This window comes from Peptostreptococcus russellii, from assembly GCF_900110295.1.
GTDB lineage: Bacteria > Bacillota > Clostridia > Peptostreptococcales > Peptostreptococcaceae > Peptostreptococcus > Peptostreptococcus russellii_A.
This window is the reverse complement of the sequence record NZ_FODF01000004.1, coordinates 115,344-173,014: the sequence shown is the minus strand read 5'-3', so window position 1 is coordinate 173,014 and position 57,671 is coordinate 115,344. Positions and strand designations below refer to the sequence as shown.

General features: G+C 29.2%; 51 protein-coding genes and 1 riboswitch (2 of these 52 cut by a window edge). Of the genes, 42 read left to right on the top strand and 9 right to left on the bottom strand.

The genetic code is table 11. From position 1 onward, the window contains the following. The 20 genes from BMY82_RS04085 to BMY82_RS03990 all read left to right on the top strand — a co-directional run. On the top strand, nt 1–1,306 hold the 3' portion of the coding sequence (locus BMY82_RS04085) for a S41 family peptidase (RefSeq protein WP_242938907.1). Its footprint begins 38 nt before the window's first position; only the last 1,306 of its 1,344 coding nucleotides appear in the window; its start codon lies off the left edge, out of view; the stop codon is at nt 1,304–1,306. A 305-nt stretch (nt 1,307–1,611) separates the two neighbouring features. Further along, nucleotides 1,612–2,685 carry a nicotinate-nucleotide--dimethylbenzimidazole phosphoribosyltransferase gene (cobT, locus tag BMY82_RS04080; protein WP_091974954.1) on the top strand — a complete coding sequence of 358 codons (1,074 nt, stop codon included), beginning with the start codon at nt 1,612–1,614 and terminating at the stop codon, nt 2,683–2,685. A gap of 85 nt (nt 2,686–2,770) precedes the next feature. After that, entirely contained in the window at nt 2,771–3,331 is a 561-nt protein-coding gene (gene cobU / locus BMY82_RS04075) for a bifunctional adenosylcobinamide kinase/adenosylcobinamide-phosphate guanylyltransferase (protein ID WP_091974951.1), read from the top strand. 65 nt (nt 3,332–3,396) lie between these two features. Then, a complete protein-coding gene (gene cobS / locus BMY82_RS04070; RefSeq protein WP_091974940.1) occupies nt 3,397–4,179 on the top strand; it encodes an adenosylcobinamide-GDP ribazoletransferase in 783 nt (260 codons plus the stop codon). A gap of 69 nt (nt 4,180–4,248) precedes the next feature. Next, the gene (locus BMY82_RS04065; protein WP_091974938.1) at nt 4,249–4,905 is read left to right on the top strand and encodes a histidine phosphatase family protein; all 657 of its coding nucleotides are present in this window, start codon (nt 4,249–4,251) and stop codon (nt 4,903–4,905) included. Nucleotide 4,906: 1 nt separating this feature from the next. Next, nucleotides 4,907–6,424, top strand: a complete 1,518-nt coding sequence (locus BMY82_RS04060; RefSeq protein ID WP_242938906.1) for a cobyric acid synthase — start codon at nt 4,907–4,909, stop codon at nt 6,422–6,424. A 240-nt stretch (nt 6,425–6,664) separates the two neighbouring features. Beyond that, nucleotides 6,665–8,044, top strand: a complete 1,380-nt coding sequence (locus BMY82_RS04055) for a cobyrinic acid a,c-diamide synthase CobB (protein ID WP_091974937.1) — start codon at nt 6,665–6,667, stop codon at nt 8,042–8,044. A 12-nt stretch (nt 8,045–8,056) separates the two neighbouring features. Next, nucleotides 8,057–9,007 carry a cobalamin biosynthesis protein gene (locus tag BMY82_RS04050; RefSeq protein ID WP_330386669.1) on the top strand — a complete coding sequence of 317 codons (951 nt, stop codon included), beginning with the start codon at nt 8,057–8,059 and terminating at the stop codon, nt 9,005–9,007. A 333-nt stretch (nt 9,008–9,340) separates the two neighbouring features. Continuing rightward, nucleotides 9,341–10,441 carry a pyridoxal phosphate-dependent aminotransferase gene (locus BMY82_RS04045; protein WP_091974935.1) on the top strand — a complete coding sequence of 367 codons (1,101 nt, stop codon included), beginning with the start codon at nt 9,341–9,343 and terminating at the stop codon, nt 10,439–10,441. A gap of 140 nt (nt 10,442–10,581) precedes the next feature. Then, nucleotides 10,582–11,469: a GHMP family kinase ATP-binding protein gene (locus tag BMY82_RS04040; protein WP_180366726.1), complete on the top strand. Its 888-nt coding sequence runs from the start codon at nt 10,582–10,584 to the stop codon at nt 11,467–11,469. 3 nt (nt 11,470–11,472) lie between these two features. Beyond that, nucleotides 11,473–12,111 carry a cobalt-precorrin-8 methylmutase gene (locus BMY82_RS04035; protein ID WP_091974921.1) on the top strand — a complete coding sequence of 213 codons (639 nt, stop codon included), beginning with the start codon at nt 11,473–11,475 and terminating at the stop codon, nt 12,109–12,111. 135 nt (nt 12,112–12,246) lie between these two features. Next, nucleotides 12,247–12,807 carry a DJ-1 family glyoxalase III gene (locus BMY82_RS04030; RefSeq protein WP_091974919.1) on the top strand — a complete coding sequence of 187 codons (561 nt, stop codon included), beginning with the start codon at nt 12,247–12,249 and terminating at the stop codon, nt 12,805–12,807. Nucleotides 12,808–12,828: 21 nt separating this feature from the next. After that, nucleotides 12,829–13,995, top strand: a complete 1,167-nt coding sequence (gene cbiD, locus BMY82_RS04025; protein ID WP_091974917.1) for a cobalt-precorrin-5B (C(1))-methyltransferase CbiD — start codon at nt 12,829–12,831, stop codon at nt 13,993–13,995. A 40-nt stretch (nt 13,996–14,035) separates the two neighbouring features. Further along, nucleotides 14,036–14,650, top strand: a complete 615-nt coding sequence (gene cbiE / locus BMY82_RS04020; protein ID WP_091974915.1) for a precorrin-6y C5,15-methyltransferase (decarboxylating) subunit CbiE — start codon at nt 14,036–14,038, stop codon at nt 14,648–14,650. Nucleotides 14,651–14,682: 32 nt separating this feature from the next. Further along, on the top strand, nt 14,683–15,240 hold the full coding sequence (locus tag BMY82_RS04015; protein WP_091974913.1) for a decarboxylating cobalt-precorrin-6B (C(15))-methyltransferase: 558 nt from the start codon (nt 14,683–14,685) through the stop codon (nt 15,238–15,240). A 9-nt stretch (nt 15,241–15,249) separates the two neighbouring features. Further along, entirely contained in the window at nt 15,250–16,011 is a 762-nt protein-coding gene (locus tag BMY82_RS04010; protein WP_091974911.1) for a cobalt-precorrin-4 methyltransferase, read from the top strand. 41 nt (nt 16,012–16,052) lie between these two features. Beyond that, the gene (locus tag BMY82_RS04005) at nt 16,053–17,264 is read left to right on the top strand and encodes a cobalt-precorrin 5A hydrolase (RefSeq protein WP_091974909.1); all 1,212 of its coding nucleotides are present in this window, start codon (nt 16,053–16,055) and stop codon (nt 17,262–17,264) included. After that, nucleotides 17,261–17,986 (top strand): precorrin-3B C(17)-methyltransferase, encoded by a 726-nt coding sequence (gene cobJ, locus BMY82_RS04000; protein ID WP_091974907.1) that lies wholly within the window; start codon nt 17,261–17,263, stop codon nt 17,984–17,986. Before BMY82_RS04005 ends, cobJ begins: the two co-directional genes overlap by 4 nt. Continuing rightward, nucleotides 17,983–18,747 carry a precorrin-6A reductase gene (gene cobK / locus BMY82_RS03995; RefSeq protein ID WP_091974906.1) on the top strand — a complete coding sequence of 255 codons (765 nt, stop codon included), beginning with the start codon at nt 17,983–17,985 and terminating at the stop codon, nt 18,745–18,747. The genes cobJ and cobK overlap by 4 nt, the downstream gene beginning before the upstream one ends. 46 nt (nt 18,748–18,793) lie before the next feature. Then, nucleotides 18,794–20,326 (top strand): cobalt-factor II C(20)-methyltransferase, encoded by a 1,533-nt coding sequence (locus BMY82_RS03990; protein WP_091974904.1) that lies wholly within the window; start codon nt 18,794–18,796, stop codon nt 20,324–20,326. A gap of 62 nt (nt 20,327–20,388) precedes the next feature. Here the strand turns inward: BMY82_RS03990 and BMY82_RS03985 are convergent, their stop codons facing one another. Continuing rightward, on the bottom strand, nt 20,389–21,153 hold the full coding sequence (locus BMY82_RS03985; RefSeq protein ID WP_091974902.1) for a formate/nitrite transporter family protein: 765 nt from the start codon (nt 21,151–21,153) through the stop codon (nt 20,389–20,391). A 613-nt stretch (nt 21,154–21,766) separates the two neighbouring features. Here BMY82_RS03985 and hemC point away from each other — a divergent pair. The 12 genes from hemC (at nt 21,767) to BMY82_RS03925 (ending at nt 39,050) form a co-directional block, all read left to right on the top strand. After that, the gene (gene hemC, locus BMY82_RS03980) at nt 21,767–22,780 is read left to right on the top strand and encodes a hydroxymethylbilane synthase (RefSeq protein ID WP_091974900.1); all 1,014 of its coding nucleotides are present in this window, start codon (nt 21,767–21,769) and stop codon (nt 22,778–22,780) included. A gap of 51 nt (nt 22,781–22,831) precedes the next feature. Then, complete coding sequence (gene cobA, locus BMY82_RS03975; protein ID WP_091974898.1) at nt 22,832–24,355, top strand: uroporphyrinogen-III C-methyltransferase; 1,524 nt, start codon at nt 22,832–22,834, stop codon at nt 24,353–24,355. Nucleotides 24,356–24,392: 37 nt separating this feature from the next. Next, complete coding sequence (gene hemB / locus BMY82_RS03970; protein ID WP_091974896.1) at nt 24,393–25,358, top strand: porphobilinogen synthase; 966 nt, start codon at nt 24,393–24,395, stop codon at nt 25,356–25,358. Between the two features lie 219 nt (nt 25,359–25,577). After that, nucleotides 25,578–26,030: a precorrin-2 dehydrogenase/sirohydrochlorin ferrochelatase family protein gene (locus tag BMY82_RS03965; RefSeq protein WP_091974894.1), complete on the top strand. Its 453-nt coding sequence runs from the start codon at nt 25,578–25,580 to the stop codon at nt 26,028–26,030. Nucleotides 26,031–26,093: 63 nt separating this feature from the next. Continuing rightward, a complete protein-coding gene (locus tag BMY82_RS03960; RefSeq protein WP_091974891.1) occupies nt 26,094–28,445 on the top strand; it encodes an ATP-dependent helicase in 2,352 nt (783 codons plus the stop codon). A 244-nt stretch (nt 28,446–28,689) separates the two neighbouring features. Further along, a complete protein-coding gene (locus tag BMY82_RS03955) occupies nt 28,690–30,255 on the top strand; it encodes a M18 family aminopeptidase (protein WP_091974889.1) in 1,566 nt (521 codons plus the stop codon). A 678-nt stretch (nt 30,256–30,933) separates the two neighbouring features. Next, nucleotides 30,934–31,917, top strand: a complete 984-nt coding sequence (locus BMY82_RS03950) for a helix-turn-helix domain-containing protein (protein ID WP_091974886.1) — start codon at nt 30,934–30,936, stop codon at nt 31,915–31,917. A 320-nt stretch (nt 31,918–32,237) separates the two neighbouring features. Next, nucleotides 32,238–33,662, top strand: coding sequence for a SpaH/EbpB family LPXTG-anchored major pilin (locus tag BMY82_RS03945; protein WP_091974884.1), 1,425 nt, complete (start codon nt 32,238–32,240; stop codon nt 33,660–33,662). Nucleotides 33,663–33,712: 50 nt separating this feature from the next. Beyond that, entirely contained in the window at nt 33,713–34,552 is an 840-nt protein-coding gene (locus BMY82_RS03940) for a class C sortase (protein ID WP_091974882.1), read from the top strand. A 36-nt stretch (nt 34,553–34,588) separates the two neighbouring features. Continuing rightward, the gene (locus BMY82_RS09575) at nt 34,589–35,545 is read left to right on the top strand and encodes a Cna B-type domain-containing protein (RefSeq protein WP_091974880.1); all 957 of its coding nucleotides are present in this window, start codon (nt 34,589–34,591) and stop codon (nt 35,543–35,545) included. Beyond that, nucleotides 35,545–38,457: a DUF7604 domain-containing protein gene (locus tag BMY82_RS03930; protein WP_091974968.1), complete on the top strand. Its 2,913-nt coding sequence runs from the start codon at nt 35,545–35,547 to the stop codon at nt 38,455–38,457. Before BMY82_RS09575 ends, BMY82_RS03930 begins: the two co-directional genes overlap by 1 nt. Then, nucleotides 38,451–39,050 (top strand): sortase, encoded by a 600-nt coding sequence (locus tag BMY82_RS03925; protein ID WP_091974878.1) that lies wholly within the window; start codon nt 38,451–38,453, stop codon nt 39,048–39,050. Before BMY82_RS03930 ends, BMY82_RS03925 begins: the two co-directional genes overlap by 7 nt. A gap of 171 nt (nt 39,051–39,221) precedes the next feature. Here the strand turns inward: BMY82_RS03925 and BMY82_RS03920 are convergent, their stop codons facing one another. From BMY82_RS03920 to BMY82_RS03905, 4 genes are all read right to left on the bottom strand, one after another. Next, on the bottom strand, nt 39,222–39,443 hold the full coding sequence (locus BMY82_RS03920) for a helix-turn-helix domain-containing protein (protein ID WP_091974876.1): 222 nt from the start codon (nt 39,441–39,443) through the stop codon (nt 39,222–39,224). A gap of 10 nt (nt 39,444–39,453) precedes the next feature. Beyond that, a complete protein-coding gene (locus BMY82_RS03915) occupies nt 39,454–39,918 on the bottom strand; it encodes a hypothetical protein (protein ID WP_091974874.1) in 465 nt (154 codons plus the stop codon). Between the two features lie 197 nt (nt 39,919–40,115). After that, nucleotides 40,116–40,640 (bottom strand): peptidylprolyl isomerase, encoded by a 525-nt coding sequence (locus BMY82_RS03910; RefSeq protein ID WP_091974872.1) that lies wholly within the window; start codon nt 40,638–40,640, stop codon nt 40,116–40,118. Nucleotides 40,641–40,675: 35 nt separating this feature from the next. Further along, on the bottom strand, nt 40,676–41,584 hold the full coding sequence (locus BMY82_RS03905) for a manganese-dependent inorganic pyrophosphatase (protein ID WP_091974871.1): 909 nt from the start codon (nt 41,582–41,584) through the stop codon (nt 40,676–40,678). A gap of 279 nt (nt 41,585–41,863) precedes the next feature. On the opposite strand from BMY82_RS03905, the gene murJ reads away from it, so the two are divergent. Beyond that, nucleotides 41,864–43,381 carry a murein biosynthesis integral membrane protein MurJ gene (gene murJ / locus BMY82_RS03900; protein WP_091974868.1) on the top strand — a complete coding sequence of 506 codons (1,518 nt, stop codon included), beginning with the start codon at nt 41,864–41,866 and terminating at the stop codon, nt 43,379–43,381. A gap of 69 nt (nt 43,382–43,450) precedes the next feature. Here the strand turns inward: murJ and BMY82_RS03895 are convergent, their stop codons facing one another. After that, entirely contained in the window at nt 43,451–44,491 is a 1,041-nt protein-coding gene (locus BMY82_RS03895) for a cell wall-binding repeat-containing protein (RefSeq protein ID WP_091974866.1), read from the bottom strand. 303 nt (nt 44,492–44,794) lie between these two features. On the opposite strand from BMY82_RS03895, the gene BMY82_RS03890 reads away from it, so the two are divergent. The 3 genes from BMY82_RS03890 to BMY82_RS03880 are packed head-to-tail and all read left to right on the top strand — an operon-like array spanning nt 44,795 to nt 48,520. Further along, on the top strand, nt 44,795–45,979 hold the full coding sequence (locus BMY82_RS03890; protein ID WP_242938905.1) for a 5-formyltetrahydrofolate cyclo-ligase: 1,185 nt from the start codon (nt 44,795–44,797) through the stop codon (nt 45,977–45,979). Next, nucleotides 45,976–46,791, top strand: coding sequence for an ABC transporter ATP-binding protein (locus BMY82_RS03885; protein ID WP_091974864.1), 816 nt, complete (start codon nt 45,976–45,978; stop codon nt 46,789–46,791). The genes BMY82_RS03890 and BMY82_RS03885 overlap by 4 nt, the downstream gene beginning before the upstream one ends. A gap of 4 nt (nt 46,792–46,795) precedes the next feature. Beyond that, the gene (locus BMY82_RS03880) at nt 46,796–48,520 is read left to right on the top strand and encodes a hypothetical protein (RefSeq protein WP_144019716.1); all 1,725 of its coding nucleotides are present in this window, start codon (nt 46,796–46,798) and stop codon (nt 48,518–48,520) included. A gap of 85 nt (nt 48,521–48,605) precedes the next feature. Here the strand turns inward: BMY82_RS03880 and tpx are convergent, their stop codons facing one another. The 3 genes from tpx to BMY82_RS09440 all read right to left on the bottom strand — a co-directional run bounded on the left by tpx (nt 48,606) and on the right by BMY82_RS09440 (nt 50,680). Continuing rightward, on the bottom strand, nt 48,606–49,112 hold the full coding sequence (gene tpx / locus BMY82_RS03875) for a thiol peroxidase (protein ID WP_091974860.1): 507 nt from the start codon (nt 49,110–49,112) through the stop codon (nt 48,606–48,608). A gap of 218 nt (nt 49,113–49,330) precedes the next feature. After that, nucleotides 49,331–49,972, bottom strand: a complete 642-nt coding sequence (locus BMY82_RS03870; RefSeq protein ID WP_091974849.1) for a response regulator — start codon at nt 49,970–49,972, stop codon at nt 49,331–49,333. Nucleotides 49,973–50,008: 36 nt separating this feature from the next. Then, a complete protein-coding gene (locus BMY82_RS09440) occupies nt 50,009–50,680 on the bottom strand; it encodes a sensor histidine kinase (protein WP_180366725.1) in 672 nt (223 codons plus the stop codon). A 786-nt stretch (nt 50,681–51,466) separates the two neighbouring features. Between BMY82_RS09440 and BMY82_RS03860 the strand changes: the two genes are divergently transcribed. The 6 genes from BMY82_RS03860 to BMY82_RS03835 form a co-directional block, all read left to right on the top strand. Next, nucleotides 51,467–52,402, top strand: a complete 936-nt coding sequence (locus tag BMY82_RS03860) for an ABC transporter ATP-binding protein (protein ID WP_091974844.1) — start codon at nt 51,467–51,469, stop codon at nt 52,400–52,402. Nucleotides 52,403–52,412: 10 nt separating this feature from the next. Further along, a complete protein-coding gene (locus tag BMY82_RS03855) occupies nt 52,413–53,786 on the top strand; it encodes an ABC transporter permease (RefSeq protein WP_180366723.1) in 1,374 nt (457 codons plus the stop codon). Further along, nucleotides 53,773–54,885: an ABC transporter permease gene (locus BMY82_RS03850; RefSeq protein ID WP_091974839.1), complete on the top strand. Its 1,113-nt coding sequence runs from the start codon at nt 53,773–53,775 to the stop codon at nt 54,883–54,885. Before BMY82_RS03855 ends, BMY82_RS03850 begins: the two co-directional genes overlap by 14 nt. A gap of 88 nt (nt 54,886–54,973) precedes the next feature. Then, nucleotides 54,974–55,085, top strand: a riboswitch (FMN riboswitch). A 313-nt stretch (nt 55,086–55,398) separates the two neighbouring features. Beyond that, the gene (gene ribD / locus BMY82_RS03845) at nt 55,399–56,574 is read left to right on the top strand and encodes a bifunctional diaminohydroxyphosphoribosylaminopyrimidine deaminase/5-amino-6-(5-phosphoribosylamino)uracil reductase RibD (RefSeq protein ID WP_091974837.1); all 1,176 of its coding nucleotides are present in this window, start codon (nt 55,399–55,401) and stop codon (nt 56,572–56,574) included. Beyond that, nucleotides 56,559–57,218 (top strand): riboflavin synthase, encoded by a 660-nt coding sequence (locus BMY82_RS03840; RefSeq protein ID WP_091974835.1) that lies wholly within the window; start codon nt 56,559–56,561, stop codon nt 57,216–57,218. The genes ribD and BMY82_RS03840 overlap by 16 nt, the downstream gene beginning before the upstream one ends. A 27-nt stretch (nt 57,219–57,245) precedes the next feature. After that, nucleotides 57,246–57,671, top strand: partial view of a bifunctional 3,4-dihydroxy-2-butanone-4-phosphate synthase/GTP cyclohydrolase II gene (locus BMY82_RS03835; protein WP_091974833.1) — the 5' portion only. The gene runs 792 nt beyond the window's last position; the window shows 426 of its 1,218 coding nt (coding positions 1–426); its start codon is at nt 57,246–57,248; its stop codon lies off the right edge, out of view.

The following is a 57,671-nucleotide window of genomic DNA, read 5'->3' as shown; positions in this document are numbered from 1 at the left end:
CTCTATAAATGGAAGTCAAAACAAAGAAAATTCAGTAGAAGAAAATAAAGATGAGAGTCTAGCATCTGAAAATATTGAAAAAGAAGATAGATGGAAATGTGCTGAAAAAAAAATGAAGAAAAAAGAAGATATAGAAAAAGATATTAGAAAAAAAAGTAATTTTAAAAAGTTAATTGCAGCAGCAGTGGCATTAGTTCTTGTAACTATAGTGGCAACTAGCTTCGTACTTACAAAATTTGGATTTGTAGGATTTCTTCCAAGAGATGAATATAAAAAATATCAGAAACTTATGGCATTGAGAGAAGTTGTAGAAGATGATTTTTATAAAAAAACAGACGGTGATAAATTAGAAGAAGGAATGTGTAAGGGGCTCTTCTATGGATTAGATGATGTATATTCATCATATTACAATAAGGAAGAAATGAAGGAGCTTACTGAGACTTCATCAGGAAAGTATGTTGGTGTTGGTCTTGTAGTGACTCCAGATAAAAAGTCAGGAGCTATAAAGGTTGAAAGAGTAGTTTCAAACAGTCCAGCAAAAAAGGCAGGAGTGAAAGCAGGAGACTTAATTGTTAAAGTTGCAGGTAAGTCATACACGTATCAGGAAATGGATTTAGCTGTAAAGAATATGAGAGGAAAAGAAGGGACTTCAGTAGATGTAACTTTCCTTAGAGACGGAGAGATATTAAATAAGAAATTAGAGAGAAGGAAACTAGTTCTTGATTCTATAGAAAGCAAGGTTATAGATAATAATATAGGCTATATAAAAATAATAGGATTTGAAGAAGAAACTGATAAGGATTTTGAAAAAGCCCTTAGCTCACTTGAGAAGAAGAATATCAAGGGCTTGATTATAGATGTCAGAGATAATGGCGGTGGTTACCTTGATGTAGTAGAAAAAATAGCAGACAGACTTTTAGGGGATGCTGTAATAGTATATACTAAGGATAATAAGGGAAATAAAGAGTATCTAAAGAGTACAGCCTCTCAGAAAGTAGATATGCCAATAGCAATACTTACTAATGGGCATTCAGCATCAGCTTCGGAAATACTTACTGGAGCAATAGTAGATAATAAGGCCGGTGTATCAGTAGGTACAACAACATATGGAAAAGGTCTAGTGCAAAGTGTTGTTCAATTAAGAGATGGAACAGGATATAAGCTTACTACAGCACAGTACTTTACTCCAAATGGAAACTATATCAATGAAAAGGGAATAAAGCCTAATATAGAAGTGAAAAATGAGAAAGAACAACTTCCAGAAGCTATAAAGTATATAGAAAGTCAAATAAAGAATAAAAAATAATAGGTTAGAAAATAATATATAGTATAAGAGAAACTCCTAGCAGATAGTGAAATTAAAAATCTGCTTAGGAGTTTTTTTCAATATGTGGTAAAATGAAATAGTATGGTATTGTATATTTAAAATGCCTTTAGCTTTTTAAAATAGCAAGAAAAAATATATAATAAAACTAAATAAAAGAAGCTAAAAATCAAAGAAGAATTTAAAGTAAAACAAAAATAACTAATGAAAGTAGAAAATATTGGGAAAGGAGGAAGTTGCCTCTTTATAATAAAGTATATAGGGTGGCAGCTATATAAAAAAAGAGTATGAATCTTTTAGTAAGTATATCCAGAAATATATATTCGCTTGATAAAAAAAGCATTGATAAGTGTAGAAAGAGGTGGGATAACTTAATTCATCCAAAAGGAACACTTGGTAAACTGGAAGATATAACAGCGATGCTTTCAGGTGTATATGGGAGTCATAAGATAGATGACCGTCCTAAAAAATGTATAATAGCATTTGCAGCTGATCATGGTGTTTATGAAGAAGGAGTATCACCACAGACACAAGATATAACTAGAATGCAATTTGAGAATTTCACAAATGGAAAGTGTGCAGTAGCTACACTTGCAGCTTTTAATAATATAAATATTATACCAGTAGATATAGGAATGATGGGTACAGAAGCAATATATGGAGTACTGGACTACAAAATAAGACAAGGAACTAGTAATATGGCTATTGGCCCTGCAATGACAGCTAATGAAGCAGTTAAAGCAATAGAAATAGGCATAGAAGTTGCCGAAAGATGTATAGTCGATGGATATAAAATAATTGGAGTTGGGGAAATGGGAATATCTAATACTACTCCTGCAACGGCTATTATTTCAGTAATGACAGGGAAAGATCCTAAAGAAGTAACTGATATGGGGGCTGGTCTAAAAGATGAGCTTATAAAGCATAAAGCAGATATAATAAGAAAGTCAATTGAAATAAATAATCCAAATCCTACAGATGGTATAGAGGTGCTTTCAAAAGTTGGAGGTTTTGAAATAGGTGGTATAACAGGTGTAATACTTGGTTGTGCTGCTAATAGAACTCCAGTTGTAATAGATGGTTATATATCATATGCTGCAGCTTTGATTGCATATAGAATAAATCCTAAAAGTATAGATTATGTAATACCATCTCATTTTTCAAAGGAAAAAGGATCTCAGGCAGCATTAGATATGTTGAAATTAGAGCCTATGCTTAACTTGGATATGAGATTAGGTGAAGGAACAGGTGCGGCTCTTATGATGAATATTATAGATTCTGCTATCTATGCCTATAATAATATGGGAAAATTTGAAGAAGAGGAAATAGGAAAATTTATGGGACCTGGTATAGACTCATAATTTAAGTTTTTCATGTAATAATAAATATGAATCACATAAAAATTGTTTATGAAATTTTATTATAAATAAAAATAGGAGTATCAAAATGGGAGAAATTATATTTGTATCAGGTGGTATAAGCTCAGGGAAAAGTGATTTTGCAGAAAGACTATGTAATAATAAAAAAGAAAAAACTCTTTATATAGCTACCTCAGTTCCTTTTGATAGTGAAATGAAAGAGAAAAAAAGAAAACACTTAGAAAAAAGAGCATCAAAAAATTGGGATATCCTAGAAAGATATAAGGATCTCTATAAGGTGGTTAAAGAAATAGATAAAAAGTATGATATTGTTTTATTAGATTGTTTAACTATGATGGTATCAAATCTTATATTTCATGAAGAACATGATTTTGATGCAAAAGACATAAAAGAGTCCAATAAGAAGGCAAAAATGGTAAAAGAAGAGTTTGAAAAGCTTATTGATGAAATAAAAAAAACAAATACAAGTTTTGTTATAGTTACAAATGAAATTGGTCTTGGTGGTATTTCTGAAAACAGATTAACTAGATTTTTTTCTCAGTTGTGTGGTGAAATCAATCAACTGTTTGCAGCAATAAGTAATGAAGCTTATTTAGTGGTTTCGGGAATAGCAATAAAGATAAAGTAGAAATTATCGATTAGTAAATATAAGATAGATGCTGTAAAAGCAGATATAGTAAGGGGTAAGTATCAATGAATAAATTTTTAAATCTGCTGCAGTTTCTAACAAGAATTACAGTAAGTAAAAATTTAAAGTATAATGAGGAAATGGGAAGTTCAATGATGTATTTTCCTATGGTAGGTATGGTTATAGGTTTGATTATAACTATTACAGCCTTTATTTTAAAAATGATAGTAGGATTTGAAAAAATACATCTTTTAATAGCTGGAATTATTGTAATGGAAGAAGTAGTTATCACTGGTGGACTTCATATTGACGGTTTTGGAGATACTTTTGACGGTTTATTTAGCTATAGGTCTAAGGAAAGGGTCTTGGAAATAATGAAAGATCCAACTATGGGTACAAATGGTATTCTTGCAATAGTATTTCTGATAGTATTTAAAGTTATTGCAGTAGATATAGCAATAGAAAAAGATATCTTATGGGCATTATTTTCCATGCCAGCAGTAGCTAGATTTGCTCCTGTAATAATGTCTTATAGAGCTGTTTCTGCTAGAAAAAATGGAATGGGAGAGTTATTTATAGGAAAATGCGATAAAAAAAATCTTTTTGCTGCATTTATATTTTCGCTTTTATCTGTGGCAATTCCATCATTTTTACATTATAGAAACATAGAGATTTCTTTAATTTATTCTTTTTCAATATTATTAATAGCTCTATACTCAAGGTTATTTAGAAAGAGTGTCTATAGGCAAATAGATGGAATAACAGGAGATATACTTGGTTGTTCGACGGAAATGTCTGAACTAATCTTTATTATATATGTTGTAATTATCAGTCAATGGATAGCTTAGATATTAAAAATATATAATTAGAGTATTTTATGTAGATTATAAATAAAAGGAAAGGAAAGTCAGTAGTAGATGAAGAAGTTATATTTAATAAGGCATGCTCATACAAAAGATAATGAATTGAAAAGATATTCAGGTTATAGTGATACAGAGCTCAGTCAAACAGGCAAAGAGCAAGCACATGAGTTAAGTGAATTTTTAAAGAAAAATGTAAATGTAGATAAAATATATGTATCAAAATTAAAACGAACAGAGGATACTATTTATGAATATGCCAAAGAAAAAGAAATAGAAGTTAAAAAAATAGAGGCTTTAAATGAAATGAATTTTGGGGATTTTGATGGTCTTACTTTAGAAGAAATAGAAAATAAATATCCAAAAGACTATGCAGAGTTTATGAGGGGAAAGGCTATGTTTAGGTTCCCAAATGGAGAAAATATAGAAGAATGTTATAATAGAAATATAGATGCTTTTAAAAAAATATTCAGTGAGTCAGGTCAAGATGAAGAAGTTATGATATGTGGTCATATGGGAACGGTAAGAAATATTCTCTCATATCTATTAGTCGATAGCTATGATCTTCATTGGAAAATAAAAATAGAAAATGCAACAATTTCAGTTGTTGAATTTTTGGAAGACTACCCAATAGTTAAAACAATGGGCTATGTACCATATGATTTTAGTCTTTTGAGACCACATACAACTAAGAGGCTTAGGAAGGAAAGATAAAATGTCTAGTGTAATGTTTCAAGGAACGGCTTCTAATGTTGGAAAAAGTATTATAGCAGCAGGGGTATGTAGACTTCTTACTGAAGACGGGTATAATGTAGTTCCCTTTAAACCACAAAACATGTCTCTAAATTCCTTTATAGATGAAGATGGATTAGAAATGGGAAGAGCCCAAGTTTTTCAAGCGGAAGCCTGTGAAAAAAAGCCGCATGCCTATATGAATCCTGTTCTTTTGAAGCCATGTGGTAATCATATATCACAGGTTATTGTAAATGGAAAGTCTATAGGAAATATGAATTCAAAAGAATATCAAAACTATAAAAAAGAACTTTTAGGAGTTTTGGATAAAATTTTTACTGAATTAGAAGCTAAACACGATGCTGTGATAATGGAAGGCGCTGGCAGTCCGGCAGAGATAAATATCAATAGTTTAGATATATCAAATATGAAAATGGCTGAAATTGCAGATGCTCCTGTAATACTTGTTGCAGACATCGATAAAGGTGGAGTTTTTGCTTCAGTAGTAGGCACTTTGGAACTATTAAAAGAAGAAGAGAAAAAGAGAGTAAAAGCTGTAATAATAAATAAATTCCGTGGTAAGAAAGAATATTTTCAAGAGGGGATTAAAATGCTTGAAGATATAATAAAAATACCAGTTATAGGATTAATACCATATTTTAATTTAAAGATTGATGAGGAAGATGGTGTAAGTAACAAGTTTTATAGAAAAGCTTTTAAATACGATGAAGACTTTGTAAACATTGAAATAATAAAATTGCCCCATATGTCAAATTATACAGACTTTGAGGTATTTGAGCATATAGACAAGGTGAATATTAGATATATTGATATAGGAGAAAGAATTGGAAGTTTTGACAAATATGGAAATCACTTTATGCCAGATATGCTTATAATACCAGGTAGTAAACTCACAATAAGTGATATGAAATATATTAGAGAATCAGGTCTTTATGTAGAAATCAAAGAATATGTTTCTGAAGAAAGGCTTTTAATTGGGATTTGTGGAGGATATCAAATTTTGGGAGAAAAAATATTTGATCAATCTGGAAGTGATGGAAGTAAAGGTTTTGAAGAAGGGTTTGGATTTATTAAAATGAACACTGTTTTTTCAGATAAAAAGATTACTGTTCAGGTAAAAGGTGAGTTTAAATCAGAAAAAGGCTACTTTGAAAATTTAGAGGGAAACACTATAAAAGGATATGAACTGCATCTTGGAAGAAGTGAAAACTCTGATATAAATACAGAAAAGGATAGAAAAAAGTTAAAATACGAAATAATAGATGGACATATTTTGGGAACATATTGTCATGGATTTTTTGATAATATACAGTTTACAAGTGGAATTATAAATAATATAAGAAAGAGAAAAAAATTAGAAAAAATTAAAATAGAGGAAAAAAGTTTAGAAGAACTAAAAATGGAAGAATATAATAAATTAGCAAATATTATTAGAGAAAATGTAGATATTAGAAAACTCTATGAAATAATATTTAGTTAAAAAAATATGTGAAAACCATTAATAGTTAGAATAAAACATATTTTTCTTTTAAAGAATAGTGTGTTTTTAAAGAAAATTGATAAAATTCACTAATTATTGCAGTTTTGTTACTTAATTAATAAAAAAATACTGATATAATAGTAAATAATAGTATTTTAAATATTGATTAAATTAATTCGGAAGTAAAGGGTATGGTTATGAAATAGAATACAGAAAATAGATAGAAAAGGAAGATATAATATGAAAAAAATAGTAATTGCAGGTACAGCTAGTGGTGTAGGAAAGACCACGATAAGCCTGGGACTAATGAGAGCACTAAAAAATACTGGTAAAAGCGTACAACCGTTTAAAGTAGGACCTGATTATATAGATCCTATGTACCATAGATATGTTACAGGAGAATACTCTAGAAATTTAGATTCTTATATGTTAGATGACGAGCAAATCAAATATGTTTTTAAAAATTCATCAGACGGCAAGGACATATCAATAATAGAAGGTGTAATGGGCTTGTATGATGGATTAGGCTCAGATATATCTATGCATTCTACAGCGAAGATATCGAAGCTTTTGAAGGCACCAGTAATATTGGTAATAGATGCTAAGGGTATGGGAGCATCTGCTGCGGCATCAGTTCTTGGATATAAACACATTGATAAGGATATAGACATAGTTGGAGTAATTGCAAACAATATAAATAGTGAGAGACACTATAAGATTATAAAAGAGTCTATAGAGAAGTACTGTGGTATAGAGGTACTAGGGCATTTACCTACAGAAGATATTATGAAAATGAGTTCAAGACATCTAGGACTTTTGCCAAGTGATGAAGTTGGAGATTTAGAATATAAAATCGAAAAAATCGCTGGAGAAATGGAAAAATATATAGATATTAATAGAGTTTTTGAACTGGCAGAAAGTGAAAATATTACATCTTCATTTGAATTAAGTATGTTTTCAGAAGACCCAGAAGTTAGGGAACTTGCAAGGGGGAAGATAATTGCAATTGCCTATGATAAGGCTTTTAATTTTTATTACCCAGACAATATAGATTTATTAAGAGAAATAGGAGTTACAATAAAAAGTTTTTCACCGATTTCAGATTCCGAACTACCAGAAGCTGATTTGATATATATCGGTGGAGGTTTCCCAGAAATGTTTGCAAAAGAATTAGAAGCAAATAAAAGTATGAGACAGTCAATTAAAAAAGCATATGAAAATGATGTTCCAATCTATGCTGAATGTGGAGGTCTTATGTATTTAGGAGATAGCTTGGTAGATTTCAATGGCAAAAGATATAGTATGGTGGGAGCAATTTCAGGCTATAGTAAAATGAAAAAGGGATTGAGAAGATTAGGATACTGTGTTGCAACTGCTAAGGAAGATAATTTGATTGCATATAAGGGACAACAGATATGTGGTCATGAATTTCATAGCTCTGAATTCCACTCAGATGTTGAAACTGTATTTACTATGCAGAAAATCGTAGGAGATAAAGTAGTAGACGAGTGGAGTGGTGGATATTATAGCAGAAATACATTTGCAACATATCTTCACATACATTTTTACAATAATTTAAGCATTGTTTGCTATCTTTTAAGTAATGTAAAAAAGAATTAGGTAGATAAAGGTATGATTTTAATAACAATAATATTTCTTGCATATATTATAGATTTAATTGTGGGGGATCCATATGGATTTCCCCACCCAGTAATCTATATGGGAAAGTTAATTTCATTTGAAGAAAAATCAATAAGAAAAAGTAAAATAAATAAAAAAATAGGTGGATTTATAATATGGATACTCACTGTTTTAGTAGTGTTTATTTTATCATCGCTAATAGTTGAATTTGCAAATATAAATAAAGTTTTATATGTTTTAGTATCCTCAACGATAATTTGTACATCTTTTTCAACAAAGTGCCTTGCAAAAGAGGCAGAAAAAATATACTATTCTCTTAAAAAGTCTAGCATAGAGGAATCGAGAAAACAACTTTCTTATATTGTTGGAAGGGATACATCAGAATTAAGTAGAGAAGAAATTATTCGTGCGACAGTTGAAACCGTAGCAGAAAACACAGTAGATGGAACTATTGCACCGATGTTCTATGCCTTTGTTGGTGGTCCTGTGTTGGCGATGATTTATAAGGCAGTGAACACAATGGATTCAATGATTGGATATAAAAATGAAAAGTATAAAGATATAGGTATGTTTGCGGCAAAACTTGACGATGTATTTAATTTTATACCAGCAAGAATTTCTTTAGTTACATTTGGATTGGCTGCAATAGTTACAGGATATGATTATAGGTCATCTTTAAAGATAGGATTAAGAGATAGAAAAAATCATAAGAGTCCTAATTGTGCATATTCAGAAGCTGCAGTAGCTGGTGCTCTAGGTGTTCAGCTAGGAGGAACAAATGTATATTTTGGAGAAGAAGTTTATAAACCTACAATAGGTGATAAAAAAAGATCGTTAGAAGCTGAAGACATAATAAGAGTCAATAGACTGCTTTATGCTTCCACAGCAATCTCTTTAGTATTATTTAGTATAGTATATTATTTTTTGATAAGTATATTATAATTTGACTTAAAAAATATGCTAAAGTAGAAAATTTTAATAAACAAAAACATATAAAAGATTATAGGAATGTTGTATAATAATGGTAGCAATTGAAAGTGAATTTATTAAAAATTTATGTAAATATTGTTTATATAAATTATTTAAAAAGATTAGAATTTCAATAAAAACATTTTGTTTTTTTGAATTAAATGTTATAATGATTTGTATATTGAAAAGATAAATACTTAAAATAAGAGATATCACTAGAGATATACTTGAGAAATTTAAATTATATTTGGAAGTTATTTGATTAAGTATTATAGATAGTTTAATAGTGAATATGAGGTGAGTGGAATGTTTAAGCATGGAGCAGATTTAGAGAAGATAAGAAGAAAGTATCATTTTAAGGGGGAACTGGTTGATTTCAGTTCAAACATAAATCCATTTACTCCGGAAAATACTGTTATAAACATAATAGATGATATAGAAGAGTTGAGAAGATATCCTGATATTGAGTATATTGAATTAAGAAACAGTATTGCAGATCATATTATGGAGGATAATGATAAGTGTGATTTCTTTTTTAATCAAGAAAATATATGTGTAGGGAATGGCGCTACAGAATTAGTTTATTTATTAATGAGAACAATCAAAGGAAAAATAGGAGTTATATGTCCTACTTTTAGTGAATATAGAAGAGCTGCAAGTATTGTAGGAAGAAGACATGTTGAGATACAAATGTTTCAGACTGAAGATGGTTTTGAATATCCAGACTTTACAAAGCCAGAAATGGATATATATAAGGATATAGAAGCCTTATTTATATGTAATCCTAATAATCCAGATGGTAAGTTGAGAAATCTTGATAAAGTTGTTGAATTTTGTCAAAAAAATTGTATAAAGTTGGTAGTAGATGAAACTTTCATAGAGTTCTGTGAAGATTACAAGGACTATACTGCGCTTAATTATTCATATCAGAATATATATGTGTTAAGGGCAATTACAAAATTCTATGGTTTACCAGGAATAAGACTTGGATATTTAGTAACAAAAAATAGTTCATATGTAGATGAATTGTTTAAGTTAAAAGAACCTTGGACTGTAAATTCTATAGCATCGCATTTAGGTGTAGATTTATTAAAGGATAAAAAGTTCAGTGAATATAGCAGAAAGTTTTATAAAGATGAAAGAGAGTTTTTAACAAAATCACTGGAGGAAATACCGAACTTGAAGGTTTTTAAGACGGATTCAGCCTTTATGCTTGTTAAAATAGATGATAGTGTAGGTATGTCAGCTAGAGATTTAAAGAAAAAACTAATATTTGACTATGGTATAGTAATTAGAGATGCTAGTAATTTTCTTGGACTAAATTCTAAATACTTTAGAATAGCAGTAAAGAGACATAGAGATAACTTGTTGTTAATTGAAAGTTTGAGTGAAATATTTGATGTATAGGGGAATATCAGTATTTCGAAAAGAGTTTTAAAGTGAGCAGATAAAAAGAAAATTGAGAGGGGGAGAGGCAATCACCATAAGGTATTGGCAATTGAGCGTAAAAGTTGCAGATGCTGTTTATGGGGTTGCCTCGTTTCTGTATGAAAAGAGGATATGGATCTTGCCCTGCAACATGTGGAGAGTTGGTTCAGGGATGTATAGGAAAAAAAGAATATATCAGCTCGTACTGTGTAGATCTGTATTCGAGCGCAATGATCAGTGAAAAAAAAGAAAGAAAAAGTAGATTTTATAATAGAAAATCGAAGTCCATGCAGGCAGTGGAATATGTATTTGAACATTTTAATATTGATAAAGGAGAGCTTAATAAACTTAATCTAAGTATTAGATCATCTATACCAGTCGGCAAAGGAATGGCAAGCTCAACAGCTGATATAGGTGCAAGTATCATAGCGGCTCTTGATTATTTGGACAAAGATATGTCAGCAGAGGAAATATCTAAACTTGTATCAAGAGTTGAGCCAACCGATTCTATTTTTTTTCCAGAAGTTTGTATTTTTGACCCTATAAATGGAGAAAAAAGAGAGTATTTGGGATATATAGATTACAAAAAAGTTTTGGTTTTAGAGCCAGATGCTAGAATAAATACGGTAAAAATAAGAAAAGAAAAAGAGTATTACAAAATATTGAAAGAGAATAAGTATATAACAGAAAAATCTTTCGAGATGTTATCTGAAGGTGTAAAAAATAAAGATAGAGAGCTAATAAGAAAGGCCAGTGAAAATAGTGCTTTGGCAAATGAAAAGATTAAAGAAACTCCATATCTAAGAGAACTTATTGAAATAGCCAGGAAAAATGATTATGGATTTCTCAATATATCCCATACAGGAACCGTAGTAGGAATAGCTATAGATGAGAAAACAGATCTTGAAAAAATTTTATATGAAATAAAAAAATCCGATATTTCAAATGTTTATAAAAAAAGATATGTGAGAAAAATAATAAAAGGCGGACTTAGAAAGGAGAAATAAAATATGAATTACATTAAAAATCCAGGATCTATAGAAAGTAGAAGTTTTGAAATTATACAAGAAGAAATAGATAGAATAAGACCTGGACATGAGTTTAAAAATGAAATTGATGAAATGATAATAAAAAGAGCGATTCATACGACAGCAGATTTTGAGTATCTTGATATTTTAAAAATATCTGATAAGGCCGTTGAAAACATTGTAGAAGGATTAAATAACAAAGCTTCAATTTATACTGATACAAACATGGCTCTTAGTGGTATAAACAAAAGACTTTTAGATAAGATAGGTTGTAGCTATAGCTGTTTGGTGGCAGATCCCAAAGTAGCAGATTTAGCAAAGGAAAAGGAAATTACAAGATCTATGGCAGCAGTAGAAATAGCTGCAGAAAAAGAAGGGGAAAAAATATTTGTATTTGGAAACGCTCCAACTGCCGTTTATAAGGCTATAGAATTACATAATAAGGGAAAACTTAATGCAAAGGCAATAATAGGTGTACCAGTAGGTTTTGTAGGTGCTGCAGATTCTAAAGAGGAACTTAGAAAGTCTGATATAGAGAATATTGTATCTGTTGGAAGAAAAGGAGGAAGCAATCTTGCAGCAGCGATAATAAATGCAATATTATATTATTATTTTAGATAGAATTTAGAATATAGTGATATATTATAAAGTAAGAATCTATAGTATTAATATTTTTGACAAGTAATGTAAGTTAAAAACATAAAGTTAAAATAGGCTATAAAATATATATTAAAATATAAAGTAGGAGGTTTCAATATGAGAAAGTTAATGATTTTATTGGGAAATGGTTATGAAGAGATTGAGGCACTGACTGTAGTTGATTTTTGTAGAAGAGCAGGAGTAGAAATAGATATGGTATCTATTACTGGGGATATAAATACAATAGGAGATCATAAGATAGTTATAAAAGCGGACAAAAAGTTAGAGGATATTGCACTAACAGACTATATGGGATTAGTAACTCCTGGTGGAATGCCTGGAACAAAGATGTTAAAGGAAAATAGCAAGGTTATAGATATAATAAAAGAGTTTTACAATGATAAGAAACTTATTGCGTCAATTTGTGCAAGTCCAATGGTTTTAGAAGAAGCTAAGATCGCAGAAAAAATAGAGGGTACAATATATCCTGGTTTAGAAAGTGAAATGAATTTTAAGAAGTTTCTTGAGGAGCCTGTGGTGAAGTATGAGAATGTGATTACTTCAAGAGGCCCAGCAACAGCACCTTTATTTGCATATGAAATAATAAAGTATGTTGCAGGAGAAAAGGCAGCTGAAGAAGTAAAGTCAGCAACTTTGGCAGAACTGGTTTTTAAATAGAAAGCAGGTAAAACTATATTTATGGAAGAATATGTATATGTAGATGGGAAAAAGTACAAAAGAGGATATACAACAGGATCATGTGCAGCGGCTGCTACTAAGGCAGCCCTTGCCATGCTCTTATTAAAGAATACTTTGGATACAATAGAGATATCTACTCCAAAGGGAATTGATTTGAAGATGGCTGTAGATAATGTTCAAATAGGAGAAGATTATGCAGTGTGTTCTGTGAAAAAAGATGGTGGTGACGATATAGATGCTACACATGAGATGGATATTTTTTCTAAAGTGGAAATAATCTCAGAGGAGAATATTCCCCAATTTTGTGCTGCAAAGAAACTTGATTATATGGAAGTTACATCAGCTAAGGGTATAGGAAAAGTTACGAAAAAAGGACTTAGTGTTGAAGTAGGAAGACCTGCAATTAACCCTATTCCATTGGATATGATAAGTTATGAGGTTGAAAAAGTAGTAGAAGATGCTGATATAGACATTGAAGAATTTTTAAAAGGTAAAAAATTATTAGTAACGATTTATGCACCTGAAGGAGAAAAAATAGCTAAAAATACCTTTAATTCCAACTTGGGAATAGAAGGTGGAATATCTATTATAGGAAGTAGCGGAATAGTAGAACCAATGAGTGATGAAGGTTGGAAAAAAGCACTTTCAGCTGAGCTATCTATAAAAAGAGAAGAAGGAAAGAAAGAAATAATACTAGTTCCTGGGAATATAGGATATGAAAAAATGGTAAATATATTTCAAACAGACCCTAATAGTATTGTAAAAATGAGTAATTTTATAGGTTATATGCTTATGGAATGCAAGAGAATGAAATTTAAAAAAATTACCATTGCAGGTCATATAGGAAAGCTTATAAAATTATCAGCAGGAATAAGCAACACACATAGCAGGATAGCTGATGCAAGAGTTGAAATTATGATAGCTAATCTTGCATTAATGGGAGCTAGTAAAGAAATGCTTATTAAAATAGAAAGCTGTTTAACAACAGATGCTATGGTTGATATAATTAAAGAGTATAAAATGGAAGCAGTATTCGATATACTAGCTCAAAAGGCTGCAAATAGGGCATGGAAATATTTGAGAGATGGAAAAGAAGATATAGGGATAGAAGTATATATGTTTTCTATGTGTGGAGAACTGTTGGGACAAGGAAGCAAAAATATATAATATAGGTAAACTTTTATAGATTGAGAGTAGGGAAATAAATATGATATATGTACTTGGTATAGGTCCTGGAAGTATAGGACTTAGGACACTGAAAGTTGATGAAATACTAGAAAAAGCAGATATATTAATTGCTGCTAAAAGAAATCTAGAAGATATTGAAAATAATACAGCTAAAAGATTCTATATAGACGCGGATTTAGAAAAAATGAAAAAATATATTTTGGAAAATATAAATAAAGAAATAGCTGTAATTGCCTCAGGAGATCCATCTCTTTATGGAATAGGTAAATATATTTTAAGAGAATTATCCGACTATGCAGAAATAGAGATAATACCTGCTATAAGTTCGGTTCAGTATGCTTTTTCTGCCTTTAAAGTAGATATGAATGATGTATTTATTACAAGTAGTCATGGAAGAGATGCAGATTTTGATTTTATATTTAAACATAATAAGGTTGCTATGTTAACGGATTCAAAAATAGGACCTAGGGAAATTGCACAAAAAATTATAGAAGAAGGAAAAGACTATACTATGTATGTAGGTGAAAACTTGTCTTATGAAAATGAAATACTTACAGTAGCTACTCCTGAGGAAATTCTTAAAAAAGATAAGTATTCAATGTCTGTAGTTATATTAAAGAAAAACAATAAGTAATTAAAAAAATATTTATTGTAAAGAGGAGAAATATGAAAAATAGTGAATTTATAATTGGAAAAGTGCCCATTACAAAAGAAGAAGTAAGGAGTATATCTATAGCAAAACTTGAGTTATCAAGAGCGAAAAAATTTATAGATATAGGTTCTGGAACAGGAAGTATTACAGTGGAAGCGGGTCTTAATTATCCTAATTTGAAAGTAGCTTCGGTAGAGACAAATGAACTCGCATATGAACTTACGAAAAAGAATATATTAAAGTTTGAACTTGAAAATATAACTCAAATAAAGGCAATGGCTCCAATTAATATAGATAGATTTGAAAAAGTAGATGCCATATTTTTGGGTGGAACAAAGGATAATCTGAAAGAAATTTTAGAGTGGTCATATGAAACATTAAGAGAGGGCGGTAAAATAGTATCAAACTTTATTCTAATAGATAATTTTTATAGTTGTAGAGAAATAATGAAAGAAGTAGGATTTAAAAAACTTGAAACTGTTCAACTTTCAGTTTCAAGACTAGAAAAACTTGGTAAAGGAGAATATTTTAAACCGGAAAATCCAATATTTATATTGAGCGGTGAAAAATAATATAATATTATGGAAAAAATTTATTTTGTGGGAGCAGGTCCAGGAGATAAGGAGTTAATTACTTTAAAAGCTTATAAGTTACTATCCAAAGCAGATATTGTAATATATGCTGGCTCTTTGGTCAATCCAGAACTTCTAGAATATTGTAAGGATGATTGTATTATTTACGATAGTGCAAAAATGAATCTTGAAGAAATAATTGAGGTAATGGAGAATGGAGCCAAAAATGATAAATTAGTAGTAAGGTTGCAAACAGGTGATATATCAATTTATGGATCTATAAGAGAGCAAGGCGAGGAGCTAAAAAAATTAGGAATAGAATATGAAAGCATAGCTGGAGTAAGTTCTTTTCTTGGAGCAGCAGCATCTATGGGTATAGAATATACTGTACCAGAAATATCACAGAGTCTTATAATAACAAGGATAGAGGGAAGAACTCCAGTACCAGAAAAAGAAAAACTTGAACTTTTTGCAAGTCATCAAACATCAATGGCAATATTTTTGTCAGTACAAAATATCGATAAGGTCTCCAAAAGATTAATAGAAGGGGGATATAAATCTGAAACTCCAGTGGCTGTAGTATATAAGGCAAGCTGGCCTGATGAAAAGATAGTTCTTGGAAATTTAGATAATATAGCAAAGAAAGTAAAAGAAGAAGGAATAAAAAAGACAGCCTTAATATTAGTAGGCGATTTTTTGGGAGATGAGTATAACTACTCAAAACTTTATGATAAGTTTTTTACTCACGAATATAGAAAAGGAGTGAAGTAGTTTTTATTTTGTTAAGTATTATATTGAGAAAGGAATAAGAAGTGATTATCAGATATATTTATATAACAGAAAATGCAAAGAAGTTAGCTAGCAGACTTTGTTTTGATGAGTTAAAAAATGAAAAAATAAATGGGGAATCTTTGAAAGGTAAGATCATTTCCTATAAAGATTTTAAGAATAAAAGTAAAGATATATTTGATAGCTCAGATTTTCTTGTATTTATAATGGCAAGTGGAATAGTAGTTAGAAGTATAGCAAATTTGTTGGAAAGTAAATTTACAGATCCTGCAGTACTTGTAATAGATGAACTAGGTAAAAATGTAATTAGCTTATTAAGTGGACATATTGGTGGAGCTAATGAAATGACAAATCTAATAGCTGAAAAAATATCTGCTAATCCAGTAATTACAACGGCAACAGATATTAATAATAAGGGCGCTTTCGATATGCTTCTAAAATATACAGATGCTAAAATAGAAAATATAAGGGATGTTTGTATTGATATTAATAGTAGATTGCTAAAAAATGAAAATATATATTTATATATTCAAAGTGAATATATAAATATACTGAAAAATTATATAAAGGGCTTTATTATTATAGATGAGTTTGAGGCTTTTAAGAGAAAATATAAGAAAAATAAATTAGGATATAGTCAAGAAAGATTTATTATAATAACAGATAGACTGGATTATATAGAGTCTATGGAAGATGTTTTAAGTGAAAAAATGCAAAGTGCAGCAGTAAATGATATGCAAGATGAACTTATTTTTAGAACTCAAAATGCAATCGTTTCAGATATGAAAGCTTTGTTTATGCAAAGCGAAGTTGATAGTGTACTTGATAAAAAAATAGAAGATGAACTCATAATTTTAATTCCAAGGAAAAATGTACTTGGTGTAGGATGTAGAAAGCAAACAGATAGTAAATTATTTGAGAGTGTGATCTTATCTTATTTGGAAGACAAGAATGTATCTATTCAATCAATAAAAAAGCTTGCAAGTATAGATATAAAAAAAGATGAAAAATGTATTCTTGATTTTTCAAAAAAATATTGCATTGAAACAGAATTTCTATCAGTGGAAGACATATCAAAGTTTGACATGGAATATGAAAAGTCAGATTTTGTAAAAAATACTGTTGGGGTCTATTCTGTTGCAGAGCCTTCATGTCATATATTGTGTGAAGGGAATATAATTACTAAAAAGTATAAAGCGAATGGGATTACTGTTTCGCTTGGGAGGTCAAAATGATATATGTAATAGGAAGTGGACCTGGGAACAAGGATTTTATGACATTAGAGGCTATAGAAGCCATAAAAAAATGTGATACGATAGTAGGTTATAAAACTTATATTAATTTAATAAAAGATTTAATTGAAGATAAAGAGCTAGTTGAAAATGGAATGAGACAGGAAAAAGAAAGATGTGAGATGGCTTTAAAACTTTCTTCAGAAGGAAAGATAGTTGGTCTTATAAGTGGTGGAGATTCAGGAATATACGGTATGGCAGGACTTGTATATGAATTAAACTCAAAACTAGAAAAAAAAGAGGAAATAAAGATTGTTTGTGGAGTAACATCTAGTATATCAGCGGCATCTGTACTTGGAGCGCCAATTATGCATGATTTTTGTCAGATAAGCCTAAGTGATCTAATGACAGATTGGAAATTAATAGAAAAAAGGATTAGTTTAGCCGCAGAAGCAGATTTTGTAATCGCGATATATAATCCGAGAAGCAAGGGAAGAAGTGAACATTTAAAGAGGGCTTTTGAAATAATGGGAGAGTACAAGTCTCCCAGTACACCAGTTGGTATTGTTAAAAATTCTGGGAGAGATGGACAAGAAATGTATATAATGGAATTTAAAGATATGAATTTCGATATATGCGATATGTCCACAATGGTAATTGTAGGGAATAAAGAGTCTTATATAGATGATGGAAAAATAATTACGCCAAGGGGGTATAATATATGATACTTGTTCTAGGAGGAACATCAGATAGTTTAAAGGTATGTGATAGGCTAACTTCTATGGGGATACAGGAATTTGTTCTTTCAGTTGCAACGGAGTTTGGAAGAGAGTTAGCAGAATCGCATGCAAGTGAAATTATCAATGGAAAAATGGATAAAGATGATATGGTTGAATTTATTAAGGAAAACGAAGTAAGGCAGGTAATAGATGCAACACATCCATATGCTGTTGAAGTATCAAGAAATGCAATAGATGCTTGTGAAGAAACAGATATAAGATATATTAGATTTGAGAGAAAATCTCTTCTTGACGATATAAAATATCAGGGAGAGTTCATAGTAGATACTATTGAGGAAGCTTGTAATATGATAATGAGTCATGAAGAGTGGGAAAATGTATTTATTGCAACAGGTAGCAAAAATTTAGGAACTTTTGTAAAGCTTTTAAAATCTAAATCTATTACAGCAAGAGTTCTTCCGACAAGTGATGTTTTAAGAAACTGTGAGGCAATTGGTCTTAATGCAGACAATATAATAGCCCTAAAAGGTCCGTTTAACAAAGAAATAAATGTGGCACTTCTTAAACATGCGGATATAGATGTTGTTATTACCAAAGAAAGTGGTTTTGCAGGAGGCTTTATTGACAAGGTAGATGCTTGTGCTGAATTGGAAATACCTGTGATAATAATAAGAAGAAAAACAATAGACTATCAAAGAGTAATACACGATATAAATGAAATAGAAACAAGCTTGATATTTGGTTAAAGAAAAATATTAAAGGATTAAGTTAAAAGTTTTAAGAGGAGGATTTATGGATAAAAAGAAAGCACTTGTGGTTATAAGCTTCGGAACTTCTCATATGGATACTAGAAAAAAGACAATAGAATCTTGTGAGAAGCTTCTTAAAAAGGAGTTTCAAGATATGGATTTCTATAGGGCTTGGACTTCAAAGATGATAATAAAAAAGCTTAAAAAAAGGGATAATGAATATATTATGTATCCTGATGAACTTCTCGAAAAACTGTATTTAGAAGGATATAGAGAAGTTTATATACAATCTTTACATATAATATGTGGAGAAGAATACCATAAACTATTGGAAATAGTAGATAACTATAAAGATAAATTTGAAAAAATAATTTTGGGAAGACCTTTATTATCTAGTTTAAAAGATTATGATGATATTGCAGATTTTGTAAAAGAAGTAGTTTTGTCAGACCTAAGTGAAGATAGTAATGACAAATCTGCAACTGTATGGATGGGACATGGAACCGAACATAGTGCACATTCATCATATGCTGGACTAGAGTATAGACTAAAAAGAAGGGAGATTCCTTCCTATATAGCAACTGTAGAGGGGCATCCTTCTATAGATGATTTGTTATTTTTCCTTAAAAAAGATGAAATAAAAAAGATACATCTAAGACCGCTTCTTTTAGTCGCAGGAGATCATGCAAAAAATGATATGGCTGGAGACGAAGAGGATTCATGGAAAAACATATTAGAAAAAGAAGGCTTTGAAGTAGAAGTACATTTGGAAGGATTGGGAGAATTTGAATATATTCAAAGAAAATTTGTTCAAAATCTAAAAGAGGCTATAGATGATAATGATGAAAATACAAATGAGAATTATGAAGAAAAAGCCGGATTTTATGGAATAGGTGTAGGACCTGGAGATAGCGAATATATGACAGTAAAAGCAGTAAGGAGACTTGATAATCTAGATATCTTATATGTTCCACAGGCAAAGGACGGTAAAGATAGCACAGCAAAGAGAATTGCGGCTCCATATATTGGAAAAAATGTAGAGGTAAAGGAAAGACATTTTCCTATGAATTACAATATAGAGGAAAAAGAAAACGCATGGGATACTATATCTAGTGAAATAAGAGAAGATGTCAAAGCCGGAAAAAGAGTAGGTTTTATAACTCTTGGAGATCCAATGGTCTACTCTACATATGTATATCTTTTAGAAAGATTAATTGGGGATATAAGGATAGAAACGATAGCAGGTATAAACTCTTTTATAGGCATTTCTTCATCTAATAATTTTCCTCTAGCAATGGATAAGGAATCTTTGGCCGTAATTTCTGCTACTGATAATTATGAATCCATAGAAAAAGTATTAGATGATTTTGATTCTATAGTGCTAATGAAAGTTTATAAGAACTTTAAAGAAATAATAGAAATAATAGAGAAAAAAAATCTTGCAGAAAAGTTTATAATGGTTTCCAATTCTTCAATGGAAAATGAAAAAATATACAATAATATTGATGAAATAAAAGCTATGGATAAGGTGGCTTATTTTACGACAATACTTATAAATAAGCAGTGGAATAAATAACAGATAAAAACCCCGAAATAAGACTAATTATAATTACAAAGTCTATTCGGGGTTTTTTGAAACTATTTTTTCATTGCAAATACACCTATTCCAAGGAATAGTGCACCACCGATAATATTACCGATAGTTGCCATCAAAAGAGCATAAACAGCCTGTATAACAGTTATAGTGTGTATACTTTTAGCAAATAGAGCAATAGAGAATGCTGTCATATTTGCTATACTATGCTCAAATCCAGAAGCAACAAATGCAAAAAGGCAAATAGCCATAAGCAATATTTTTGCTACATCATCGTCAGTTCTAAAGCAAAGAAGAACTGCTAAGCATACTATAAAGTTACACAAGATTGCTCTTGCTATAAGAGCTAGAGGGGCTATTGTAGCCTTGCTAAGAGCTGCATTAGCAAAGAAATCCATAACGGGACCCTTGTCTATTAAACCTGTTGAAACAAAGATATAAGAAAGGATAATAGCACCTAAAAGGTTACCAACCCAACTTACAAGCCATACAGAAATAAGATCTGAAGTTTTAATCTTCTTATTAAATCTACCAATAGCCATTACAAAATTATTTCCAGTAAAAAGCTCTGTTCCAGTGAAAATAACAGAAATTAAGGCAATGCTGAAGGCAAGACCCATAATAAGTTTTGTAAAAGGGCTATTTCCAGCAGTTAGTAATCCACCAACTGTAGAAGAAATAATAACTCCAAGTCCTATAAATGAGCCAGCAAACATAGAAGATACAAAATAAATCTTCTTGTTATTTTTTAATAGACTTGCTTTGCTAATTGATGCATTTGAAATTTTTTCAATTGTTTCGTTGTACATTATCTGTTCTCCTTTTTATAAATAGAAACAAATAACGAAAAGTCTGCCTAGGCAGTTAAAAAAACAAAAAACAAAATAAAACGAACGATTTATATAAATATTATATCATAGTATTGCATAAAAAGGAGAAAAAATTATTTGTATAATAGATAATAAAATTAAAATATATTATCTTTATAATGATGAATCACTATTTTACTAGGTTTTATAAAACAAAAAAACAGAAAAAACAAGTAAAATAAAATAACTAACTCAAAAAAACAAATACAAAAATACGAATATTTATGAAAAATTAACTAAAAATAATACGAAATAATAAAAATATACATAAATACTAATTATTGAAATGAATCTATTAAATGCCTTATAGGGCTTTATGTTGGAAAAGAAGATTTTGCTAGAATTAATAATTTTATAGTAAGTAAAATTGAATATTTTAAATAAGAGAAGAATCGTCTATGAGCATATATTGCAATATGTCTATGGACTATATAGTTTGACTTTTTTTATTAAAAAATATATACTTTTATTATTGTGTTTTAATAAAATAAGTGTTTTTTAATAAAATTTAAGTTAAATAATGCTTTTTAATATATGAATATAGGAGAAAGATATGAAACTCATTGCTGGAACAAGGGGTAGCAAATTAGCAGTTGCTCAAACAGACCTTATATGCAATATGCTTAAGGAAAAGTTTCCTAATATAGAAATAGAAAAAAAAATAATAAAAACTAAAGGGGATAAAATCTTAAATAAAGCCCTTGATAAAATCGGTGATAAGGGAATATTTGTAAAGGAAATTGAAAATCAGCTAATGGATGGAAAAATAGATTTTGCGGTACATAGTTTAAAAGATATGCCATCTGTAATAGATGAAAATTTAAAACTTACCAAAACACCAAATAGAGCAGATGCAAGGGATGTGCTAGTTATAAATCCCAAACATCAAGTAGAAGATGTAATGGCTTGGTTAAAAAAAGAAAAGAATCTTAAAGTTGGAACTGGAAGCAAAAGAAGGATAGCTCAACTTCTAAAAATAAATAAGAATATAGAAATAATGCCAATAAGAGGTAATATAGATACTAGAATAAAAAAGCTCGTTGATGAAGATATGGATGCAATCGTACTTGCAGCTGCAGGTATGGAACGTCTAGGAATTGTAAATGAAAACGAAGTATATTATTTTGAATATAATGAAATGATACCAGCTTCTGGTCAGGGAGCTTTAGCCATTGAAATAAGGAAAGACAATGAAGAATTAGACAAAATGTTTGATGAAATATCAACGGATAAAACTGAATTTGAGATAATAGCAGAAAGATCCTTTTTAAAAGAGATTAATGGAGGATGCCACATACCTGTGGGTTCTATTTCAGAAATTAAGGATGGAAGATTATATTTAACTGCTATTTATGGTAGTGAAGACTATAAAAAAATAGTAAGTGGTAAAAAAAGTATAGAATTGCTAGATAATCCAAAAAGCGAAGATTTACATAAACTAGAAAAAAATAAAAATGAAAAAATCAATGAAGATTATAAAGAGTATTTAAAAATTAACTTTGAAAATGCTGAAAAAATAGGTGTAGAACTTGCCGAGGAATTAATAGAAAAAATCAATGAAGTATAATCTATATAGACTTGCAATATAAATTGAATTTGAAAGGTGGTTGTGTTCAGTTTGAAAAGGTCAGGAAAGGTATATCTTGTAGGAGCTGGACCTGGAGATAGAGCTTTAGCAACTTTGAAGGCTATAGACTGTATCAAAGAGGCAGACGTAATAGTATATGATAGGCTAGTAAATAAAGATTTGCTAGAATATAGGAAAAGTAGTTGTGAAATGATATATGTAGGTAAAAAGTCTAATAAACATACTTTTACTCAAGATAAAATCAATGAAATAATATCGGATAAAGCGAAAGAAGGACTAATAGTTGTTAGATTAAAAGGTGGAGACCCATATGTATTTGGTAGAGGTGGAGAAGAAGCTGAAATTCTATTTGAAGAAAATATAGATTTTGAGGTGGTTCCAGGTATTAGTTCTTCAATAGGGGGACTTTCATATGCAGGAATACCAGTTACACACAGGGATTTTGCATCTTCATTTCATGTTGTAACAGGTCATGCTAAAAAAGATAGTGATTTGGACATAAACTGGAAGGCTTTATCGGAAGAAAAAGGAACAATTATATTTTTAATGGGAATAGGGAATATTTCTTTTATAAGAAATATGTTAATTGAGAATGGTCGAAAAAGGGATACACCAGTTGCATTTGTTTCTTGGGCAACAAGACACAATCAAAAAACTGTACTATCGACTTTAGAAAATGCAGAAGAAGTAGTTAAAAGTGGAGAAATAGAAGCTCCTGCTATTTTTGTTGTGGGAGAAGTGGTGAAGCTTTCTAATAAATTGAACTTTTTTGAGAGAAAGGCAATGTTTGGAAAGACAGTTATAGTAACAAGAAGCAGAAAGAAAAATAGTGAATTGAAAGAAAAGATTGAAGAACTTGCTGGAAGAACTATAGAATTATCAACTATTGATATAAATAGAAAAGAAGGAATAGAAGAAAAAATATCCAATTTAGATTTTGAAAATTATAACTGCATAGCATTTACAAGCCATAATGCAGTAGAGATATTCTTTGAAGTATTAAAAGAAAGAAAAATAGATATAAGAATTCTTTCTAATATGAAGCTTGCAAGTATAGGAAAAGCTACATCAGATGCCATTGAAAGTTATGGTATATATCCAGATATAGAAGCAGATGATTTTACTGGAGAAGGTCTTGCTAATAAAATAATAGAAAAGTTAGGAAAAGATGGAAATAAAATACTTTTTCCATGTTCTGAAATAGCGGGAAATAGATTTGAAGATTTGTTATCTATATCATCAAACGAGGTTGATAGATTAGAAATATATACTAATAGAGAGAACCTAGCTATTAAAGATGAATTGATAGATATATTAAAAACTGAAAAAATAGATTATATAACATTTACAAGTTCTTCAACCTTTAAAAATTTGAAAAAAATTTTGGGAGACGAAAATATGCACTTACTTGATAAAATTAAGAAGGTTTCTATTGGAGAGATTACAAGTAATACGATAAGAAAATCTGGGTGTAAAGTAGATATTCAGGCAGAAATTCCAGCCATAGAATCTTTGATAGAGGCTATAAAAAATGATATTAATAAGGGTAAGTAAAATTCATATAAGAAGATAGAAAAAGGGAGTGGAAAAAGTGAGAAGAGCAAGAAGATTAAGAGTGAATAAGGTAACAAGAGAATTAGTAAGAGAAACAAGATTGGATATGAAAGAACTGGTTTATCCTATTTTTGTTATTGAAGGAGAAAATATCAAAAGTGAAATTAAGAGTATGCCAGGAGTATATCATTTTTCAATAGATAAGTTAGAAGAAGAAATAAAAGATATAGAAAATCATGGTATACAGAATATAATGATATTTGGTGTAACTGCTCACAAAGATTGGTGTGCAAGTTCTGGTTTTGATGATAATGGAATAGTTCAACAGGCTGTTAGGGAGATAAAGAGAATTTCTCCAGAAATGAATGTTATAACTGATGTTTGTATGTGCGAGTATACTGATCACGGACATTGTGGAATAATCAATGATGAAGGCTATGTTGACAACGACAAGTCATTAGAATTTTTAGCAAAAATAGCATTGAGTCATGCAAAGGCAGGAGCTGATATGGTAGCTCCTTCAGATATGATGGATTTTAGAGTTGCTGCTATTAGAAAAATATTGGATGAAAACGGATTTGTTAATGTAGGTATAATGGCTTATAGTGCGAAATACGCATCTAATTTTTATGGACCATTTAGAGATGCAGCAGATTCTGCACCAGCATTTGGAGATAGAAAAACTTATCAGATGGATCCTTCAAACTTTAATGAAGCAATGTTAGAATGCAAGTACGATATAGAAGAAGGAGCAGATATAATAATGGTAAAACCTGCCTTATCATATTTAGATGTAATAAAGGGAGCGAGTGAAAGATTCGATGTTCCTCTAGCAGCATATAATGTAAGTGGAGAATATACTATGATAAAAAATGCAGTTAATCAAGGACTTTTAAATGAAGAAGCTATATACGAGGCAGTAATGTCTATAAAAAGAGCAGGGGCTAATATTATAATTACATATTTTGCTAAAGATCTTGCAAAGTTTATAGGAAGATACTAATTGAAAAAATATAAAGATAAAAAGAAATAGAAATTTCAAAAATAGAAAAATTAAAGCTCAGTATAGATGGTATAATAGAAAGGGTATTCTATAAATACAGTTTGACTGAGCTTTTTAATTATAAAAATATATTAATGCTTAAATAAATATAAAAATAAGTTATAACTTAAAAACTGTGTTTGCTTTGAAATTAATAAAAATAGATAAGAGGAGGCACATATGTTTTTTCCAATTATGGTAGATGTAGAAAAGTTTAATATATTAGTAGTAGGTGGAGGAAAGATTGCCTATAGAAAGATAAATCAGCTTTTAAAATACCATGCTAAGATTACAGTAATAGCATTAGAAGTATGTCAAGATATTAAAAATATTAAGGAAAATCTGTATATTCGCCAAAAAGAATTTGAAATAGAGGATATAAAGGGTTATAATATTGTTTTTGCAGCCACAGATAATATAGAATTAAATGCAAAAATTTCAAAGTATTGTATCAGCGAAAAAATACTTGTAAATTCCGTTGATAATCACAAAAATTCTTCATTTATAAATATGGGATTTTTTGAAACGGAAATTGAGGATAGTAAAACAATTGTGGCTGTGTCTTCAATGGGAAAAAATCCAAAGAAAACTAAAAAACTAAAAAATATGATGAAGGAATATTTGAATAAATAAAAAATTGAGTACTAAAAAATAGTTAAAGTGGCTATATTAATATGAAAGTTATGGAGGAATAAGATGAACATAGATGATTTAAATCCTGCCCAACGACAGGCAGTTGAAAAAACAGAAGGACCTGTACTGATACTTGCAGGTGCAGGATCTGGAAAAACAAAGGTTTTAACTACGAGAATTTCCTATCTTGTGGAAGATAAAAATGTAAATCCAGGAAATATTCTAGCTATTACATTTACCAATAAAGCTGCAAACGAGATGAGAGAAAGAGTTGAAGGTATAATAGGTGAAAATTCAAGAGATATGTGGATATCTACCTTCCATTCTTGTTGTGTAAGAATTTTGAGAAAAGATATAAACAAAATAGGATATAACAGAAGTTTTGTAATTTACGATTCTACTGACCAGTTGACTCTAATAAAAGAGTGTATGAAAGAGCTTGATTTAAGTGATAAGAAGTTTGAACCAAAGTCTATAATAGCACAAATATCTTCTGCTAAAGATAAATTAAAGACGCCAAAAGAATTTGCTAGAGAGGCTGCAGGTGATTTGTGGCTTCAATCAATAGCAGATGTATATGCAATATATCAAGATAGACTAAAGAGAAATAGTGCACTTGACTTTGATGATTTGATAGTTAAAACTGTTGAATTATTGAAATCGAACGAAGATGTATTGAATTTTTATAGGGCTAAATTTAAATATATAATGGTAGATGAGTATCAGGATACATCAAGAGCCCAGTATCAGCTTATCAAACTTTTGGCGATGGGTCACCCAAATATATGTGTCGTAGGAGATGATGACCAGAGTATTTATGGCTGGAGAGGTGCAGACATCAGAAATATATTGGAGTTTGAAAAAGATTACAAGGATGTATTTGTAGTAAAACTTGAACAAAATTACAGATCTACTCAGGTTATCTTGGATACTGCAAACTATTTAATAGCTAACAATACAGAAAGAAAGAAAAAAAGGCTTTGGAGCGATAGGAAAGAAGGAAATCTTGTAAAAGTAAAGATTTTATCAAGTGAAGTTGAGGAAGCAAATTATGTTGTAAACGAAATATATGAAAATGCAATGAAGTCAGGAAGACCATATAGTGATTATGCTGTTTTGTATAGAGCAAATGCACAGGCAAGAGCAGTAGAAGATGCATTAAATAGATTTCAGATACCTTATAATATATATGGTGGGACAAAATTCTATGAAAGAAAAGAAATAAAAGATCTTTTAGGATATATTAGGGTAATAGTTAATCCACAAGATGATATATCAATCAAGAGGGTTATCAATGTTCCAAGAAGAGGTATAGGATTAAGAACAATAGAAAAATTAGAAGATAGAGCCAATATAATGAAAGAAAGTTTATATTCAGTTCTTTTAGATATAGATAATAATTCAGAAATATCAACAAAAGCCAAAAAGGGAATAAATGAGTTTGTAGATCTAATAGGATTGTTTAGAAGTATATCAGAATCATATTCTCCCAAAGAAATGGTTGAAAAAATACTCGATTTAACAGGGTATGTAGCAGACCTAGAAGAAGTAATTGCAAAAAATGAAAAGTTACAAAACGGGAAGGCAGATGAAGCTCAAGATAGAATAGACAATCTTCAAGAATTTATATCTATTGCAATGGAGTATGAAAAGTCTGATATATTTGACGGAGAAGAAAAGAATTTGACTAACTTCCTTGCCAACATATCTCTAGCAAGTGATGTAGATGGTGAAGATGAGGAAGGTATAGAAAAAGTTTCATTGATGACAATGCATTCTTCTAAGGGTCTTGAGTTTCCAGTAGTGTTTATAATAGGAATGGAAGAAAAAATATTCCCTATTGCAAGGGCAATATCTAGTCTTAATGAAATGGATATAGAAGAGGAAAGAAGGCTTTGTTATGTTGGAATTACAAGAGCAATGAGAGAACTTTATCTTACTCATACAGCAAAGAGAACTCTTTATGGAAAAACCAATGTAAATATGAAGTCAAGATTTTTAGGTGAACTTCCAGAAGAGTGTATAGAATACCTTGATTCTCCTGTGAAAGATCCAGGATATAAGGATGCAGATTATAGTTTATTAAAAACATATGCAGATAAGTATAAAAGTCAGATGAATGTAAAGGCGGCTCAAAATTTAGGAGCCAAAATTATAGATGGAAAGAAAACAATAGAAAGCTCAAGATTTAAAAGTGATCTTGGTTTAGTTAGTAAAGGCGATGGTGCTGGTGCAGATTCATATAACCCTGATGAAATTCCAAAAGTTAAAAAGGGATCTAAAATAGTACATCCAAAATTTGGTGAAGGAGTTGTAATTTCTAAGATGGGATCTGAAGTTACAATAGCATTTAATCAAAAGGGTGTAAAGAAAATAAATCTTCAATATACTACAATAGAAGTAGAAATTTATTAAAGATTATATATTAAAATATTATGATAAATTAGTTTATAATAATGTATGTAGTTTCATATGTAAATAAAATAATTTCTACTAAATATAGAAGAAGTATTTAAAATATAAAGAGAGGAAAAGTATTATATAAAATTTAATACTTTTCCTTTTTTAACTTGCTTTTTCTATTTAATTGTAAATTTCTTGAAAAGTTGGTAAGATAGAGTAGTAGTAATTATTGTTTAATATAGAAAGGGAGAAAGATATGACAGAATCGACAGCGAATAATGTGGCTATTGAACTTTTAGATTTTATAAACAACAGCCCTACAATGTACAATGCTGTTTCTTATAGTGAGGAATACCTTAATAAAAATGGTTTTACTAAACTTGAAGCAGGCAAAAAATGGGAAATAGAAGTAAATGGAAGATATTATGTAAATATAAATTCATCGGGAATAGTTGCCTTTGTTGTAAATGGAAATGAAATTGCAGAAGAAGGATTTCGTATTATAGGGAGTCACACAGACTCTCCGACATTTAGAATAAAGCCAAATCCTGAAATTAAGATAAATGGACAAATAAAATTAAATGTAGAACCTTATGGAGGAATGATTATTAGCTCTTGGTTTGATAGACCTCTTGCTATAGCTGGACGTGTACTTGTAAGAAATTGGAAGAGTGCATTTAAGCCAGAAGAAAAAATAGTGAATATAAACAGACCAATCTGTATAATACCAAGTTTGGCAATACACATGAATAGAGAAATTAACTCAGGTTATGAATATAATAAACAAAATGATGTTATGCCTCTTATTTTAGAAACGGGTGAAGAGTTAGATAATGAGGAATATATTAAGAATTTACTTATTAGAGAATTGGAAAAAGATAGAAATTATGTAAGCAGGGAAAGAGATTTTTTAATTGATGATGAGCCCTTAGAATATGCAAATGTAAGATCTATTAGAGAGAGAATGAGAGCGGAAGATGAAAAGGCATTAGAACCAGATGATATATTAGATTATGAATTATATTTATATGAATATGAAAGAGGAAGCCTAGTAGGAGAAAATCAAGAATTTATATCTGCAGGAAGACTTGATAATCTTGCTAGCATGCATTCAAGTTTGAAAGCTTTAGTAGATAGCGAAAACTCAAGAGAAGTTGGTAAAAGAGCCTCTGATGAACTTAGAAGAGCTATTACGGAGATCACATCATCTGAAGGAGCTTTAAGTAGAGATTATGGAATATATGATTCAAGTGTAAATAATACGCTTCTTAGAGAATACCATGGATTTAGAGGAATTAATATGGTTGTAGCTTTTAATAATGAAGAAGTAGGAAGTATGTCAAAAGAGGGTGCGGATTCTGAAACATTAGGAAATATAATTGAAAGAATTTGCTTGTCTTTAGGAAAAACAAGAGAAGATATGTTAATAGGTTTGGAAAATTCTTTTATGATTTCAGCGGATTTAGCTCATGCTGTGCATCCTAATAAATTAGAAAAGTCAGATTTAACAAATAAACCTTTATTTGGAAAAGGACCTGCAATAAAAATACATGCAGGTAAAGCATACGCAAGTGATTCATATTCCGTAGCTGTATACAAAGAAATATGTAGAAGAAATAAAGTTGATTATCAGTGCTTCGTAAATAGAAGTGATATGAGAAGTGGAAGTACAATAGGTTCAATAATTGCAAGTCATCTTCCAATGCCTATAGTAGATGTTGGAATACCACTTCTTGCTATGCACTCAGCAAGAGAATTAGCTAATGTAGATGACTATTTTGGATACTATAAAAGTATGTTAGGATTTTTAAGTGCAAAATAGGAGAATGATGAAAATTGAAAATACATCAAGAAAATTAGTTGATAATTATAGAGAATAAAACAATTGAATTTGATAGATAATGAATGATTTTAACTTTGACTTGTCGATGGAAATATATTTTTCCATCGACTTTTTTTATTTTTATAATTTTTTTGGTTTATTTGATATAAATGAAAAGAATTTAAAATATTTAAAATAATAATTGTATGGGAAAATATTTTAAAATATAAAAATAATAAGGTTAATTTAAAACAGATATAAAAATTTTAAAAAAATACAAAAATAATTTTAAAAGGTAAAAAGATAAAAAATAAATATAAATCATGGTTATATTCAAAGAAAGAGGGTAAAACTATATAAAAATAAATTTAACTTTAAATATTTATTTTTTCAAAAAATATAGATAGAACAAAAATGTCTGAATGGAATAGAAAGAGAAAAATATTTATTGTATATTTGTACTAAGCTAAGGCTTGATAAGGAAATACAAAATTTAAATATGTAGTATTTTTATATAGAGTAGCTTTGGCAAATTTTGTGTTAGTACTTATATTTTAATTTTATTTTAAAAAAAATTTTCTATATTGATATGGTTAAGAATTTAATGTGTAGATCCATATGGGCAAAGAAATCCGTCAAAATAATAATGAATATGATTGTTTATAGGAGGTAAAAAATGTGGATACACTGTATAGGAAAATGAACCTTGAAAATAGAATAGATAAATTATCAGAAATTAACTTAGGTGTAGAAAAAAACATAGAGTTTATAGAAAAAAATAAAGAGAATGTATTTAAGTTATATAAAGTTTTCAATGGAGTATTTATTATGTATTCTGATGTAAACATGGAAGAATCCTCAGGTATTTTTAAATACGATTCAGACTTACTACTTATAAATCACTGTAAAGATGGAAAAGTAGAATATAAAAGAACTGGTGGACGGAGTAATTTCTTGAATGCTGGAGAGGTAAAAGTTGGTGTTAAGAAGAGTTTAGATGAAGAATTAACATTTCCTTTAGGAAGATATGAAGGTATAACAATAATTTTTGAAACAAATGTTATCGATGAAGAACTATCGGGTATAGTAAAGGGATTTTCCAATAGAGTTAAGAATCTTAAGGAGAAATACTGTAAAAAATCAGATTATTACAAGTTATCAGATGATAAATTTATAGAATACTTTTTTTCTAGAATGTATGAAGTTCCAAGTAAAATCCAAGATGAATATTTTAAGATTAAAGTGATTGAGATATTTCTATATCTAGAAACGTATTATATAAATGATAAAAATAAGAAAGAAGAATTTATCAGTAGAAATCAAGTCGAAAAAATGAAATTAATTCATGATTTTTTAATAAAAAATATATCTAAAGTCTACACAATTGAAGAATTAAGTGAGATGTTTAATATATCTTCAACTAAATTAAAACATTGTTTTAAGGCCGTTTATGGAGAACCAATTTTTTCATATATGAAATCTTATCGCATAAACCATGCAGCCCAAATACTAAGAACTAATAAAATGATAAAGATAATTGATGTTGCTGGTATGGTTGGGTATGATAGTCCAAGTAAATTTTCAGTGGCCTTTAAGAAAAAAAAGGGGCTTTCCCCTAAAGATTATAGAAAGAAATTTGTAAAAATTAAAGTAGAAAAATAAAGTATTAAAATAATATATATAAATAAGTATTTAATATACACAATACTATATATTTTGTATATAAAAATATACAAAATAACTTTATTAATTAATCATATCGATTAGGCAATCAGAAAAGTTTTGAAAGGTGAAGGGGTGATAGTATAAAGAAAAAATGGTAAAAGTACATTTTATTGCTTGTTTTAATAAATTTTATATTCATCAGTTTCAGTGAATTATTAAAAGCTGAAACTATAGATTGAATATATAAAATAGATAGATTTTTAAATTAGAAACAATTTACAGTTTAAGATTAAAAATAAGGTTATGAGGAGGAAATTATGACATCAAAAATTAAAAAAATACTGGGGTTAATGCTAGTATTAGCAATGATTTTATCAACAGGATTAGTCAATAAAAAGGCTTTTGCTGCTGGAGAAAGTGGAGAAATTAAACTATCAGGAACACAAGAAGGTAAGACGTATAGTATATATAAAATTTTTGATTTAACTCAGAGAGGAGACAAGTTTTCATACACTATTTCAGACGAATGGAAAACTTTTTTTGCTAGCGGTGAAGGTAAAAGTTATATAGTTGAAACAAATGAAACAGGTAACTTAAACCCTATTGTAGTAGACGGCAAAACAAAATACATTAATATAACAGATAATAACATCGCAGAGTTTGCACAAGTTGCAAATAAAGAAATTCAAAATCAATCGCCTTCAGATACAAAAAAAGCTACTGGAGATACATTAGAATTTACTGGTTTAAAATTGGGTTATTATTTAGTACATCCAAAAGGGGCTGCTTCAGGGACAGAAAATCCAAATTCGGTTATATCACTAACTTCTACAAAACCGATAGCCGAAACTAGAATAAAAGCAACTTATCCTACTATTAAAAAGACTGTAGAAGAAAAATCATATGACTATGGTAAGGAATTTGAATATGCATTAACAGGAAAAGTTCCTGATACAAAAGGTTATAAAAAATATGTGTATAAAATGACAGATACTTTGTCAGAAGGGCTGACATTAAATACTAACAGTGTTAGAGTTACTGTTGGCGATGAGGAACTGAATCAACATGTAACACTTGTAAAGGAAGCGAATAAACTTGTAGCAGAATTTGATATGCCTAAACTTCAAGAAAAAGTTGGAAAAGAAGTAAAAATAACTTATAAAGCTTCACTAAATGAAAAAGCAGTTATTGGTAAAGACGGAAACATTAATGAGGTTGAATTAGAATATAGTAATGATCCTCATAAAGATACAACAGAAAAAACAAAAGATACTAAAAAAGTATATACAGGTGCTATTAAAGTTATTAAATACGAAGCCGGTCATGAGGAAAATCTTTTATCCGGTGCTAAATTTAAACTTAAAAATAACGAGAATAAATTCTATAAATTTAATAATGGCAAAGTCACTTGGGTAACTGAGGATCAAGCTGATGAAAAGGAAACAAAACAGGAAGGTACTGTAGAGTTTAAAGGTTTAGAAAATGGAACATACTATCTTGTGGAGACAGAAGCACCTTCTGGATTTAATAAACTGACAGAAGAAGTGAAAGTAATAGTTGATCACAAGACTCAGGATAAAACTGTTTATCAAGAAGCAAAAGTTGCGAACAACTCAGGCGTAGAGCTTCCGGGAACTGGTGGTATGGGTACTACATTATTTGCAGTTTTAGGTGGAGGTATCATTTTAATATCTCTATATAGTCTTGCAAAAGGAAAATTAAAAAAGAAAGGGACTAGATAAAAATTTCAAAATAGAGGATAAGTTTCTATATTGAAATAAATAATTTATTTATGGAAAAATGTAAATCAATTTTTTTTCGAATTTTATTATTAATTGGTTGTAGTATTTTTTTCTATCCTACAATTAGTGATTGTGTAAATAGTATCACTCAGTCTAGGGGGATTGTTGAATACCAAAAATCTTTAAGCCAATTTGAAGGTATTGAAATAAAAAAAATAAAAGAAAAAGCAGATAACTATAATAGAAACTTGTTGAAAATAGAAAATCCATTATCAAATTCTCTTTCATTAGAAGGATATAGAGAAAATTTAGATCCTTTTAAAACCGGAATCATGGGAGTTGTGATTATAGATAAGATAAATGTTAATTTACCTATTTATCACGATGTAAATGAAGGGGTAATTCAAGTTGGTGTTGGGCACTTACCGGGGTCATCTTTGCCAGTAGGAGGAAAAGGTACACATGCTGTAATATCAACTCATAGTGGACTTCCATCAGCCAAGCTATTTACAGATTTAAATAAATTGAAGGTTGGAGATGAATTCATCTTGTCTGTTTTGGGTGATGAACTTACATATAAAATAAATCAAATTATTACTGTTTTACCTAAAGATATAGAAGCTTTAAAAATTGAGAAAGATAAGGATTATGTAACCATGTTTACGTGTACACCTTATGGAATAAATACTCATAGGCTTCTAGTAAGAGGTGAAAGAATAAAAAAAGGTAGAAAACACCAAGAAATAAAATTAGAAGAAAAAGCAAAAGAAAATATAAAAACTCAGATAATTAAGATGGCAATTTTCTTAGCTATTGTTCTTACTATTCTATTGACCATAATCAAAGATCTAATATATTTGATTATAAATAGAAAAAAAGATAAAAGATAAAAGTTGCTTAAAACAAGATTTATTGGAGGTAAAAATATGAATAAAACTAAAAAAATCCTACCATTATTTCTTCTGTGCTTAATATTAAGTCTTATTATATTTCCTTCAAATAGTTTAGCAATTAGTGAGTTTGATAGAAATAAAGATGTTGAGTTTACTATAGACTATAAGAATGAAGATAAAAAATTATTTAATGCGAAATTTGACATATACAAAGTGGCTGATGTTGATAAAGATTTAAATCTAAAGGTTTTAAATAAATTTAGTAAATATCCTATAGATTTAACAAAATTAAATCAAGAAACTTGGAATGATTACGCATTAGCTTTAAAGGGGCATATTCAAAAGGATGATTTAAAAGCTGTAATGACAGGGGAAACCGATGCCAACGGAATTTATAAAACGAAATTAAAAGCTGGATTGTACCTTGTTGTTGGAAAGCAGCTTACTTTAGATAACTATATTTACAAATCTAATCCATTTCTAGTTTTATTGCCCAATGTGGAGAAAGAAACTGGAACTTGGGACTACTATGTAACCTCAAAGCCAAAAACGATTAAAGAGGAGAAAGTTACAAAAGTAGTATCTAAAAAAGTGATAAAGATTTGGAAAGATAAAGGCTTTGAGAATCTGCGTCCTAAAGAAGTTCAAATTGAACTTTTAGGAAATGGAAAGTTAAAAGAAATAATAAGCTTAAGTGATAAAAACAATTGGCAATATACATGGCAGAAATTAGATGCAAATGTAAATTGGGCTGTGACAGAGAAAGTTTTGGATAAAGGCAAATATAAAGTATCTATAAGTGAAGAAGGTAATACTTTTTTAGTTGAAAATACTTATATATCATCTAAAACACTTAATAAAGCAAAGTCACCAAAAAATTCACTGCCTCAGACGGGTCAGTTATGGTGGCCAGTGTACACTTTAGTTGGTATTGGCTCTATAATGATTTTATTAGGCTTTATTCAAAATAGAAGAAAGAAGGTGGATTAATGAAAATTAAAATGAAAAAAGTTATATCATTTGTTTTAGTAATGCTAATATTACTTTCAAATTCCCCTATTTCTCTAGCTATGGGTAAAGATTCTTTAGATAATAAAATAAATAACGAGAGCAAAACAAATTTATTAGATATAAAGAATAATGAAGAGCTTATAAAAGGGACTTTTGCAAATATTTTTGAAACTAGCAAGGAGTTATTTCAACCTAATTTTTATGAAAATAATGAGGTTGAAAAAAATATAAACGATGAAAAGAAATTCGTAGCAGTTCAAAAAGAAGATCTGAAAGAAGAATATACAAAGATTGATGAATTGAAAGAGTTCACTTTAAATTATTCAAGTGATGAGAAGAAACTTATTTCAAAATTTGAAAAAATTATAGAAGATAAATCTAATGAAAGACATCTAACTTATGAAGATGCTTTAGAATTAAAAGAGAAATTTGATATTAAGGATAATGATGATAATTCGCCAAAATACGTAGACATAAGTAATATAGAAATTAAGGATGGATATCTTTTTATTGACTTCTATAAAAATTCAGATAGTGAAATTAAAAAAATTGAAATTGAAGTTGCTAAAGAATTAAGTTTAGAAGAAGAAATATATTTAAGAAAAGAAGTGGAGTCTGCAAAAAATATATTGAAAGAGTTAGCAGAACTAGAAAAATCAATAGAAAAATTTAAAGGAATTGATAAACTACAAAAAGAATCTAATAATTTAGAAGATGAATTAAAAAAACTATATGACAAAAAATATGAATTGATTCAATCTCTTGATAATATAAAGGCTTCTTATAATATAAAGGATTATGGTTTCAAGAGCTTAAATGAACAAAGTATATTAAAAGATAAGATAGACAATGTATCGCTAACACCAGAAAATTTGAATACTTTTGATGATTTTACTTTGGCTTTTAAGCCGAGGAGTAAAGAAGTTAGCAGTACAGATATATTAAAAGTAAGCATAGAGGGGGATTCCGGAAAGCAAGTTATAATATTAAAAAATAATGAATTTGAAGAAAATAACAATATAAATGATTTAATTCCTAGAAGCCGTGCAAATAGTTTTTATCAAGTGGAAAAAGTTCCTAACTTACAAAAACAGAAAACAATTGACTACCTAGGCGATAAAGTAAAAAATCCGGATACTAATATACAGGAAATTAAATCTCCAGAAGAAATTGCTGATAGCTACCGAATTTATTTGGATGTAAGTAGTGAAACACAAGCTGAAAAAAATGGGATAGATCTAGTTGTAGTTGTGGATAGATCTGGAAGTATGAGACAAAAGGATATGAAATTTGGTAATAGGTTTAATCAACCTAGATATAGAGTAGTTGATTATTTTTTAAATGGTTCAAATGGATATAATGGTTTTATTAACAACTTTTTAAATCAAAATCCTAAAAATAATATTTCTGTTATCGATTTTGGAGGTATTCCATATTCCTATGGAAGAGATGATGCTAGTATACTTCAAGATTGGACAAATAACGTAACAAATGTACAAATCTATCAACCGGGGAATGAAGGTACAAATTATGATGCAGGACTAAAATTGGCTGAAGAACAATTTTCTAAAAAAGAAAATAGTGAAAATAGCAAAGTAATGTTATTTTTAAGTGATGGGGTTCCAACTTATTACGTTGATGAATATGGACGTAGATGGGGGGATGGTAGAATATATAATACAAATAGACATAATGATAATGAAAATATTGTTCGTAGGCAAATGCTTGATTATAATATTCCTAACTTTTATGAAAATAATTCAGATATTAGGACAATTGCAGTAGGTGTATCTAAAGATATAAATAGTACAAATGTTGGAAGTTCAATGAGTCCTGATGTTTTAAGGAAGATGGCTGATCTTAGTGGTGGTGTATTTTTAGGTATAGAAGAAAATATAGACGAACTTACATCTAAATTAGCGAATGAGGTTTTATATGCAGTGTCAAAAGTAAAAATAACAGATACTTTAAGTAAGCATGTAAAACTTGACTCAAAAGCGGATTTTAAGGTAACAGTTAGAGATATAAGTGGTAATATAAAAACTTTGTGGAAGGAAGGAAAACAAACACCTGAAAATGAAAATGGCAAATATATCCAGTCTTTAGAAGTTAAGAAAGTTAATGGAGAAGAAAATGTTGTTTTAACATTTAACCCTGATTATAAGCTAGATAAAAACTTGAAGTTTTCATTGTCTTATAATGTCACAGTTCCAAAGGAAACTTTTAAAGAATACCAAGAAAAAGGATATTCTCATAGGGGAGATTTAAATACAGATTATGTAGAAAATAAAACAAGTTCAGGAAGAGGAGGATTTTATTCTAATAGTAAAGCTCATGTGGACTTTGCTTTTGGACCAGAAGAAAAGACGTATAAAGAGTTTTACGCTCATCCGGTAGTTCAAGTTGAACTACAAAATTTAAGTATTAAAAAAGTAGATTATTCAGGAAAAGTTCTTGAAAAAGCTAAATTTTCTATATATAAGGATAATCCTAATGTAAATACACAAGCTCAGCCACTTGAACTCTACGATAATGAGGCTCTATCAGGCAATAAGAAAATTGAGTTTACTAGCAATGATAAAGGTGATATTAAAATATATGGGCTAGTTCATGGGACATATTATTTAAAAGAAATTGAAGCACCTGAGGGATTTAGTAAAATAGAAAAACCATTAAAGGTTCAAGTATCGCGTTTAGGAAAAGTAAGTATAGAAGAAGACGATAATTTTTCATTAGACAATAACACTGTTATAGTAAAGAACGAATTGATGGGCGGTTATGAATTACCAATAACTGGTAGCTCAGGAACTACTTTGTTTAGATTTATCGGATTTTCACTAATATCTACTTCAATAATCTTCTATTGTAGAAAGAGACAGTACAAATGTTAAAGACAAATAAATTTTTCTTATTTGGAACTATTTTCATTTTGGCTGGATTAGCACTTTTTTCTAAAAATTTATGGGAAGATTATCAAGTGGGGAAAAATACGGATTTGATTAAAGTAATGCTTGAAGAAAAAAAACAAGAAGAAATTGAAGAAAAAATTGATGGTATACCTGATTACATTAAAAATCCAAATATTGAAATGAAAAAAGTAATGGTAGGTGGAAATGAATATATAGGATATGTGATTATACCGAGTTTAGGATTGGATCTTCCGGTTCTAAGCTCTTGGTCATATTCAAAGCTTAAGATCGCACCTGCAAGGTATGAGGGGTCTGTATACCAAAACAATATGATTTTATTGGCTCATAACTATAAAGTTCATTTTGGAAAGATATATCGATTAAATATTGGAGATATAATTCAATTTAAAGATATGAATGGTAATATTTTCGATTTTTCTGTAGAAAAAAAAGAGGAACTAGATGAATTACAGGTTGAAGATATGCTTTCTGGAGATTGGGATTTAACATTATTCACATGTACATTAGACGGAGAAGCAAGAACAACTGTACGATGTAAAAGAATTGAAAAATAGATGAAAGTATTTATTAGCAACAAAGAGTTTGCTTTACTAGTTGTATCTGTAAAAATAGAAAAAAGACTAACATAAATTAATCTGTTAGTCTTTTTTCTATTTTCATGAGATTTTCTTAAGCGAAAATTACACTTAAATTTGATTTGAGATTTATAATAAGAATATGTATTTTTATTTATTATCCAAATCATCTTCTACATATTCTAATATATCTCCAGGGCTACATTGAAGGAATTTACAGATTTTATTAAGAGTTGAAAATCTTATTCCTTTTGATTTTCCAGTTTTTAAAATAGATAGATTAGTATTGCTTATTCCAACAGCTTCAGAAAGCTCTTTTAAAGTTTTTTTTTGTTTAGCAAGTACTACATCTAAATTTACTATTATTGCCATAAATTCCTCCTTATATTATTGATTTATTATCTTCATTTATTTCAACCAACTTTTTTACCAAAATTGGTATAATAGAAAAAGTTATATAATTAAATATGAATATAATTGTAAGCATATTAAGTTCTACTTTTTGCATAAGTATTCCTTTGTTACTAGCTACAAGGGTATTTAGAATAAATTCTATTATTGCTGCCATTAAAAATGCCTTAGATATTTTGGAAGGGTTTTTTAGCTGATAGTCTAAATATCTTGCATTTTCAATTTCATTAAGAAAATTTAAAAATAAATGTAGGATTATTATTAAAAAGATATTATAAAATCCACTATGTAGGAATTCCAATCCTAGAGATGCAGAAAGTTTTGATTTAAAGAAGATAAATAAAAATGTTATTGTGGTAATAACAAATTTGACTATACAAATTATTAAAGCTATCTTCATTAAAATTTTGAAAAAATTGTACAATTTTATATTCATATTGTACCTCCTAGTTATATTATATAATTTTATTATACACTAGTGTTATATAGTTACACAATATAAAACAATAAAAAATTTATGTAAAACATAAAACTTTTATCGTTTATCGTGTAAAACCACAATAATTGATTTTATAAAAATAAAAAGCTCTCTGAAAATAAGCTTAAAGCCAAATCAGAGAGCATAAATATATACTAAAGTTTTTCTGGTGCTTCGAATTCTACACCCTTAGTGTCTACAGTCATTTTTTTGATTTTCTGTTCCTTCTTAGGTCTATCTCCAAATCCAGTCTTTGTTTCAGCTATTTTATCAACATTTTCCATGCCTTCAATAACTCTTCCAAAACTAGCATATTGTCCATCTAAGTGTGGAGAGTTCTTGTGCATAATAAAGAACTGTGAACCAGCTGAGTTAGGGTTCATAGCTCTAGCCATTGATAGAACACCTCTTTCATGCTTTAAATTGTTTGTAAAGCCGTTAGATGTAAATTCACCAGCAATTGAATAACCAGGTCCACCCATTCCAGAGCCTTCTGGGCATCCACCCTGAATCATAAATCCATTTATTACTCTGTGGAATATAAGTCCATCATAATAATTTTTATTTATAAGATCTATAAAGTTCTTAACAGTATTAGGAGCTATATTAGGGTAAAGTTCAGCCTTTATTATGTCTCCATTTTCCATTTCGATAGTTACTATCGGATTATTTGTTTCCATTTTTATTCCTCCTAGAGAATTACTAAAATTCTATATTAAAATTTTTCTACTTCTGGTGTAAGATTAGGAACAATTTGCTTCTTTCTAGAAACAAGTCCTTCAACAAATACACCCTGTTTAGCATCAACGTCAAATGCATTTTTAACTATTTCATCAGGTGATTTGTATATTAAGTAAGATCCCTCTTTGATTATATCAGTAACTGCAAGGTAAAGCATATCGAAATCAGTTCCGTTGATATACTTTAAGAAGTCATCTTTCTTTTCCATAACAGCATCTATATCAAGAGTCATAACCTGACCGATACCTACTTTTTTGCCACCCATATCAAAAGCCTTAAAGTCCATGTTTACTATTTCATCTACTGTATATCCATCAAGAGAAGTACCAGCTTTGAACATTTCCATGCCGTACTTTTCACAGTCTACTCCAGCTATTTCAGCAAGAGCCTTTCCTGCAGTTTTGTCAAATTCAGTAGTAGTTGGAGATCTAAATATTAGAGTATCTGAAAGTATTGCAGATAACATAAGACCTGCTATTTCCTTAGGTATCTCTATATTATTTTCCTTGTACATATAATAAAGTATTGTATTTGTACATCCCCATGGCTTGATTGTTACAGTAAGTGGTGTAGAAGTAGAGATTCCACCAAGCTTGTGATGATCTACTATTTCAACTATTGTAGCATCTTTTAGACCATCTACACTTTGACCAAATTCATTGTGGTCAACTAGACAGCATTGATCTCCTTCTTTTACTGAATCTATTCTCTTTGGAGCATCTACTCCAAAGTAATTAAGAGCAAATTCAGCTTCCTTTCTTAGGTCGCCAAGGCAACATGCAACTGCATCTACTCCTAAAGATTTTTTTAGATATGTCATAGAGATACAAGAACAGATTGAATCTGTATCTGGACTCTTATGACCGAATACTAATAAACTCATATTGTTTACCCCTTTCAATTTATATATTTAAAATTAATTTCTAAAGCCTACACTCTTATTATACCAAAAAAAAACAGTCTTGAAAGTTTTAATTTGAATGATTGTGAAAATAAATAGCATTTTCATGGATAATGATTGAAGATTATAATAAAACTAGGCAAGAGGTTTTATTAAGATTTAATTAAGTAATTGAATATATCATAGATTGAATAGAATAAAAATGTTATATATAGTAAAATATGAAATATTAGGAAGGAAGGGTACTTTGTACTAAAATATATGAAATATACTGCTATAATTTTGATGATAGTTTCAATTATATCCAGAATGTTTGGCTTCGTTAGAGAAATGTTGATGTCAAACTATTATGGAACATCAGCAGTTGCAGAGGTTGTAGTAATAGCACTAGCTGTACCAACAGTTCTTTTCTCCTTTCTTTTCACGAGTTTAAATACAAGTTTTATACCTAGTTATAATATGGTTAGAAAAGAAAAAGGTGATGAAGAAGCTGAAGACTTTACTTCGAATGTTGCAAATGTAGTAATGCTTTTTAGTATTGGACTTTGTATAATAGGTATAATATTTGCAAAGCCACTAGTATTTGCTATGGCATCTGGATTTACTGGTGAGAAACAAGAAATGACAATAAAATTTGTAAGAATAGTTCTTTTGGGATCTTCATTTAACTCCATAGCTGCTATTTTTTCTGGATATTTGAACGTACATGGAAAATATATACTTCCATCTGCAAGATTGGCAGTTCAAAATATAATACTTATAATATTTACAGTAATAAGTGTGTACACTAGTGAGTATATGCTTGCTATAGGTATTTTTGTTGCAACAGTTTGCCAAAATGTAGTTTTAATTAGTGGACTTAAAAAGGTAAATTATAAACATCGTTGGAAAATAAATCTAAAAGATCCAAATATAAAGTATATATTGATGCTTGCAATTCCATTAATGTTGGGAGTTGCAGTTGATCAGATAAATGTATTTGTAGATAAGACTCTTGCATCAAGGGCAATAGATGGTGGAGTTGCAATTTTGAACTATGCAGATAGAATCAATGGTTTGGTATATATTGTAATTACTTCAATAGTTACAGTTGCATATCCAGTTATAAGCAAGTATGCTATAAGTGGTGATATGGATAAAGTGAAAAAATCTATGTTTAAATATATACAGATAAACTATATATTTTGTATACCTGTAATTGCTGCTTTTATTGTGTTTGCTGAACCTATAGTGCAAGTAATTTATGAAAGAGGTGTTTTTTCACATTCGGATACAGTAGCGGTTAGTCAATGCTTGATGCTTTATAGTCTAACGGTGTTTGGAGTTGCTATGAGAGAAATTGTTTCAAGAACTTTTTATTGTATAGGCGATTCAAAAACACCTGTAAAAAATGGAATGGCAATGGTAGCTGTAAATGCTATATTGAGTATAATATTTTCAAAGATAATTGGTTTGAAGGGGATTGCATTGGGGACTTCTGTAGCATCTATAATAGGTTGTCTAATACTATTGCTTTATTTACGAAAAAAGATAGGAAGATTAAATATAAAGGCTTTTGCTAAGAGCTTTATAAAAATAGTATTAATTTCACTTGTAATGATAATATTGTCTAGAATCGTATATGACTTTTTAGCATCTTACATAAGTGTTGAAAAGAGTCTTGTTTTAGCAGCAGGATTTGGTGTAGTAATATACTTTACAATGATAGTAATATTTAATATATCTGATTCAAGAGATGTTTTAAAAAGTGCTAAAAAGAGGGTCTTGCCTAGAAAATAGAAAAGTGAAGTTCAAATGAAATAATAAATAAAAGTGGTGGTTAGTATTAACCACCACTTTTTATGAATGCTATTTGTTTTCATAGGCTCTTGATGGATAAAGCATAGTATCGATTGTTTTATCGCTAATTGAATTAGGTCCTCCTATAAAAAGAGCATATCCAGATTTTGCTATATCTTTTGAGCCAGAATTATCACTAGATGGAAGTTTGGAAAGAAATTCCTTCATATCAGAGTTATTTCTATTGTCCGAGATAGGCATTACAATAGCGTTTCTTGCTTTTACAAGGTTTATTGCACTGATAGAATCAGGAAATTTTCTTCCATCTACGAATAATATATTCTTGTATCCATTTGCTTCTCGAGCAACATTTTTGGCTGTATCATATCTATCTGCTCCAGATAGTCTAGTACCATTGTCTTGAAGAACAGAATTTGGACCGCCGATAGTGTATACTATGTTTAATTCAGTTGGAAAAGTATAGTTTTTAGAACCATCTACTAACATCAAGCCTAAATTTTTATTATTACATATGCCTGAAGCTGAAAGTGCGTCAGGGAAGTTTCTTCCATCTGCAACAGCGATATCTTTGTAGCCACTTAGTTTAAGAGTTTTAAGGTTTCTATCATATACAGTTGCTCCAGAGATTCTTATTACTTCAGTTTCTGGCATATATTTTTTTATATAATCTTCTGTTGACTTATAAATTTCATTTTCACTTCCTAAAAGATATATAGTTTTGCTTTTATAATAATCTCTCATAAGACTGATATTTGCATAATTGGGTTTTATTAAAAGAAGTCTTGCATCAAATTTTTTACAAAGGTTATAGGCGCTTAGTCCGTCCTGAAAACTGTTTTGATTTACTAAAACTACTGGTACACCTTCTCCCTCTTCAAGTTTATGCACATAAGAAAGATCTTTGTGAGGGTTTAAAGTATTTGCTGTATATTCAGCAGTTTTGATTCTATCTACTCCATAAAAACGCTTCCAACCACCATCAAAACCACCATATGGCTCATAATCTTTCCATAAGGCAGAAGAATTAGAGTTTGTAAGAGCTAATAAAATAGCCATAATGGCAAAAGAACATAACTTTTTGATTTTCATAACAATATTTGTATAGAAAAAAACTATACTCTCCTTTCTTTAATGATTTTGAAATTTGTGATTCTAATAAAAATATTTCTAAAGAAAATAATATAATAATTAAATATTGAACATACTATTAATATATCACAAAATTAGAATTTAATTAATAGATTTTGAAAAATAAAAAGTAAAAAATATAGTATTTTATTACTGAATTTAGCTATTTATTAGATAGATCAAGATATATTAATTTATATGTTTTTAATAAAAATATTTGATATAATATAAGGTATAAAATTTATAAGATGAAGGAGGAAGAAGTTGGCAAATATTAAGGTTAATTACCAAAAAGAACTTGAAAAAATAATAGATAATATAGATGAAGGTAAGGTCGAAAAACTTCTTTTACATAGTTGTTGTGGTCCATGTAGTAGCTATGTTTTGGAGTATCTATCTGAGTATTTTGAGATTACGATATTTTATTATAATCCAAACATATATCCATCAGATGAATATTTTTATAGAGTGGAAGAGCAAAAGAAGATTATCGAACTTACAAATGCAAAGAATCCAATTCATATGATTACAGGAAAATATGAAGTAGAAAAATTCTACAAAATGGCAGAAGGTTTGGAAGATGTTCCTGAAGGCGGAATAAGATGTCATAAGTGTTATGAGATGAGATTGAGAGAGGCTGCTAAAATAGCTAAAAAAGGCAATTTTGATTATTTTACTACAACGCTTTCAATTAGCCCTCATAAGAATTCACAAGTTCTTAATAAAATAGGAGAAAAAGTTGGCGAAGAAGAGGGTGTAAAGCACCTTCCATCAGATTTTAAGAAAAATAATGGATATAAGAGATCTTGTGAAATAACAAAAGAGTTTGGAATGTATAGGCAAGACTACTGTGGATGTGAGTTTTCAAAAAAAGAATCTGAAGAAAGAAATTTGAAAAAAAAGAAAGATGAGCTTCGTAAAAAAATGAAAGAGTTATCTAATTCATTGGATAAAAGTTATATGGAAGAGGCAGATAAAAAAATAATTGAAAATTTGATTTCAAGAGAAGAGTATAAAAAGGCTAAAAATATATTTACCTATATAGGAAAATTTCCAGAAATAGATACATCAATATTTATTAAAAAGGCATGGGAAGATGGAAAGAATATAGCCATACCTTATTGTGAAGATGACAAAAATATGGTAGCGACTATAATAAAAAGTTTTGATGATCTTAAAGAAGGCACATTTGGAATACTAGAAGCTGATCCTAAAAAAAGCATCATAATGAAAAAGGAAGAAATTGACCTTGTAATAGTTCCTTGTGCCACAAGCGATAGAAAAGGAAATAGATTGGGATTTGGAAGAGGTTACTATGATAGATTTCTTGAAAATATAGAAGCAGATGAAATTCTTTTAATAAGGGAAAAACAAATATCAGAAGAAGTAGCAATGGGAGAGCATGACAAAAGAATTAACATTGTAATTACTGAAAAGGGGAGTTTATGATAAAAATAGAAGGTTTAACAAAATATTACGGGGATAAGATGGCTTTAAATAATCTTAACCTAGAAATAAAAGATGGAGAAATATTTGGACTAATAGGTCATAATGGTGCAGGAAAATCGACAACTATAAAGTCGCTTGTAAGTATAATAAATCCTACAAGTGGAAAGATTTTTGTTGATGGAATGGATCTAGAAGAAAATAGAATGGAAGTAAAGAAGCTAATAGCTTATGTATCTGATACTCCAGATATGTTTTTAAGATTACCAGCAATTTCATTTTGGAAATTTGTTGCCAATGCATACGGAGTCGATCCAGAAACGAGGGAAAGAAGACTTAATTATCTTTGTTCAATTTTCTCAATGGAGGGAAATTACAATGAGGTTTTGGGTAATTTTTCTCACGGAATGAGACAGAAAGCATTTATAATTGCAGCCCTAATTTCAAATCCTAAGATATGGATTTTAGATGAACCTATGACAGGTCTCGATCCTCAAGCTTCATACAATCTAAAGGAGTTAATGAAACAACATGTAAAAGATGGAAATACAGTTGTATTTTCTACCCATGTTCTTGAAGTTGCAGAACAACTTTGCGATAGGATAGCAATATTGAGTAAGGGAAGATTGATATTTTTAGGAACTATAGATGAGTTGAAAAGTATTCATCCTGGTGAGTCATTAGAAAAAATTTATCTTAATATGGTAAGTCCTGAAAACAGTGAATTTGATTATGATAGTTTGGATGTAGAAAAGTACTCTAAAATGGATTTGAATAATGAAAATGATATCGATTGTGATATTGAAGGTAGGTAGAAATATGACAAAAAATAATGAAAATGTATCTATGTTCAAAGAAGTATTTAAAATTAATCTTCTGTATTCAAACCCTGCCTATACAGAAAAATCAATGAAAAGTGAAAAATATAAAGTTAATCCAGAGCAATTGTATAAAGACCTAGGAGTTAAAAAGCATATATTTCTTGGAATATTTTTAATGCTAGTTTACACACTTTTTTTTGCAGTAATAGATTATAGTAAATTTCCATATATGATAGATTTAAGTTTGGGTATTTTTATGCTGATGAATATTTTTCAAACTTTTACATATTTTTATAATGTATTTTATGAAAGTCGAGATATAGATGGATATATGGTTCTTCCTATAGAGCAAAGCATTGTTTTTAAAGCCAAGATGGCAGTAGTTTCCATATCAACTTTAGAGTTGGCAATACCGATGCTTCCTCTATTTATAATTTATATGATAAGACTAAAAATGGGTATATTACAAGCACTTATCCTAGGCTTTATAGATTTTTTAATTGTATTTGCTTTGATAATTATAGCAAATTCTATTGCAATGGATATTATGTCGAGGTCTGCCATTTTATCAAAATTTAAAAGTAAAATTATTACAAGTATAACTATAATAACATCGCTAATTAATGTGGTATTTATTCTAGGGATACAACAAATATCTAAAGATATGTCAAATAAGGCAATTAATGGAAGAAATATAAAAGTAGTTTATGGACCAATAAGCTTTGTGATGAAGAAATATTCTAGTCATTTAATAGCAATAGCACTTTTAATTTTATTAATATATGTTTTTTATAAAAAGTATATATTAAAAGTAGAAAATAATTTTTATGCCATTAATAGATCTTTAAATACTTCATCTAATTATAATGTTTCAAAAAAAGATGATAAAATAGGAAGTAGGTCTGCTTTAAAAATTAATAAAGATATAAATTCTAGTGAAAATTTAGGGTATAAAGAAAATATGTTTGAATCAAAAGACAGGGGACAGCTCAAGTCAGAAAAAGCTTTTAAAAGAAAGACACTATTTAAATATAATTTGTCTTTGATATCTGATTCAACAGTTATATCGCAAACTATGATGGTAATAATATTTCCAATAATTGTTTTATATCCTCAGTTTGAAAGCCTTAAAAATTTAATAGGAGATATGAACCCTTCTTCTTTGAAGGTTTTTGCTTTAGAGCTTTGTATAATTATTGCCTTAATGTACAATGTTTATCCAAATGGACTACACTCAGTAATCTTATCGCTTGATGGTGAGAATTACAACTATATAAAAAGCCTTCCAATAAGCGAAAAAGAATATATGAAGAATAAACTTATTTTTTCAACTGTAATTACAGCAACATTTTCTACAATTATTGCCGTAGCAATTTGCATCTATATGAAGGTAACAGTGGCTTATATTATACTTGGAGTTGCTTTAATATGGATAATGAGTTATAGCATTGGATCTCAGTGGATAGTTTATGATCATAAACATCTTTTGACATCATGGCAAAATACTTCTGAGATATATTCGAGAAGTAGTAAAGGAGTTAACCTTTTGATAATGTTTGTAATAGTGATTGTAGGCAGTATGGTAATAGCTGGTATAGCAGTGGCTGGAATTAACATGGCATCTAATTACTTATTTGTAATATTGCTTTTGGCGGCAATTATTGTATCTGCTATCGCTCTTTTTAAAAGCAATCTGTATTTAAAGAAAAATAATATAAAATAAATAGATTTTTAGTGAAATTATAAAATAAAAAGAGGGTATCAGATGATACCCTCTTTTATATAAATTTTATATTATAGTCATTCTATTAAAGTGATTTAACAGCTTCTAGTGCCTTTTCGTAGTTTGGATGTTCAGTATTTTCAGAAACATATTCAACATACTTAACTGTATCATCCTTATCTATTACTAGGATACCTCTATTTAGTAGCATAAATTCTTCCATTAAGAATCCATATCCTAATCCAAATGAATGATCCTTGTAGTCAGATACTACTATAGCATTATCTATTCCCTTATCTCCACAGAATCTAGCCTGTGCAAATGGTAAGTCACAGCTTATAGTTATTATAGCTACGTCCTTTAACTCTGCTGCTTCCTTATTGAATCTTATAGTCTGAACTTCACAAACACCTGTATCTACAGAAGGAACAACGCTTATTAACTTAATCTTTCCTTCAACATCCTTCAGTGTGAATGGGCTTAAATCTCCCTTTACACAAGTAAAATCAGGAGCCTTATCTCCAACCTTTATTTCCTTGCCTAATAAAGTAACAGGATTACCTGCGAAAGTTGTTACTGATCTCTTTTCCATATTCTATATCCTCCTAAATTTTATATAAAAATATTTATTTCAAAATTATATTGTCAATAAAACAGATAAAAATAATTTATAAAAGTTTTCTTTATCTATTTCCTTATTTTTAGTAATACCCATATAATTTGTCTTATACTCAAAAAAATCAAATTTTATAATAATAATTCTTATTATATATAAATAAGGAGCTATTAATTTGTATAAATACTGGATATTTATTTATCTGAATTAATATAAAATATAGCTAGTTGAGTGCGGTCTCTAAGATTGAGTTTTTCAAGCATAGAGGAAATGTAGTTTCTTATAGTTCCCTCGCTGAGAAAAATTTTGTCAGAGATTTCTTTATTGTTAAGTCCCTGAGAAATAAGCTCTAAAATTTGAAGCTCTCGACTACTAAGAGAATCAAAATTTCTTGAATTACTGGTGTTTTTTGAATTATTTGCAGTCATATCTTTAATATGACCTATATTTTCAATTACTTTACTTCCAAAAACAACTTGACCAGCATTTACAGCTCGAATAGCAGGGCATATGCTTTCAAAATCATCTTTTAGAATGTAGCCTTGACTTCCTAGGTTGATTGCATCTTTTATATAATTTTCGTCTAAAAAAGTAGTAAGGAAAATTATTTTTGCATTGGGATTTTTATTTTTTATATACTTCATTGCGTCTATCCCATTTTTTTCACCTATTTGAATATCAAATAGACAGATATCTGGAGAATGTTTTTCAAATAGTGAAACTGCATCCTCATAAGAGTAGCCAGACGCTACAACTTTCATATCATCTTCAGATTCAATTATTGTTTTTAGAGCAATACATATCATTTTGTCATCATCTATTACAAGTATCTTCATAAATTCATCTCCAAAATATAAATTTTTAATATATGTTTATATGTCGAAAGATATAAACATTCTATATCCATTTTCAGTTGAAATTTCAATGTTGCCTTTTAGTTCTTCAACACGTTTTTTTATAGAGAAAACTCCCATTCCACCAGAAGAATTTTTCACTGTATTTCCATTGTCAAATATTTTTATATAAATCTTAGCCTTACTTTCTATAATATTTATTTCAGCTCTATCTGCATCTGAATGTTTGACAATATTAGTAAGAGACTCCTTGACTATATAAATAATAGAGTATTTTTCTTTAAGGCTTAGGTCGCTACTTACAGAATAAAAAAAGTTTATACTACAGAAATCAAATGAATTAACCATATTTGTAAGTTCAGCTTCCAAGTCGATGGATTCATTTTGAAAATTGTGAAGGCTATTTCTAACTTCATTCATTCCATCTGATAGGGTATTTTTTAGTTCTACAAGTTGTTCTTTTTTATTTTCATCTTTTTCTGTAACAATCATTGCACCGATCTGCAAAATACCTCTAGAGGTAAGATGTCCCAAACTGTCATGTATATCTCTTGATATCCTATTTCTTTCAGAAAGAATAGCATTTTCTATCTTTTCATCTTGGGAATTAATTAAGTCAGAATACATTATTTTTAAATTATTTTCTTCCTTTTGAGTGTTGGAATAAAGTTTGAAAAAGTTTTTTTCCATAAGGTTAGAGTACTGAATAAGTATAGATAAAACATAGGAAAAAATACTCAAGAAAAAAAACAAAAAACAATTGGCTATATTTTCGTCAACTTCATATACACAGTATAAAGATAAAAGTAAAAGTAGTGGATAAATATATAAATCTACGAAATTAAGACTAAAATAATTCTTAATAGTTTTCTTATTATGGTGTTGAGCCAAGTTATAAGAGGCTTCACATATTTTACAAGAAGATTTATCAACTATTAAAAACATAGGTAGAAAGTATACAAAGTATCCAGTAAAAATATTTTCACTAATTAAAAACTGTGATTTCAAGCTAAAAAACACAAGTAAAAAATACAATAGGAGAAAAGCTATATAATGATACTTTCTATTTAAGAAAATTCCTAAAAGTGCTGTTATTAATCCAATTAATATGGGAATAATGGCATATAAATTACTATAATTAACATAAATTATAGTAACAGAAATAAAAAATATCAAAATAATAAAAATTCGGCTTTGAAAAAAGCTTTTGTAAGTCATATTACACCTCCCATATATTGATTATACTATGTAAATACTCAATAGATATTTATTTAGCCATATTATTATAATAATATATTTTTATCTTAAAAAGAAGAGTAGTTATAAATATAAATTCAAAAGTGACAAATGTAATGCTAAGTAGTGAGTCTATTCACTTATAATATAATATTTGAAATGCTATACTGAAATTACAGTTAAAGTTTGTAAATAAATAATAGAAAGTATTGATTCTAAAAGTTTAAAATGGAGGTAGAAATGTTACTTGTTGAGATAAAAGAACTTCAAAAAAGGTATGATAATTTAATTGCAGTTGATAATTTAAATATTGAAATTGAGAAAGGAGAGATATATGGCTTAGTTGGTCCCAATGGTTCAGGTAAAACAAGCACTATAAACTCGATGCTATCGATTATAAATTACGATAGAGGTAAAATTAAAATTTTCGGTGAAGAAATGTCATCTGAAAGCGACAAGATAAAGAAAAAAATAGGATATGTACCACAGGAAATATCAGTATTTAAAGACCTTAATGTCTATGAAAATATTGATTTCTTTTGTGGACTTTATATTTCAGATAAAAAAGTTAGAAAAAAATATGTAAATGAAGCAATAGAATTTGTTGGGCTAGAAAACTATAAAAAGTTTATTCCCAAAAAACTAAGTGGAGGTCTTTTAAGAAGATTAAATTTAGCTTGTGGAATTGCTCACAAACCAGAATTAATAATATTTGATGAACCAACAGTTGCAGTTGATCCACAGAGTAGAAACTTTATTCTTGAAGGAATAAAAAAAATGAATGAAGAAGGTGCAACAATTTTGTATACGAGTCACTATATGGAAGAAGTAGAAATGCTTTGTAAAAAAATATCTATAATGGATAAGGGGAAAATATTAATTACTGGATCAAAAGATGAGCTAAAAAAAGCAGTTGGATTATCTGATATGTTGATTATAAAGAATATATCCGTATCTAAAGATGATATAGAAAATATAAGAAAAATAGACGGAGTTTTAAATATTTCTTTAGAAGGAGAGGAACTTATAATAGCTATATCCAAGGGCATTACAGTTTCTCATTGTTTAACCTACTTAGAAAACAGTGGAATATTTTTCAGTAATATAGAAGTGAAGAGTCCCAATTTAAATGATGTTTTTCTTGAAATTACTGGGAAAAAACTTAGAGATATATAGAGGTGGTATAATGAACATATTTTTAATGAAATATCTGGTAAAAAGAGCCATTAGAGAAAAGAGTGTTATTTTTTGGACTGTACTGTTTCCACTTTTATTAGCTACAATTTTTGGAGTTGCCCTAAAGAATGTAGATAAAGGGAATAATACACTAGAAAGCATAAATATAATGGTAGAGAGTCCTGTTTATAGAGAGATCTTATCTGGCATAAAATACAGGGATAAAAATATATATAAAATAAAAGAATATAAAGATCCTGAGGAAGCCTTAAAAAATGGTGAGATTAAGGCATATATAAATGGTGGTATAATAGTAAATTCAGAAGAAATTCAAAGTAAATTTAGTAAGTTTGCTATTGATACTAAAATAAGTAGTGAGGAAAAAAAGAAATATATTTCACAAAAGATAAGTTTGAAAAAATTTCAAGAAGAAAATAATATACTATCAAGAGGAGAAGAAAAGTATTTAGACGAGCTATATCTTGGTAAAAAAAGTATATTTATAAATGAGATGAACTTAGGGAGTTTGAATATCAATATTTTAAAGAATGGGGAAGAAACAGATATACTCAAAGAAATATTGAATTCAATTAATCAAACTTCTATGGCAATAGGGTATATTGTCGATGATAAGTTTGAAACAAGTGGGAAAAAATATAAAATTCAAGATAAAGAAATATTGGATAATAATTTAGCCAATATAACTTTGAAAAATGTTTTTGGTGAGGAGAAAAAAAATCCTAATGTCATATTTTTCTATGCACTTATTGCAATGATCTGTTTAGGTGGAATAACTTTTGGTGTTACGGTAGTTGAAGATATGAGCTTAGATAGTGAATTTAAGCATGTAGTAAGGACTTCAATTGCTCCTATTTCTAGAAAAAAAATAGTTCTTAATGAGATGCTAGTATATGTATTGTTTAATACAATTGTGTCTATTTTATTATATCTATACATGAAAGTCTTTCTAAAAGTTCCTTTTGCTGGAAATAACATATATGTTTTATTGACTATAGCAATTTCCAATATTATGGCAATATTTATAGGTATGTTTTTGGCAATTGTTACAAAGGCTAAAACATCTACGAAGTACTCTTTGGCAGCAGCTTGCTATGTGTTTAGTTGTTTTATTTCTGGAATGATGTCTGTAAATGTTTTAGGAACACTTTTAAATAAAATGCCGATTATTAATTATATAAATCCTGCAACTGTAATTACGAGAATGCTTTTATCACTGTATATTACCGATAGTAGTAATATGTACTGGAAACTTTTTATTAATTTATGTTTGCTAACTATAGCTGCTATTTTGGCAACAGCTTTTGCATATAGATTTAAAGTAAATAAGCTAAAAGGGAAAGAGGTAAAAAATGTCAGTATTTAAAGCCTATTTAAAGGTATTAATGAAAAACTCAACAGCAATATTTGTTTATATATTGGTATTCTTACTGATAGCAGTGTTAAATTCTAGGAGTATATCCAATGAGTATAATAATGATCTAGAAAGCAAGAAGATATCTATAGGAATAATAAATGAATCAGACTCTGTTGAAAGTGAAAAATTAGAAAAATATTTAGAAGAAAATTTTAATGAAAAAAAGGTAATAAAGGATACCGAAAAAATAAGAGAGAGTATAGTTTCAGAATATGTATTATATGTTTTGAAAATAAAAAGAAATGGGGATATGGATTATTATTGTAATGATAAAAAAGTTGAAATGGCAGTAAATGAAAAAATATCTCTATTCATAAGAATAAATGGATTGCTAGATAAGTATAAAATCAAAGATGTAGATAAAAAAATAAGCGATATACTAAATTCAGATATAAGAGTAAATTATTATTCGGGAATTTCTAAACATAAAGCAAAATTAGAAGAGGATATATATTCTTACTATAACTTTAATTTGTATGTAATTACCTTTGTTCTTATATACGCAGCATACCAGACTCAGAGTAAATTTAAAGAAAAGGAAATAATTAATAGAATTAAAATATCATCAAAAAAAATTAAAAAGTTTAAAAGAGAATTATACAGATCTTATTTTGCTTTTGTTTTTATAATTTGGTTATTTTTTATGATTCTACCAGTAATACTATATGGATATAAAAATTTAATTGATTTTTCTGTTTTAAAATATACTATAGCAAGCTTTTTCTATATTATGCCGATTTCAGCACTAGCTTGTTTGACCTCGGATTTAATAAAAAATGATACACAGGCAAGTATATTGATAAACTCAGGATGCCTTCTTCTTTCATTTTTCTCAGGGGTCTTTATACCGCTTAAATTTTTGCCAGAATACTTGAAAAAAGTATCTTCATTCTTCCCAATGTATTGGGGACACAAAGTGAACTTGGCTATTGCAAGTAATAATTTTTATAGCAATGAAACAGTCATAGCATTATCCATAGAAGTATTGATGGCAGTGGCATTTATGATGATATATTTGATTTTAAATAGAGAAAAAACTAGTAGTTAATAATAAAAAATACATAAAGAAAAAACAATAAAAAATATAATCGATTGACAACGTTTACATTGTATGTTATGCTCAAATTGTCAATTAAATAAATCTTCAGGGCGGGGTGTGAGTCCCCACCGGCGGTAAAGCCCGCGAGCAGTAGCAGATCCGGTTAGATTCCGGAGCCGACAGTATAGTCTGGATGAAAGAAGATGGTATGATGATATGTGGTTTAATATTTTAGTATGCCGATTTGTCCTGGAATGATTCTATCATTTCAGGATTTTTAAAGTAAAGATTTATGAAAATGAGAATACAATGATAAAATATTTTTATTTTATTTATTGCTTTTTCTAGAGTCGGCTATTTTTTAAAAGTAACATTAATCACAGCAGATAACATATTATTCAAATATCCTAAGGCCTTGAAGTTTAGCTTCGAGGTTTTTATTTTGCTTAAAAACAGGGATTTGGAAGATTTTTAGCTTTTTAAAAGCAAAATAAAACTCGAAATAAATCAATGGGGGTAAAAATGGAATCTAAAATTGATGAAGTTTATATGAAAAGAGCATTGGAACTTGCTTTGAGGGGAAGAGGGCGAGTCAGTCCCAATCCTCTTGTGGGAGCAGTGATTGTAAAAGATGGAGAAATAGTAGGAGAAGGATACCATCAAGAGTATGGTGGACTTCATGCAGAAAGAAATGCAATAGCATCTTCAAAAGTAAATCTAGAGGGGGCAACAATGTATGTAAGTTTGGAACCTTGTTGTCACTATGGAAAAACTCCACCATGCACAGAAAAAATTATAGAGTCTGGAATAAAAAAAGTAGTTGTTGGATCAAGAGATCCTAATCCAAAAGTCTATGGAAAAGGTTGTAAGATTCTTAGGGAAAATGGAATAGATGTTGTTGAGGACTTTATGAGAGAAGAGTGCGATAGTATAAATAAAGTATTTTTCAAGTATATAAAAAATAAAGAGCCATATATTTTGATGAAATATGCAATGACATTAGACGGAAAAATAGCTACTTATTCAGGAAAGTCAAAGTGGATAACAGGTGAAAAATCTAGAGCTAGAGTGCATTTAGATAGGCATATTTATTCAGCAATAATGGTTGGAGTAAATACTATTATAGCTGATGACCCTATGCTTAATTCTAGGCTGGAAGAAATAAAAAATTTGATTTTAGAGTCGGATTTTGAAAAATATGGAATAGTAAAAAATGGAGATTTTTATGAAACAAAGAAGGTAACAAGAATTATATGCGATACAAATTTAAGAACTCCATTAAATTCAAAAGTAGTAGAAACAGCAAAAGAATATAAAACTATTATTGCGACTGCTTCTAAGAATTTTTTAAAAATAAAGAAATATTTAGATAAGGGTTGTCAAGTAATAGTACAAGAAAATACAAATAAAATAAAATTAAAAGAGCTTATAAAAACTTTAGGAGAGATGAATATAGATAGCATAATTATTGAAGGTGGAGCAAGTCTTAATTGGTCTGCTTTTGAAGAAGGAATAGTAGATGATCTACAAAGCTATATAGCAGGAAAAATCTTTGGTGGAGAAAATGCTAAAAGTCCAATTTCAGGTTTAGGAGTAGAAAGTCCTAACAAAGCATTTAATCTAAATTTAAAGAGTATTTCTCAATATGATGGAGATATATTGATTGAAAGCGAGGTTATACCATGTTTACAGGAATAGTAGAGGAAGTTGGAAGAGTAAGTAGTATCAAAAATTCTACAAACTCAGCAATTTTTACTATAGAGGCTGAAAAAGTCCTTGAAGAAAGTAAAATCGGAGACAGCATTTCAGTAAATGGAGTATGCCTTACAGTAACAGATATATCCAGCAAATCTTTCTCTGCAGATATAATGCATGAAAGTTTGAAAAGGTCGTCTCTTGGAGAGTTAAAAAAGGGCTCAAGAGTTAATCTAGAAAGAGCTTTAAAGTTAAGTACTAGGTTGGGGGGACATATTGTATCTGGACATATTGATGGTGTAGGTAAAATAAAATCCATTAAAAAAGACGATAATGCAGTTTGGTACTGTATAGAAGCAAATGAGAAAATTTTAAAATATATTATAGAAAAGGGTTCAGTGGCAATTGATGGAATAAGTCTCACAGTTGCAGAAGAAAACGATAAAGATTTTAGCGTATCCGTTATCCCGCATACAAGAGCTGCTAGTAATTTATCTGAGAAAAAAATAGGAAGTAGAGTAAATATAGAGAATGACTGTATAGCTAAGTATGTAGAAAAACTTCTGTATTTAGATGGAGACATTAGCAAAGAAAAAAGTAAAGAAAGTAATATAGATATGAAATTTTTAATAGAAAATGGTTTTTAAATATATATATGAAAAGGGAGATAAAAAATGTTTAAATTTAACAGTATTGAAGAGGTTGTAGAAGATTTAAGAAAAGGTAAGATAGTTCTTGTTACAGATGACGAAGATAGGGAAAATGAAGGAGATTTTATATGTGCTGCAGAATTTGCAACAACTGAAAATGTGAACTTTATGGCTGTTCATGGTAAAGGGCTGATATGTATGCCTATGAGCAAGGAATATTGCCAAAAGTTAAATCTTTCTCAAATGGTTACAGATAATACTGATAATCATGAAACTGCCTTTACAGTATCTATAGATCATATTGATACTACAACTGGAATATCTGCAGAAGAGAGAGGATATACAGCTAGAAAGGCAATTGAAAAAAGAGCAAAGCCTTCAGATTTTAGAAGACCTGGACATATGTTTCCGTTAAAAGCAAAGGACAATGGAGTACTAGAGAGAAATGGT

Bases quoted from the DNA above. Each gene is read 5' to 3' on its own strand.
- BMY82_RS03860 (WP_091974844.1), top strand. From the start codon at position 51,467: ATGTTACTTGTTGAGATAAAAGAACTTCAAAAAAGGTATGATAATTTA.
- BMY82_RS03840 (WP_091974835.1), top strand. From the start codon at position 56,559: ATGTTTACAGGAATAGTAGAGGAAGTTGGAAGAGTAAGTAGTATCAAA.
- cobJ (WP_091974907.1), top strand. From the start codon at position 17,261: ATGATATATGTAATAGGAAGTGGACCTGGGAACAAGGATTTTATGACA.
- BMY82_RS03905 (WP_091974871.1), bottom strand. From the start codon at position 41,584: ATGAGTTTATTAGTATTCGGTCATAAGAGTCCAGATACAGATTCAATC.
- BMY82_RS03925 (WP_091974878.1), top strand. From the start codon at position 38,451: ATGTTAAAGACAAATAAATTTTTCTTATTTGGAACTATTTTCATTTTG.
- BMY82_RS04030 (WP_091974919.1), top strand. From the start codon at position 12,247: ATGAGAAAGTTAATGATTTTATTGGGAAATGGTTATGAAGAGATTGAG.
- BMY82_RS03930 (WP_091974968.1), top strand. From the start codon at position 35,545: ATGAAAATTAAAATGAAAAAAGTTATATCATTTGTTTTAGTAATGCTA.
- BMY82_RS04060 (WP_242938906.1), top strand. From the start codon at position 4,907: ATGTCTAGTGTAATGTTTCAAGGAACGGCTTCTAATGTTGGAAAAAGT.
- BMY82_RS04040 (WP_180366726.1), top strand. From the start codon at position 10,582: ATGAAAAGAGGATATGGATCTTGCCCTGCAACATGTGGAGAGTTGGTT.
- BMY82_RS09575 (WP_091974880.1), top strand. From the start codon at position 34,589: ATGAATAAAACTAAAAAAATCCTACCATTATTTCTTCTGTGCTTAATA.
- BMY82_RS03960 (WP_091974891.1), top strand. From the start codon at position 26,094: ATGAACATAGATGATTTAAATCCTGCCCAACGACAGGCAGTTGAAAAA.
- ribD (WP_091974837.1), top strand. From the start codon at position 55,399: ATGGAATCTAAAATTGATGAAGTTTATATGAAAAGAGCATTGGAACTT.
- BMY82_RS03870 (WP_091974849.1), bottom strand. From the start codon at position 49,972: ATGAAGATACTTGTAATAGATGATGACAAAATGATATGTATTGCTCTA.
- BMY82_RS03955 (WP_091974889.1), top strand. From the start codon at position 28,690: ATGACAGAATCGACAGCGAATAATGTGGCTATTGAACTTTTAGATTTT.
- BMY82_RS03880 (WP_144019716.1), top strand. From the start codon at position 46,796: ATGACAAAAAATAATGAAAATGTATCTATGTTCAAAGAAGTATTTAAA.
- cobK (WP_091974906.1), top strand. From the start codon at position 17,983: ATGATACTTGTTCTAGGAGGAACATCAGATAGTTTAAAGGTATGTGAT.
- cobS (WP_091974940.1), top strand. From the start codon at position 3,397: ATGAATAAATTTTTAAATCTGCTGCAGTTTCTAACAAGAATTACAGTA.
- BMY82_RS03940 (WP_091974882.1), top strand. From the start codon at position 33,713: ATGGAAAAATGTAAATCAATTTTTTTTCGAATTTTATTATTAATTGGT.
- BMY82_RS03945 (WP_091974884.1), top strand. From the start codon at position 32,238: ATGACATCAAAAATTAAAAAAATACTGGGGTTAATGCTAGTATTAGCA.
- BMY82_RS03895 (WP_091974866.1), bottom strand. From the start codon at position 44,491: ATGAAAATCAAAAAGTTATGTTCTTTTGCCATTATGGCTATTTTATTA.
- BMY82_RS04015 (WP_091974913.1), top strand. From the start codon at position 14,683: ATGAAAAATAGTGAATTTATAATTGGAAAAGTGCCCATTACAAAAGAA.
- cbiE (WP_091974915.1), top strand. From the start codon at position 14,036: ATGATATATGTACTTGGTATAGGTCCTGGAAGTATAGGACTTAGGACA.
- BMY82_RS03985 (WP_091974902.1), bottom strand. From the start codon at position 21,153: ATGTACAACGAAACAATTGAAAAAATTTCAAATGCATCAATTAGCAAA.
- tpx (WP_091974860.1), bottom strand. From the start codon at position 49,112: ATGGAAAAGAGATCAGTAACAACTTTCGCAGGTAATCCTGTTACTTTA.
- cobU (WP_091974951.1), top strand. From the start codon at position 2,771: ATGGGAGAAATTATATTTGTATCAGGTGGTATAAGCTCAGGGAAAAGT.
- murJ (WP_091974868.1), top strand. From the start codon at position 41,864: ATGAAATATACTGCTATAATTTTGATGATAGTTTCAATTATATCCAGA.
- BMY82_RS03910 (WP_091974872.1), bottom strand. From the start codon at position 40,640: ATGGAAACAAATAATCCGATAGTAACTATCGAAATGGAAAATGGAGAC.
- BMY82_RS03920 (WP_091974876.1), bottom strand. From the start codon at position 39,443: ATGGCAATAATAGTAAATTTAGATGTAGTACTTGCTAAACAAAAAAAA.
- BMY82_RS04035 (WP_091974921.1), top strand. From the start codon at position 11,473: ATGAATTACATTAAAAATCCAGGATCTATAGAAAGTAGAAGTTTTGAA.
- BMY82_RS04055 (WP_091974937.1), top strand. From the start codon at position 6,665: ATGAAAAAAATAGTAATTGCAGGTACAGCTAGTGGTGTAGGAAAGACC.
- cbiD (WP_091974917.1), top strand. From the start codon at position 12,829: ATGGAAGAATATGTATATGTAGATGGGAAAAAGTACAAAAGAGGATAT.
- BMY82_RS03850 (WP_091974839.1), top strand. From the start codon at position 53,773: ATGTCAGTATTTAAAGCCTATTTAAAGGTATTAATGAAAAACTCAACA.
- BMY82_RS04010 (WP_091974911.1), top strand. From the start codon at position 15,250: ATGGAAAAAATTTATTTTGTGGGAGCAGGTCCAGGAGATAAGGAGTTA.
- BMY82_RS03885 (WP_091974864.1), top strand. From the start codon at position 45,976: ATGATAAAAATAGAAGGTTTAACAAAATATTACGGGGATAAGATGGCT.
- BMY82_RS03990 (WP_091974904.1), top strand. From the start codon at position 18,794: ATGGATAAAAAGAAAGCACTTGTGGTTATAAGCTTCGGAACTTCTCAT.
- cobT (WP_091974954.1), top strand. From the start codon at position 1,612: ATGAATCTTTTAGTAAGTATATCCAGAAATATATATTCGCTTGATAAA.
- BMY82_RS03855 (WP_180366723.1), top strand. From the start codon at position 52,413: ATGAACATATTTTTAATGAAATATCTGGTAAAAAGAGCCATTAGAGAA.
- hemC (WP_091974900.1), top strand. From the start codon at position 21,767: ATGAAACTCATTGCTGGAACAAGGGGTAGCAAATTAGCAGTTGCTCAA.
- BMY82_RS04065 (WP_091974938.1), top strand. From the start codon at position 4,249: ATGAAGAAGTTATATTTAATAAGGCATGCTCATACAAAAGATAATGAA.
- BMY82_RS04045 (WP_091974935.1), top strand. From the start codon at position 9,341: ATGTTTAAGCATGGAGCAGATTTAGAGAAGATAAGAAGAAAGTATCAT.
- BMY82_RS09440 (WP_180366725.1), bottom strand. From the start codon at position 50,680: ATGGAAAAAAACTTTTTCAAACTTTATTCCAACACTCAAAAGGAAGAA.
- BMY82_RS03915 (WP_091974874.1), bottom strand. From the start codon at position 39,918: ATGAATATAAAATTGTACAATTTTTTCAAAATTTTAATGAAGATAGCT.
- BMY82_RS04050 (WP_330386669.1), top strand. From the start codon at position 8,057: ATGATTTTAATAACAATAATATTTCTTGCATATATTATAGATTTAATT.
- BMY82_RS03965 (WP_091974894.1), top strand. From the start codon at position 25,578: ATGTTTTTTCCAATTATGGTAGATGTAGAAAAGTTTAATATATTAGTA.